This window comes from Variovorax sp. Soil_C_39, from assembly GCF_057656815.1.
Genome location: NZ_JBDGJQ010000012.1, coordinates 1 through 53637 on the forward strand (window position 1 = coordinate 1; position 53637 = coordinate 53637).

Genomic DNA, 53637 nt, shown 5'->3' on the forward strand with positions numbered 1-53637 from the left:
CTGCGCTTCGCCATCCGTGAAGGCGGCCGCACCGTGGGTTCGGGCGTCGTGGCAAAGATCCTCGACATCTAAGCCGGACGCAAAGGAAGCACCATGGCCACCAAGCAAAAAATCCGCATCCGCCTCAAGGCATTCGACTACAAGCTGATCGACCAGTCGGCAGCCGAAATCGTCGACACCGCCAAGCGCACTGGCGCGATCGTCAAGGGCCCCGTGCCCCTGCCGACCCGCATGAAGCGTTTCGACATCCTGCGTTCGCCGCACGTCAACAAGACGTCGCGCGACCAGCTCGAGATCCGCACGCACCAGCGCCTGATGGACATCGTCGACCCGACCGACAAGACCGTGGACGCGCTGATGAAGCTCGACCTGCCGGCTGGCGTCGACGTCGAGATCAAGCTGCAGTAATCCGGCTTTCTCCGCGTCAACCAGCGCGAGCCCGCCTGCAGAAATGCAGGCGGGCTTTTTGTTTGCTTTCCTGGATGTGGCATCCTCGCCCAACGGCCTGCTGTTCAAGGGGGCATCGACCGCGACTGGAACAAGGACGGACCAGCAATGAACGACAAGCGCTTTCTGGCATGTGTGGCGGCCTGCATCGCCGTCCTTTTTCTCGCTGGCTGCGGTGGGGGTGGGGGAGGGGGAGGCGGCGGGGGCGGACTGATCGGCTTTCCACTGCCGGTGGCGCCGGCGCCGGGCTCGGTGGTCCTGAGCGGCACCGCCACCTACGAATTCGTACCGAACCAGAGCGGTCCGCTGGTGTACGCCGCTTCGGCTCCCAAGCCGGTACGCGGCGCCATGGTGGAAGTGCTCGATGCGGGCACTTCGGCGGTGCTCTCCACCACCACCACCACCGACAGCGGTGCCTATGCGGTCCCGGTGCCAGCCAACGCAATGATCTCGGTGCGCGTGCGCGCGCAGCTGATCCGCAGCGGTCCTGGGGCCAGTTGGGACGTCACGGTGCGGGACAACACCCGTTCGAGCGCCCTCTACGCGCTGCAGACCGGTGCTTTCTCTTCCGGCGCGGCCGCCCAGGTGCGCGACCTGCATGCGCCCTCGGGCTGGGGCGGTTCGGGCTACACCGGCGAGCGAGCGGCCGCACCGTTTGCGATCCTCGATACCGTCTACACCGCGATGCAAAAGGTCTTGTCGGTCGCGCCCGCGTCGGCATTCCCGCCGCTGAAGGTCTTCTGGAGCCCCAACAATGCGAAGACGGGACCCGTGATCAACCTGCCCGCGGGACAAATCGGCACGACATTTTTCTGGAACCGCGACAGCGGACGCGAAATCTACGTGCTCGGCAAGGAAGACGCCGACACCGACGAGTACGACAGCTCGGTGATCGCCCACGAATGGGGGCACTACTACCAGTCGGCCTTCAGCCGTGACGATTCGATGGGCGGCTCCCATGCGCAGCAGGAATTGCTCGATCGCCGGTTGGCTTTCTCCGAAGGCTTCGGCAATGCGTGGTCGGGCATTGCGCTGGCGCGTCGGAACTACGTCGATTCGCTGGGTGCCGGGCAGTCGGACTCTATTGGATCGCTCAATATGGACTTGTCGGCCGGTGCGACCAGCATACCGGGCTGGTACCGCGAACCGTCGATCCAGTCGATCCTCTGGAACCTCGACCAGCAAGTCGGCTTCAAGCCGATCCATGACACGCTGACCGGCTTCCAGTTCAGGAGCGGCGCCGCCGTGACTTCGATCCACAGCTTCGCGGCCGCCTTCAATGCGACGGCGCCGGGCAGCGCAGGGGCGTTGGCCGCCCTGCTCGCCGGGCAGAACATCGCCGCGACGAACGATCCCTATGGCGAGGCGGAAAGCAATAGCGGCGGGATTCCCGACACGATCCCGCTGTACAGGCGCACCATCGTGGGCGCGCCGCCGGTTCGGGCCTGCGTCTCCAGCCAGGCCGGCCTGGGCAACAAGCTCGGTAATTACTCCTACGTCCGCTTCACGGCGCCCGATAGTCGCAGCTACGTGGTCACCGTCAGCGGCCCGCCGGGCTCTGCAGCCTCCTTCGAGATCTTCCGCGGCGGGTCGGTCGCCCGGAATGACAGCACGGTCTCCCTGTCCGGCGGCGACTACGTCCTGGCCGTGTCCGACCTCGGCAATCCCGGAACGCAGAGATGCTTCAACGTCTCCATCCAATAGCAGCAAGACGAAAGGCCGCCATGAACTTCCGTTCCAATCCGTCCTTGGCCATTGTGTGCCTGGTACTGGCGGCGGCCGTGCCGGCAACGGTCCTGGCCAGCGGCGGGCCCTCGTCGCCGAAAGGCGGGCAGCAGGGCGCGGTGCCGCCGGGCACCGCCGGCCAGAAGGCCGGCGGCTCCGGCGTCGTCGTCCAGTACCAGGTCGGTGCCACGCCGCAGCCCGGCCAGCCCACGCCCGTGGTCCTGCAGTTCGACGGTGTGACCGCACCGGACGGCGCCACGGTCCAGTTGACCCCCGACTCGGGCCTCAGCCTGCAAGGGAGCGCGACGCTGACGCTGCCGCAAGGCCGAAGCACGGCCACCGTGCGCGTCGCGAGCGAACGCCAAGGACTGGTCTACCTCAACGTGTTCATCAGCCAGGGTGGCGTCTCGAGCGTGATTTCCATCCCGATCCAGACCGGCGGGTCGGCGCCCGCGCTGAAGTCCACGGGAGAGATGAAAACCACGCCCGACGGCGAGCGCATCATCACACTGCCTGTCAAATAGGCAGCGAACGGTCGCTTGCGCCAACCTGGCGGACCGGGCTATAATCGCCGGCTCTGCCCAAATTGCGCCTGCGCGAAAACGCCTGCACAGTGGAGGGTGGAGATTTATCAACCTTCTTTCGCAAGCCGCGAAACCATCGGTCGACCGGCTAAACGCTGTTGCCAATTGAAGTGACAGCGGCGAAAGAGGATCCATTTTTTGGAGAAAACAAATGAGTCTGAGCAACTCCCTCGGGTTGCTGGGCCGCAAGGTGGGGATGATGCGTCTCTTCACCGATGACGGGGACGCAGTTCCTGTCACGGTGGTGGATGTGTCCAACAACCGTGTGACCCAGATCAAGTCGCAAGAGGCCGACGGCTACGTCGCGCTGCAAGTGACGTTCGGTTCGCGCAAGGCTTCGCGCGTGACCAAGCCGCAAGCCGGCCACCTCGCCAAGGCGGGTGTCGAAGCTGGTGAAATCATCCGCGAATTCCGCGTTCCCGCCGATACCGCCGACCAGCACAAGCCTGGCGCCGTGATCGCCGCGAGCAGCGTGTTCGCCGTTGGCCAGAAGGTCGACGTGCAGGGCACCTCGATCGGCAAGGGCTTCGCCGGCACCATCAAGCGCCACAACATGAGCTCGCAACGCGCGTCGCACGGCAACAGCCGTTCGCACAACGTGCCCGGCTCGATCGGCATGGCGCAGGACCCCGGTCGCGTGTTCCCCGGCAAGCGCATGACGGGCCACCTCGGCGACGTCACCCGCACGACGCAGAACCTCGACCTGTTCCGCATCGACGAAGCACGTCAACTGTTGCTCATCAAGGGCGCGATCCCGGGCGCAAAGGGCGGCTTCGTCACCGTGCGTCCCGCCATCAAGGCCAAGCCGCAAGCGGCCGAAGGAGCGAAGTAATGCAACTCGAACTCCTGAACGAACAGGGCCAGGCCGCGTCGAAGTTCGACGCCCCCGAGACCGTGTTCGGCCGTGACTACAACGAAGACCTGGTCCACCAGATCGTCGTTGCATTCCAGGCCAACGCCCGCCAGGGCACGCGTGCCCAGAAGGACCGCGAGCAGGTCAAGCACTCGACGAAGAAGCCTTTCAAGCAAAAGGGAACGGGCCGCGCCCGTGCCGGTATGACGTCCTCGCCGCTGTGGCGCGGGGGTGGCCGGATCTTCCCGAACATGCCTGACGAGAATTTCTCGCAAAAGATCAACAAGAAGATGTACCGCGCCGGTATGGCCTCCATCTTCTCGCAGCTGGCTCGCGAAGGCCGTCTGGCCGTGGTGGATTCGCTGACTGTGGATTCGCCCAAGACCAAGCCGCTGGCCGCCCGTTTCAAGGCAATGAATCTCGAGTCCGTGCTCGTGATCGCCGAAGAAGTCGACGAAAACCTGTACCTTGCCTCGCGCAATCTGGTCAACATCCTCGTGGTCGAACCCCGTTACGCCGATCCGGTGTCGCTGGTTCACTACAAGAAGGTGCTGGTCACCAAGGGTGCCGTCGACAAGCTCAAGGAGATGTTCGCATGAGCCGCGTGAACCCTACCGCTGCTGAACGTACGTTCGAAGAAGGCCGCCTGATGGCGGTGCTGGTCGCCCCGATCGTGTCCGAAAAGGCCACGATGGTCGGCGAGAAGTCGAACGCTGTCACTTTCAAGGTGCTGCAAGACGCCACCAAGCCCGAGATCAAGGCCGCAGTTGAACTGATGTTCAAGGTCGAAGTCCAGGGCGTGTCGGTGCTCAACACCAAGGGCAAGACCAAGCGCTTTGGCAAGTCCATCGGCCGCCGCGACAACGTTCGCAAGGCCTATGTGATCCTGAAGCCAGGTCAAGAGCTCAACCTCGTCGGGGAAGGCGCTTAATCATGGCCGTCATCAAGATGAAACCCACTTCGCCGGGCCAACGCGGCGCGGTGAAGATCTCGCGGGACCACCTGTACAAGGGTGCCCCTCACGCGCCGTTGCTCGAGCCGCAGTTCCAGGCTGCCGGTCGCAACAACAACGGTCACATCACGATTCGCCATCGCGGCGGTGGTCACAAGCATCACTATCGCGTTGTCGACTTCGTGCGCAACAAGGACGGCATCCCGGCCAAGGTCGAACGCATCGAATACGACCCGAACCGCACCGCCCACATTGCCCTGGTCTGCTACGCCGACGGCGAGCGCCGCTACATCATCGCCCCGCGCGGTCTGGAAGCCGGTGCAACGCTGCTGAGCGGTTCGGAAGCCCCGATCCGCGCCGGCAACACGCTGCCGATCCGCAACATTCCGGTGGGTTCGACGATCCACTGCATCGAGCTGCAACCCGGTAAGGGCGCGCAGATCGCACGTTCGGCCGGCACGTCGGCCACGCTGCTGGCTCGGGAAGGCGTCTACGCCCAGGTCCGTATGCGTTCGGGTGAGGTGCGCCGCATCCACATCGAATGCCGCGCGACCATCGGCGAAGTGGCCAACGAAGAGCACAGCCTGCGCCAACTCGGCAAGGCCGGTGTGAAGCGTCACATGGGTATTCGCCCGACCGTTCGCGGCGTGGTGATGAACCCGGTCGACCACCCGCATGGTGGCGGCGAGGGCAAGACTGGCGAAGGCCGCCATCCTGTCGACCCATGGGGCAACCTGACCAAGGGCTATCGCACCCGTAACAACAAGCGCACGCAGGTCTTCATCGTGTCGCGTCGCAAGAAGTAAGGGATAGCCAATGACTCGCTCTCTCAAAAAGGGTCCGTTCGTCGACCACCACCTCGTGGCCAAGGCCGACAAGGCCGTGACGACCAAGGACAAGAAGCCGATCAAGACCTGGTCGCGTCGCTCGATGGTTTTGCCCGAATTCATCGGCCTGACCATTGCCGTACACAACGGCAAGCAGCACGTGCCCGTGTACATCACCGACCAGATGGTCGGCCACAAGCTCGGCGAATTTGCGCTCACGCGCACGTTCAAGGGGCACCCCGCGGACAAGAAAGTCCAGAAGAAGTAAGGAACGACCATGTCTGAAACACGTGCAGTCCTCCGCGGTGTCCGCCTCTCGGTCGACAAGGGCCGTCTGGTCGCTGACCTGATCCGCGGCAAGAAGGTCGATCAAGCGCTCAACGTTCTGCAATTCACGCAGAAGAAGGCCGCTGTGATCATCAAGAAGGTGCTCGAGTCGGCCATCGCCAACGCCGAGCACAACGACGGTGCCGACATCGACGAACTGAAGGTCAAGACCATCTACGTCGAGCAGGGCGCCACGCTCAAGCGCTTCACGGCGCGCGCCAAGGGTCGCGGTAACCGCATCAGCAAGCCCACGTGCCATGTGTACGTGACGGTTGGCAACTAAGAACGCCTGGAAGAAATATGGGACAGAAAATCCATCCGACCGGCTTCCGCCTTGCGGTGACCCGTAACTGGTCCAGCCGCTGGTACGCAAGCGACCGCGATTTCGCGGGCATGCTGGCCGAAGACATCAAGGTGCGCGAATACCTCAAGAAGAAGCTGAAGAACGCTTCGGTGTCGCGCGTCATGATCGAGCGTCCCGCCAAGAACGCACGCATCACGATCTACTCGGCTCGGCCGGGCGTCGTGATCGGCAAGAAGGGCGAAGACATCGAGAACCTCAAGCGCGAACTGGGCAAGCAGCTCGGCGTGCCGGTGGCCGTCAACATCGAAGAAGTGCGCAAGCCCGAAATCGATGCGCAGCTGATCGCCGACAGCATCACGCAGCAGCTCGAGAAGCGGATCATGTTCCGCCGCGCCATGAAGCGCGCCATGCAGAACGCCATGCGTCTGGGTGCCCAAGGCATCAAGATCATGTCGGCTGGCCGCCTGAACGGCATCGAGATCGCCCGCACCGAGTGGTACCGCGAAGGTCGCGTGCCGCTCCATACGCTGCGCGCCGACATCGACTACGGCACCTCGGAAGCCAAGACCACCTACGGCGTCATTGGCGTCAAGGTCTGGGTCTACAAGGGCGACACGCTGGGTCGTAACGACCTGCCGGCGGTCGAAACGCCGCGTCCCGAAGAAGAACGTCGTCCGCGCGGTCCGCGCCGCGATGGCCGCCCGGGTGGCGACCGTCCGGGTTCGGACCGTCGTGGTCCCGGCCCGCGTGCCGGTGCCCGTGGCCCGATCGGTGGCAACACCGCGCCGGCCGATGGCAGCGACAAGCCCGCAGAAGCAACCGGCGCAGCCGGTGCAGACTCGAAACCCGCCGTTAAGCGCGTCCGAAAAGCCGCGCCCGCTGCAGCAGCGGACGGTGCCAAGACCGAGTAATCGGTCGCTCCCGGGTGCGCAAGCACCTGGGGCCCTCACGGAGTAACAAAACATGCTGCAACCTGCACGAAGAAAGTTCCGCAAGGAACAAAAGGGCCGCAACACCGGCATCGCAACCCGGGGCAACTCGGTTGCCTTCGGTGACTTCGGTCTCAAATGCACCGATCGCGGCCGCCTCACGGCGCGCCAGATCGAAGCCGCTCGTCGCGCGATCTCGCGTCACGTGAAGCGCGGTGGCCGTATCTGGATCCGCGTGTTCCCGGACAAGCCGATCTCGACCAAGCCCGCCGAAGTCCGGATGGGTAACGGCAAGGGCAATCCGGAGTACTACGTCGCCGAGATCCAGCCTGGCAAGATCGTGTTCGAGATCGTCGGCGTGCCCGAAGAACTCGCCCGCGAAGCGTTCCGCCTGGCTGCCGCCAAGCTTCCGCTGCGCACGACGTTCGTCGCTCGCCAGCTCGGCGCCTGAGAGGAGAACATCCATGGCAACACGTAAGAAAAAAGACACCGCGGCGCCCGCCAAGGTGACCAAGGCTGCAACCCTTCGCGAGAAGGACGTTGCAGGCCTGAAAGCCGAGATCAAGGACCTGCAGAAGGCCCATTTCGGTCTGCGCATGCAGAAAGCCACGCAACAGCTGTCGAACACCGCGACGCTGCGCGTGACGCGCCGCGACATCGCTCGCGCCAAGACCATTCTTGCTCAGAAGAGCCAAGAAACCCAAGCCGCCAAGTAAGGAGTGAACATGACGGAAGCTAAAAAATCCCTCAAGCGCACCTTGATCGGCAAGGTGGTCAGCGACAAGCGTGCCAAGACCGTGACCGTGCTGGTCGAGCGCCGTGTGAAGCACGAGCTCTACGGCAAGATCGTGGCGAAGACGAGCAAGTACCACGCCCATGACGAAAATGGCGAGTACAAGCTGGGCGACACCATCGAGATCACCGAAAGCCGCCCGATCTCGAAGACCAAGAACTGGGTCGTGACCCGCCTGGTCCAGAAGGCCCTTCTGGTCTGATCCCCGGCTGGCAACAGCCCCTCGCGAAACGGCCCACAATGTGGGCCGTTTTTCTTTTTCAGGAGCATTCAAATGATCAAAGTCGGCGACACCCTTCCTTCGGCAACCCTGCAGGAATATTCGGAAGTGGAGGGCGAGGGCTGCAGCATCGGCCCCAACCCGGTAGAGGTGAGCAGGGCCGCGGCCGGCAAGACCATCGCGCTGTTCGCGCTGCCCGGTGCCTTCACGCCCACCTGCTCGGCCAAGCACGTGCCGGGTTATGTGCAGCACTTCGACGATTTCAAGGCCGCGGGCGTGGACGAGATCTGGTGCGTGAGCGTGAACGACGCGTTCGTGATGGGCGCCTGGGCGCGCGACCAGAAGACCGGCACCAAGGTGCGCATGCTCGCCGACGGCAGTGCCGAGTTCGCCAAGGCCACCGGCCTCACGCTCGACCTGACCGGCCGCGGCATGGGCCTGCGCAGCAACCGCTACTCGATGCTCGTGAAGGACGGCAAGGTTGCCGCGCTCAACGTCGAGGCGCCCGGCAAGTTCGAAGTGAGCGACGCCGACACGTTGCTGGCGCAAGCGCGCGGCTAATAAAGATCCGCCTTCAGGTAGTGCGCCCCCGCAATGGGGTTGTGATAGTACGGCGGCACCTCTACGAAGCCCAGGTCTTCGTAGAGGGCGCGCGCCGACTCCATGTCGTCGAGCGTGTCGAGCAGCACGCAGCCATAGCCGGCCCCGCGTGCCGCGTCGAGGATCGCCTCGGCGAGTTGTCGTCCCACGCCCAGGCCGCGGAAGCCGGGCCGCACGAAGAGGCGCTTCATCTCGGCGGCGTTGGCGTAGTCGGTGTTGTCGAGCGGCCGCAGTGCGCAGCAGCCGGCCACATGCGCCACTGCACCGTTGGCGCGCCGCAGGGTCGGTGCGCGCTGGCCGGTTTCTTCCTTGATGTGCGCGGCGTCGACCAGCGCGAGCAGCAGCGCGCCCCGCGGCTCGGCATAGTCGCCGGGCAGTGTCGCCAGCTCCTCCTCGAAGTTCTGGAAGCACAGGTCGATCTTCAGCGAAGCCGCATAGTCGCGGAAGAGCGCGCGGGCGGCGTCGAACTCGACGGGATCGTCGGGCGTCAGCAGCACGACGGCCGGCGTGTCCGACAGTGGCAGGGGGCGTGAAACCGAAAAGCTCATAGGCGCAGGGTGGCAATCCAGTACGCGATGCCGGCGCACACGGCGAACAGCGCCAGCGCGAGCCCACGCGAGGCGGTGTCGTCGCGGCTCGGCGTTACGCGGGCGGTGGGTGCATTGGCGGCGATCAGCTTGTCGCCCGAGAGCATCGGCCGCACCAGCCGGTGTCGTTTCACCAGCACGTAGAAAAGCACGGCCACCACATGCAGGCCAACCAGAACCATCACGATCGTCTTTCCGAAACCCTTGTGCCAGCCCGTGGCGAGGCTCACGACCTCGCCGGAGACGAAGCGGGTGAGTGGCCCCGCCGCGGCAATCTCGTCGTCGGCAACGAGGCCCGTGGCGACCTGCAACGCCAGCACCGCGAGCACGGCAAAGACTGACAGCGCGCCCAGCGGCGTGTGCCCGATGAGATGGTCGGGATGGGCCCGCCCGCGCAGGTAGGCCAGGACGGACCCGGGGCCATAGAAGAACGACGCGAAGCGCGACCACCGCCCGCCTACGAAGCCCCAGAGCAGGCGGAACAGCAACAGCGCGAGCACCGCGTAGCCGAGGCGGAAGTGCCACTCCATCACCCCGCCGAGGCCGGTGGCGATCAGGCCGATTACTGCGGCGCCCAGCGCCCAGTGGAAGACGCGCGTCGGCAGGTCCCAGATGCGCGTGGGAACGGGCTCGCTGGACGGGGCGGCCGCGGAGGAGTCGGTCATCGAAAAGGCAGGCTGCGCAGAAATCTGCGGAAGGCGCAGATTAGCAAAGTCCGCGCCGCCGCATGCATCGGGTTGTTGCTATGCGGCGCGGCAGTGCTGCCCCTACACTCGGCCCGGCGCCGCGCTCGACGGTGTCGAACCCACAACGAGGACTCCCGATGATTCGACCTGCTTTGTATGCCCTGGCCGCTTCATGCGCCGCCCTGTCGCTGCCGGCCGCGGCCCAGTTTGCCAAGACCGAAGACGCCATCAAGTACCGCCAGAGTGCGCTGTTCGTGATGGGACAGCATTTTGGCCGCGTCGGTGCCATGGCCAACGGCCGCGCCCCGTATGACGCCGCGGCCGCCAGCGCCAATGCCGAGATCGTGGCCGAGATGGCGAAGCTGCCGTGGGCCGGCTTCGGCGCCGGCACCGAGGGCGGCAAGAGCAAGCCCGAAGTGTGGAAGGAAGCCGCCAAGTTCAAGGAGCTCCAGGACAAGATGATCGCCGAAACCGGCAAGCTGGCGGTGGCCGCCAAGGCGGGCAACCTCGACGCGTTGAAGGCGCAGTTCGGCTCGGCGGCCGCGAGCTGCAAGGCCTGCCACGACGATTTCCGCAATCGGTGACCGCTAACAAAGGTCTGGCGGTGAGGTGTGCTGCGGAAAATTCCCGCAATTCGCCGCCAATGGCAGACATCAGAGTCGAAATACACCTTTTCTGACGAGGATGGCGCGCAATCGGCGCCATGCTTGGCTGTCGATCGGGAGCGCATGCCGCTCCCGATGCGATCAACCAACAGGAAGGAATTTGAATGACTGAGTTTGCCTACACCCGCATGGCCGTGGCCGTTTCTTTGGCAATGGCCGTCTTCGTGACGCCCGCTTCGGCCCAGGACGCCCAGGTAAAGGAACCAGCCGGCGCAGCAGCAACGGCTGCGAAGCCGGGTGCCACAAAGGCGGCCGAGGCGCCTAAGGAGGCTGGTGCCAAGTCCATGGACAAGGCCAAGGACGCAGCGTCCGGCGCCGCCGAGGCCCCCAAGGCCGCCGCTGTGAAGCCGGTCGAGGCCAAAAAGGAAGCCGGCGCCAAGCCCGCTGACAAGGCTAAGGAAACGATGGGCGCCGCCGCCGCGGCACCCAAGCCGGTTGCTGTGAAGCCGGCCGAAGTGGCGAAGGAAGCCGCACCAAAGGCCGCGGCCGCAAAGCCGGCCGAGCCCGCGAAGGAAGCCAGCGCCAAGACCGCCGACAGGGCCAAGGAGATGAGGGGCGAAGCGGCCGCGGCGCCGAAGCCGGTCGCTGTGAAGCCGGCCGAAGTCGCAAAGGAAGCAGCCCCGAAGGCCGCCGTCGTGAAGCCCGCCGAGCCCGCGAAGGAGGCCAGCGCCAAGAGCGCCGACAAGGCCAAGGAAATGACGGGCGAAGCGGCCGCGGCGCCGAAGCCGGTCGCTGTGCAGCCATCCGAAGTCGCAAAGGAAGCAGCCCCGAAGGCCGCTGCGGCAGTGAAGCCGGCCGAGCCCGCGAAGGAAGCCAGCGCCAAGACCGCCGACAAGGCCAAGGAGGTGACGGTCGCGCCTGCCGTGGCACCGACGCCGGTCGCTGTGAAACCGGCCGAAGTCACAAAGGACGCGGCACCGAAGGCCGCCCCCGTGAAAACGGTCGAATCCCCGAAAACCGGTGCTGCGAAGGCGCCCGGCGCTGAATCCGCCAAGGTAGCCGGCGACAAGCCTGCGGTGGAAAGCGCCAAGCCCGCTGCACGCTGATCCACGCGCCCCCGCCCGAATCCGTCGAAACAAAGCCCGCCAGCCGGCGGGCTTTTTCACGCCCGACGCGCCTGCCTCAAGCCTCCGCGAGCAGCTTCTCGATCAGCTTGTGGAGCTCGGCGAAATCGGGTTCGCCAACATAGCGCTTGACGATCTCCCCCTTCTTGTTGACCAGGTAGGTGGTGGGCGTGAGCTTCACGTCGCCCCAGGCCTGGGCCACGCTGCCGGTGTTGTCGATCGCCACCTTGAACGGCAGCTTGCGGGTTTCGGCGAAGTTGACGACGTAGCTCGGCGGGTCGTAGCTCATCGCCACCGCCAGCGTGTCGTAGCCCTGCGACTTGTACTTGTCGTAAGTCGCGATCACCTTGGGCATCTCGGCCACGCAGGTCACGCAGCTCGTGGCCCAGAAGTTGACCAGCGTGACCTTGCCTTTCAGGTCATCGGTGCTTTTCTTGCTGCCGTCGAGCAGCACGAAGGTCGATGCCGGTGCGGCGGTGGCGCCGGAGCCGAAGTACACGCCCACGCCAGCCACCACGGCAAGGGCGACGGCGGTGGCGGCGATGTATTTTTTCATGGCGTCCGATGGAGAAGGGCGGCGCGATTTTAGTTCCGCCATGCCGATCGTGCAGCCATGGGGCCGCTGCGCCCGACCTGGGCGGCCGGCCGGATAATCGCGGTCGATGCCATTGCCCGTTTCCCGTTCCTGGCCTGCGCTGGCCGCCGCCGCCGTGCTGGCCGCCTGCAGCCCCACCTTCAACTGGCGCGAGGTGCCGATCGCCGAGGCTGGCCTGGTGGCGCTGCTGCCCTGCAAGCCCGACCGGGCCGAGCGCGCCCTCCCCCTCGGCGCCGAAGCGGTGCGCATCGCGATGGCGGGTTGCGAAGCGGGTGGCGCGACCTTTGCCGTGGCCCATGCGTCCGCGAACGACCCGGCCCAGGCCGAAGCCTGGCTCATCGCCTGGCGCGCCGCCACGCGCAGCCAGCTGGGCGAAGCCCAGGCGCGCGAAGCGCCGGCCACGCTCAAGAGCGCGGCCACCACGCCGGCGCCCGTGCGGCTCGAGGCTGCGCCGCCGCAGCCGGGCGCCGCGCCGCTCCAGGTGCTCTGGTTCGCGCAACGGCAGAAGGACGGGCGGGTGGCGCTGTACCAGGCAACCGTGCTCGGCCGCCCTTCGGCGTCAGACGCGGCGGGAGCCTTTTTCGAGGGTCTGCGCCTTCCCTGAACCGCGGGACGCCTGCTGCGTGATGTTCCCCCTCTACTTCCGCCAGAGCGCCCCGCATAATCAGCGCGTCCTCCACCGTCCCGCATGAACAGCAGCATCCTCATCATTGCCCACTCACCATTCGCGCAGGCGCTGCGGCGGTGCGCGCTGCATGTGTTCCCCGATTGCGAGCAGCACATCGTCGCGCTCGACGTGCTGCCCAACGTGTCGCCCGAGGAAACGCTGGCTGCCGCGCGCATCACGCTCGCGCAGCAGCTCCACGCGCCGCGTTCGCAGGTGCTGGTGCTCGCGGACGTGTTCGGCGCCACGCCCTGCAACGTGGCGCAGAAGCTTGTGGACGGCGTGCGTTCGCGGCTGATCGCGGGGGTCAACCTGCCGATGCTGCTGCGCGCCGTGACCTACCGCCATGAGCCGCTCGACTCGCTGGTGCAGCGCGCCATCGCGGGCGGCACCGCGGGCGTCATGCAGGTGGCGGTGGCGGCTCCCCAGAATCAGGCCAAGAGAAAGCACAGTGATCAAGAAATCCGTGACCATCAGCAATAAGTTGGGCTTGCACGCGCGTGCATCTGCCAAGCTCACCAAACTCGCCGGCAGCTTTCCCTGCGAAGTGTGGCTCTCGCGCGGCGATCGCCGCATCAACGCCAAGAGCATCATGGGCGTGATGATGCTGGCCGCGGGGATCGGCGCCACGGTGGAGCTGGAGACCAACGGTCCGCAGGAGGAAGAGGCCATGCAGGCCCTCCTCCAGCTGATCGACGACAAGTTCGGCGAGGGTGAATAAGGTCCCGGCATGACGATCTCGATCCACGGCCTTCCCGTTGCGCGTGGCATCGCCATCGGGCGTGCGGTGCTGGTGGTGTCCAGCCGCATCGACGTGGCGCACTATTTCATCAAGCCCGAGCAGATCGAAACCGAGATCGACCGGGTGCGCAGCGCGCGCAACCAGGTGGCCGAGGAGCTCGCCAAGCTGCAGACCAGCGTGTCGCAGATGGGCCCCAACGATGCGCCGCACGAGCTCGCGGCGCTGCTCGAGGTGCACCAGCTGCTGCTGCAGGACGAGGCGCTCACCGGTGGCGTGAAGCACTGGATCATCGACCGGCTCTACAACGCTGAATGGGCGCTGACCACGCAGCTCGAGATCATCGCGCGCCAGTTCGACGAGATGGAGGACGAGTACCTGCGCGAGCGCAAGGCCGATCTCGAACAGGTCGTCGAGCGGCTGCTGCATCGCATGAAGGGCACGGCCGCGGTGCTCGCGCCGAGCCCGCCGAGGCGCAAGCGCCCGGCCTCCGAAGAAGATGACGACCCGACGGCCGGCGACGGCTTCGACGTGCCGCTGGTGCTGATCGCGCATGATCTCTCGCCCGCCGACATGCTCCAGTTCAAGAAGAGCGTGTTCGCCGGCTTCGTCACCGACGTCGGCGGGCGCACCTCGCACACGGCGATCATCGCGCGCAGCATGGACATTCCGGCCGTGGTGGGCGCGCGCTCGGCCAGCCAGCTCGTGCGCCAGGACGATTGGGTGATCATCGACGGTGATGCGGGGGTGATGATCGTCGACCCTTCGCCGATCATCCTGGCCGAATACGGCTTCAAGCAGCGCCAGGGCGATCTCGAGCGCGGCCGGCTCGCGCGCCTGCGCCACAAGCCCGCGGTCACGCTCGACGGCCAGCGCGTCGACCTGCTCGCCAACATCGAGCTGCCCGAGGACACCGTCGGCGCCATGAAGGCCGGCGCCGTGGGCGTGGGGCTGTTTCGCAGCGAGTTCCTGTTCATGGGCCGCGAGTCGCAACGCCAGACCCGTCTGCCCGACGAGGAAGAGCAATACCAGGCCTACAAGCGCGCGGTCGAGGGCATGCAGGGCATGCCGGTCACGATCCGCACCATCGACGTGGGCGCCGACAAGCCGCTCGACGGCAAGGGCAGCTTCAAGCAGGAACACCTGAACCCCGCGCTCGGCCTGCGCGCGATCCGCTGGAGCCTGGCCGATCCCGCGATGTTCCTCACCCAGCTGCGCGCCATCCTGCGTGCGGCCGCGCACGGCGAGATCCACCTGCTGATCCCGATGCTCGCGCACGTCAGCGAGATCCGCCAGACGCTGTCGCTGATCGATTTCGCGCGCGCCGAGCTCGACAACCGCGGCGCCGTGCACGGCCAGGTGAAGCTCGGCGCGATGATCGAGATTCCGGCGGCGGCGCTCATGCTCAAGACCTTCCTGAAGTACTTCGACTTCCTCTCGATCGGCACGAACGACCTGATCCAGTACACGCTGGCCATCGACCGTGCCGACGAAGCCGTGGCGCATCTCTACGACCCGGCGCATCCCGCCGTGCTGAAGCTCGTGGCCGACACCATTGCCGAATGCCGCCGCCAAGGCAAGGGCGTGGCGGTGTGTGGCGAAATGGCGGGCGATGTGGCCTTCACGCGCCTGCTGCTGGGCCTTGGGTTGCGCAGCTTCTCGATGCATCCCTCGCGCATCCTCGCGGTCAAGCAGGAAGTGCTGCGTGCCGACACCACCAAGCTCGAAGCCTGGGCGCAGGGCGTGCTCGAATCGGACGACCCGGCCGCGGCCCTGGCGGGCTGACGGCGCGCGCGCCGGCCGCGCGCACTGAAAAGAAACGAAACACGCCGAAACCGCGGCGAAAGGACTTGCCGCGCCGCGGCAAGCACCATCAGGTCTCCTCTTCACCACCGAAAGAAAGACCTGACATGAAATCCCTCTCCCAGTATTCGCAGTTCCCGCAACTCGTTGCCGTCGCATCCTTCGCCATGCTCGCTGCGGCCGGCGCCAAGGCCGAAACCTATGAAGGCGTGCATCCCGCCGTTTCGGCCATGAGCCGCGCTGACGTCAATGCCGAGGCCGTGCGCACCGCTTCCGCGCCCAACCAGAACGTCGTGCGCGGCTCGCGCGGCCCCGAGACCGTGGCGGTCTCGAAGGACCGTGCCAGCGTCGTGGCCGAGGCCATCCGCACGGCAGCCCAGCCCGACCAGAACGTGACGTCCGGTTCGCGCGTGAACAGCAAGGTCATCTCGACCCTGCAGAACCCGTTCGACGCACGCGCCTCGGCCGCCGGCAGCAGCAGGCTCTGAAACCCGGCCCCGCGGGGCAGCCGGCCCCGGGCCCATCAAGGAACATCATGAAATACTGGATCAAGCGCACCCTTTTCGGTTTCGCCGGCCTCGCGGTCGTCGCAGGCAGCATCGCCGGCTGTGCCAGCCACCGCCATGGCTGGGGCAGCGGCGACAGCGCGGAGTTCCGCGCCAAGATGGTCGAGCGCATCGGCGGCAAGCTGGAGCTCGATACGGCACAGAAGCAGAAGCTCACGGTGCTCGCCGAAAAGCTGCAGGCGCAGCGCGAGGCGATGCGCGGCGGCGAGGATCCGCGTTCGCAGTTTCGAGCCCTGTTCGCCGGCGACAAGCTCGACCAGGCGGGTGCCGCCCGGCTGGTCGAAGAGAAGACTGCGGCGCTGCGCAGCGGAAGTCCTGAAGTCATTGCCGCCGCGGCCGATTTCTTCGACTACCTGAATCCCGCGCAGCAGCAGAAGGTGCGTGACTTCATGGCGCGTGGCGGCCGCCGCTGGAAGCACCATGGCTAGGCTCGCCGCGCCGGTCTTCGCGCGGCTTGCGTCGGCGCCCGACCTGACGCTTCGTCCGAGTCGTTCGGCCCATGCTGGCAGCGCCGCTTCGGCGGGGGCGCAGGATGCGGCGGTGGCCGGCGGCGTGCGCACGCTGCTGCGGCTCGAAGGCGTCGCGGTGCTCGGCGCAGCATTGGCCGCCTATGCGCAGTTCGGCTCCGGCTGGGGTGTGTTCGCGCTGTGGCTGCTGGCGCCCGACCTCGCGCTGCTCGGCTATTGGGCGGGCCCGCGCATCGGCGCTGCGCTCTACAACACCACGCATTCCTATTTGGGCGCGGTGGGGCTGCTTGCCTTCGGCGTGCTGGCAGCCGCCCCCTGGGCCGTGGCCGGCGGGCTCATCTGGTGCGCCCACATCGGGATCGACCGCGCGCTCGGTTTCGGCCTGCGCTATGCCGCGGGCTTCGGCTCGACACACCTGGGCCGCCTCGGAAGGCCCGACCCGTGGTGAGGATGCCGCGATGGCACGCCACACGGACACCACCGACACCGGCGGGGGTGCCGACATGCCCGCAGGCCTGATCGTCAGTCAACTGTTCGCCAGAAGGCACAATCCCGCCATGCCGCGCATCCTGCTGATCGACGACGACGAGCACCTCGCCGCGCCGCTTGCGACCTACTTCGCACGCTTCGGCTGCACGCTCGAGAGTGCGGTGCGGCCGAGCGAAGGGCTCGCGAGGTTGCGCGCCGAAAGCTACGACGCAGCCATCCTCGACGTGATGCTGCCCGAGATGGACGGCTTCGAACTGTGCCGCGAGATCCGCAAGGAGAGCGACATCCCGATCGTCATGCTCACGGCGCGCGGCGAGGTGATGGACCGCGTGGTGGGCCTCGAACTCGGCGCCGACGACTACGTGCCCAAGCCCTTCGAGCCGCGCGAGCTGGTGGCGCGGGTGCAGACCATCCTGCGGCGCCAGCGCGCGGCGGCGCCCGCGCCGGCCGGCACGCAGCTGCGCGTGTTCGACGGCCTGACGCTCGATCTCGACCGGCGGCAGGTGACGCGGCAGGGCGAGCGCGTCGAGCTCACCGGCACCGAATTCGAGCTGCTGGCGCTGCTCACGGCCGAACCCGGCAAGGTGTTCAGCCGCGACGACATCCTGAACCGGCTGCGCGGCCACGAAGCCGAGCTCTACACGCGCGCGGTCGACATCGTGGTGAGCCGTCTGCGCAAGAAGCTCGAGCCGCTGGACTGCATCAAGACACTGCGCAATGCCGGCTATGCGCTGGCCGTGGCGCGCAGCAGCGAGCCTGCATGAAGGCCGAGCGCCGGCGCGGGCTGCGCGAGGCCTGGCACGGCATTGCCTGCCGCGGCGAGGAACTGCACCGGGAGTGGCATGCGCAGTGGCACGAGAAGGTGCAGGGCAAGCGCCGCTGGCGCCGGTCGCTGCGCATCCGGATCGTGATGATGTTCATGCTGCTCGCGCTCGTCATGGCGGCGGTCTTCATGGGCGGCATGAAAAGAGCGTTCTCGACCGGCTGGGCCGAGGCGGCGAAGCCGATGCTGGTCGACTATGCCGACCGGCTCGTGGCCGAGATCGGCACACCGCCCGAGGTGGCGCGCGCGCAGGCCCTGGTGGCGCGGCTGCCGATCACGATCCGCATCGTCGGGCCCGCGGTCAACTGGGATTCCCACCCGCATGACAACGGCGGAGGCAACGGCCGCGCCGGCTGGATGCACGGCCGCGACGACGACGAGCCCTCGGGCGAGAAATGGTTCATCCGCCCGACCGCCGACGGCCATCGCGTGATCTTCGGCTGGTCGCCCCGGCTCTGGCAGAACGCGCCGCGCGCTGCGGGCTGGGCCACGCTCGGCATGCTGCTGCTGCTCGTGGTGCTCGGCTATGCCTATGTGAACCGGCTGCTGCGCCCGCTGATCGACATCCGCGAAGGTGCACAGCGCTTCGGCCGCGGCGAGTTCACCGCACCGATTCCGGTGCGCCGCAACGACGACCTCGGCGACTTGGCTGAGCGCATCAACACCATGGCCAACGACATCCAGGCCATGCTCGACGCCAAGCGCGGGCTGCTGCTCGCATTGAGCCACGAGTTGCGCTCGCCGCTCACGCGTGCCCGGCTGAATGCCGAGCTGCTGCCGGCCACGGCCGAGGGCGCGGCCGAGCGCGAGGCGCTGCTGCGCGACCTCAACGAAATGCGCGACCTGATCAGCGACCTGCTCGAGAGCGAGCGGCTCGCGAGCCCGCATGTGGCGCTGCTGCGCGAGCCGGTCGACCTTGCGGGCCTCGTGCGCGACACCGTGGCCGAAATGCCGGGCGCGCACAAGCTGCACCTCGACCTGGCCGAAGGCCTGCCGCCGCACTCGGTCGACCGCACGCGCATCCGGCTGCTGTTGCGCAACCTGCTCGACAACGCACTGCGCTACAGCACCGATGCGCCGCGCGCGCCCTGCGTTTCGCTGCGCGCGGTGGTCGACGGACCCGCGTTGCAAGGTGTCGAGATCGAGGTGCGCGACCACGGCCCGGGCGTCGAGGAGGCGCAGCTCGAACGGCTGACCGAGCCCTTCTACCGCACCGACGGCGCGCGTGCGCGGGCGACCGGCGGCGTCGGGCTCGGCATGTACCTGTGCCGGCTGATCGCCGAGGCGCACGGCGGCAGCATGACGGTGCGCAACGCGCAGCCCGGGCTCCGGATCATCGTGCGGCTGTAGGCGCGATCGCGCTGTCGCCTGCGCTACCAGGCGCTGCGCGCTGCAGGGCTACGATGCGCCTCCCTGCAGCGCCATCGAACAAGGAGACTCCCATGAGCAGCCCTCTCGTCAACCACCAGGTTCGCCTCGCCAAGCGCCCCGAGGGGGCCGCCACGCGCGAGCACTGGCGCTTCACCACCGAGCCGGTCGGCGAGCCTGCCGAGGGCGGGGTGCTGGTGCGGACTCTGTCGCTCTCGCTCGATCCGGCGATGCGCGGCTGGCTCAACGATGCCCGGAGCTACATCGCGCCGGTGGCCATCGACGAGGTCATGCGCGCCGGCGGCGTCGGCCGCGTCGTGGCGTCGAAGAACCCGCAGTTCGCGGTGGGCGACACCGTCTACGGCACGCTCGGCGTGCAGGAATATTCGCTCGTCGCGCAAGAAGACATCCAGCGCAGTGGCCTCTCGAAGATCGACCTCGGCATGGGCACCCTTCACCAGTGGCTCAACGTGCTCGGCATGCCCGGCATGACCGGCTACTTCGGCCTGATGGAGGTGGGCCAGCCAAAGGCCGGCGAGACGGTGGTCATTTCGGGCGCTGCCGGTGCCGTGGGCCAGACCGTGGGCCAGCTCGCCAAGATCAAGGGCTGCCGCGTGGTCGGCATCGCGGGCGGCGCCGCCAAGTGCGACTGGGTTGTGAAAGAGCTGGGTTTCGATGCCTGCATCGACTACAAGGCCGGGCCCGGCGCGGTCCGCGAGGGGCTCAAGGCGCATTGCCCGAAGGGCGTGGACATCTACTTCGACAACGTCGGCGGCGAGATCCTCGACGCGGTACTCGCGCGGCTCGCGCGCAAGGCCCGCGTGATCATCTGCGGCGCGATCAGCCAGTACAACAACGCCAACAGCATGCCTTCGGCCGGCCCGCGCAACTACCTGAGCCTGCTGGTGAACCGCGCGCGCATGGAAGGCATCGTGGTGTTCGACTATGCCGACCGCTACCACCTTGCCGTGGCCGAGCTCGCGGGCTACCTGAAGGACGGCCGCATGAAGAGCAAGGAAGACGTGGTGGTCGGGCTCGACACCTTCCCGGAAGCGCTGAACCGGCTTTTCAGCGGCGAGAACTTCGGCAAGCTGGTGCTGCAGGTGGCGGCAGACTGACGCGCCCGCGGGCTTCTCAGCCTTCGCCTGGGCGCATCGGGATGTCGCCCATGGCGTCGTCCTCGCGCAGACTGCGCGCGGCCTTCAGCAGTTCGACCGACAGGCCGCCGCCCTGGCCCGCAAAGCCGTTGGCGACGCCTTCGAGTGCGGTGGCCAGCCCGGTTTCGCCGTCGGCGCGCGCGTCCATGCTGATGTTGAGCACCCGGGCCGCCATCTGGCGGTAGGTGACGGCACCCGCGCCTTCGAGTGCGGCCACGAGGTCGAGGTAGAGCGCCAGGTTCAGGTCGAACACCAGTTTGGGCGTGATCTCGAAATCCTCGTTCTTGTTCTTGTCCATGGGGGAGCTCCTTTTTTCCTGAGCCTCCACTCTAGTCATAAAAACGCGCGGCTTCGTCGGACGAGAGCCATTCAGTCAGCGCGCGCGCGTGCCCATCACCGCCGCCGAGATGATGAGCACCGCGGCCAGGGCGATGCTCCCGGTCAGCGGTCGGCCCGTCACGAGCAGCAGCAGCGCCGTCGAGCCCAGCGGCGTGAGGTAGCTCAGGATGCCGATGCGCCGCGGATCGCCGCGCTTGAGCGCCATGTCCCAGACGAAGAAGGCTGCGCCGAGCGGACCGAGCCCGCACAGCGCGAGCAGCAGCCAGTCGTGGCCCGACAGTGCCACCGGCGCCTCGAGCACCGCATGGCAGGCCAGCGAGAGTGCGCCCGAGACCAGCCCGAACAGGCCGATGGCCGAGGTCGGAAACGCCGGCACGCGCTTTGTCCAGAGCGAGTAGCTGGCCCAGATGAAGGCCGAACCCAGTGCCGGCACGAAGCCCCAGTAGCCGTGGAGCGCCTCGGCGCCGCCGCCCGCGCCGCCGCGCGTGCCGAGGATCGCTACCGCCGCGCCCGCGAAGCCGAGCAATGCCGCCGCCACGTGCAGCAGCCGCAGCGACACGCCCGGCAGCAGCACCGGCGCAAGCACCACCATGAACAGCGGCCACAGGTAGTTGACGAGGTTGGCCTCGACCGGCGGCGCATGCCGCAGCGCGATGAACAGCAGGAAGTGGAAGCCGAAGAGCCCGTAGACGCCCAGCGCCAGCGTGCGCGGCGGCACGCGCCAGGCGGCACGGTCGCGCAGCACCAGCGGCCAGCTCGGCATGCTGCCGATGATCAGTGCGAGCCCGGTCAGCAGGAACGGCGGCAGGTGCGACAGCGCGGTGCCGAGCGAAGCGAGCGTGGCCCAGAGCGCGATGGCGAGCAGGGCATAGGCGGTGGACGACATGGTCACGAGGCTAACCCGCCCGGTCGTCGCAGAGCGCCGGAATCTCGTCGCGCAACGACGGTGTGGCGCTCAGGCGCCCGCGCGGCGCAGGGCGGCCGTGAGCGCCGACGGCGAGCGGTAGCCGGTGCGGCGCGCGGCCTCGGCCACCGCCATGCCCTCGCGCCGCAGTTCGCGCGCCTGCGCCAGCCGGAGCGAACGCAGCCAGTGCATCAGGCTCGTGTCCTGCTCCTCGCGGCAGCGTTGCGCCAGGTGGCTCGGGCTCAGGCAGGCCACGCGCGCCAGGTCGGCCACGGTGAGCGGCTCGTGCAGTCGCGCCCCGGCCCAGGCCGCGAGCGCGGCCCAGTCGATGCGGCGGCGGCGCGCAGTGGCGACCGGTGCATCGGGGCGCCAGGTTTCGAGCAGCAGCGCCGGCCCGTGCAGCAGAGCCCGCGAAAACGGCTGCGGCTGCTTGCGCAGGCAATGCGCGAGATAGCGCGCGAGCGCATGCAGCTGCGCCGGGTCGGACGGTGCCCGTCCGGCGCAGTGCGCCCAATGCGCGTTCGGCGTGTCGAGCACCAGGCACGCGCTGCCGCCGCCGCGCGCCTCGAAGTCGTGCCGGTCGCCGGGCGCGATCACCTGCGCGGCGCCCACACCGATGCCCGCGCCGTGGCCCTCGACTTCGATCTGCAGCAGGCCCTCGAGGCCGATCAGCACCTGGAAATGGTCGTGCGCATGGCTGCCGCGCGACGGGCCGTAGTGGCGCACGGAAAGTTGGGGCGGGGTGGGCGTGTGCATGGCGGCAGGCAGGCGACCGATTGTCACGCCAGCCGCAGCAGCAGCGCCGAAATCCCCACCACCAGAAGAAACGGGATGCTGATGCGGTGGAACTCGCGCAGCCCGTGCGGCACCTTCGCAAGCCGCAGCGCGATCAGGTTGGCCAGCGAGCCGAGCACGAAGCCGAAACCGCCCACACTCACGCCCGCCGCGAGCGCGGGCAGGTCGCGCACATGGCCATCGAGCAGGATCGCAGCGGGCACGTTGCTGATGAGCTGCGAGGCGGCGATGGCCGCCAGATAGGCGCGCCAGCCTTCCGTGATCGGCCAGTGGTTCAGCAGCGCGTCCATGACCGGCAGCTCGGCGAGCTGCCGCAGGTCCACGAACATCAGCGCGATGATCGCGAGCAGTGCCCAGTCGACGTCGCGCAGCACGCGCGGATGGAACACCAGGAACGAAGCCAGCACCACGCCCAGCCCCGGCAGCAGCCAGCGGCGTTCGAGCGCAACGACGAAACCGACGAACAGCAGCGCCGCGAGGCCCAGCAGCTTCGGCTGCAGCGGCGCGGCCTCGGCCTGGGGCCGGAGCGCGACCGGCGTGCGCGGCACGAGCAGCCACACCGCCACGAACAGCCAGAACAGCATCACCGCGACCGTCGGCAGCATCATGCCCATGAAGGCCACGAAGCTTTCGCCGGACCGGTGCCAGAGGTAGAGGTTCTGCGGATTGCCGATCGGCGTGAGCGCCGAGCCCGCATTGACGGCCAGCGCCTCGAGCACCACGAGCCGCGCGAGCGGCAGGTGCGCCTGGGTCGCGAGCACGCGCGTGAGCGGCACCAGCAGGAACAGGCTCACGTCGTTGGTCACCAGCGCCGACAGCAGCGCCGCGCCGCCGGTCAGCCAGAGCGCGAGGCTGCGCTGGTCGTGCGTGCGGGCCAGCAGGCGCTGCGCGGCGGCCTGGAGCATGCCGCTCTTTTCCACGCCCTGGGTGATCGCGAGCAGGCCCGCGAGCGCTCCGATGGTCTGCCAGTCGACGAGCGCGAGCCAGTCCATCGGTGCGCGTGGCCGAAGCACCGCGAAAGCCACGGCCACCGCGGCCAGCACCCACAGCAACCCGTGGCCGCCGCCCTCGCGGGGCGGCCCGTCGCTCGCGTCAGCGCGCAAGCTCACGCAGCTCGCGCTTGAGCACCTTGCCGATCGCGCTGCGCGGCAGTTCGTCGATCAGGCGCAGGTCCGCGAGGCGCTGCGTCTTGCCGAGCTGGGCGTTGGTCCATTGCAGCAGTTCGCTCGCCGCGGTGCCGTCGCCCTCGCGGCGCACCACGAAAGCCACCGGTGTCTCGCCCCACTGTTCGGACGGCACGCCGACCACCGCGACGTCGGCCACGGCGGCATGGCCGCGCAGCACGGCCTCGAGGTCGCTCGGGTAGATGTTGAAACCGCCGCTGATGATCATGTCCTTCTTGCGGTCGAACAGCGTCAGGAAGCCGTCGGCGTCGAAGCGGCCCACGTCGCCGGTGCGGATGAAACGCTTGCCCGTGGCGTCGAACCATTCGGCCTCGCGCGTCTTCTCGGGCTGGCGGTGGTAGCCGGTCATCATGCCGGCCGAGTGGCCCACCACCTCGCCTGCGGCCTCGGGGTCGTTGCGCGGCAGCTCGTTGCCGTCCTCGTCGATCAGGCGGATGTCGCTGCCCGTTGCCGGCTGCCCCACCGTGTGCAGCTTGGTCGGGTGCAGGTGCGCCTCGAGGATGCAGGTGCCGCCGCCTTCGGTCATGCCGTAGAACTCGATCAGCCCGCCGGGCCAGCGCGCGAGCACGTCGGCCTTGAGCGCCGCATTGAAAGGCGCGCTGGTACTGAACTTGAAGCGGAACGACGACAGGTCGTGCTCGCCGAAGCGCGGGTGCGCCATCAGGCGCTGGTATTGCACCGGCACGAGCATGGTGTGCGTCACGCGGTGCTTCTCGGCGAGCTGCAGGTAGCCGAGCGCGTCGAACTTGGGCATCAGCATCACGCAGCCGCCGAAGGCGATGGTCGGGAAGAACACCACCAGCGTGGTGTTGGAGTAGAGCGGCGTCGACAGCAGCGTGACGGTGTCGCTCCCGTATTCGTACTGGGCGCCGCGCTGCACATGGGCCCAGCGCATGCCGTGCCCCTGGACGATGCCCTTGGGCTCGCCCGTCGTGCCCGACGAATAGATGATGTTGAATGGCGTCGAGGGCTGCACCTCGGCGGCGCGGAGCGTCGTGCCGGCCGGCGGGAGCCAGTCCTCCAGGTTGCACCCCGCCTGCGAGCCGTCGAGCGCCACGCGCAAAATGCCGTCCGGCTGCGCGGGGCCGACGACCTCGGCGGCCGAGGCGTCGGTGAAGAGAATGCGCGCGTCGGCGTCGGCGATCATGCGCGCCAGGCTGGCGGGCGTGGAGCCGGGCGCCAGCGGCGCGACCGCGACGCCCGCGCGCAGCGCACCGAGGAACACGGCCGCGTAGTGCACCGACGAGAGGGCGCAGACGGCGATCGCGTCGCCGGCCGTGAGGCCGTCGCGCTGCAGGCCGGCCGCGATGCGGTCCATCAGCGCGTCGAGCGCGCCGTAGCTCAACGTGTGCTGCGCATCGGCCAGCGCGGCGTGGTCGGGGGAATGTCGGGCATGGAGGCGAATCAGGTCGGCAATGGTGCCGAAGTCGCGTTCCATCAGGGCTTGAACAGCGGTGTGCATGGAGAGAATCAGTCCTTCATCTTGGCCAGCCGGCAGGATAGCGAAGAAGGACAGCGACCGGTGAGCCGCGCGCGACGGCGCCCTGCGGCGGCCCGTCGCAACAAGGGCTCAGACGCCGGCCGCGTGCGCCTGCTGATCGGCGTGGTAGCTCGAGCGCACCATGGCGCCCACCGCCGCGTGCGAGAAGCCCATCTTGTAGGCCTCTTCCTCGAACATCTTGAAGGTGTCGGGGTGCACATAGCGGCGCACCGGCAGGTGCGAGCCCGACGGCGACAGGTACTGGCCGATGGTCAGCATGTCGATGTCGTGCGCGCGCATGTCGCGCATCACCTGCAGGATCTCTTCGTCGGTCTCGCCCAGGCCCACCATGATGCCGCTCTTGGTCGGCACCTTCGGGTGCAGCGCCTTGAACTTCTTGAGCAGGTTCAGGCTGAACTGGTAGTCGCTGCCCGGGCGTGTTTCCTTGTAGAGGCGCGGCGCGGTCTCGAGGTTGTGGTTCATCACGTCGGGTGGCGCGAGCTTGAGGATCTCGAGCGCGCGGTCGTCGCGGCCGCGGAAGTCGGGCACCAGGATCTCGATCTGCGTCGCCGGCGAGAGCTCGCGCACGTTGCGGATGCAGTCGACGAAATGCTGGCTGCCGCCGTCGCGCAGGTCGTCGCGGTCGACGCTGGTGATCACCACGTACTTCAGGCGCAGCTTGGCGATGGTCTTGGCGAGGTTGAGCGGCTCGTCCTTGTCGAGCGGATCGGGGCGGCCGTGGCCCACGTCGCAGAACGGGCAGCGGCGCGTGCACTTGTCGCCCATGATCATGAAGGTGGCCGTGCCCTTGCCGAAGCATTCGCCGATGTTCGGGCACGAGGCTTCTTCGCAGACCGTGTGCAGGTTGCTCTCGCGCAGGATCTGCTTGATCTCGTAGAAGCGCGTGGTGGGGCTGCCGGCCTTCACGCGGATCCACTCGGGCTTCTTGAGCACTTCGCCGCCCTGGACCACCTTGACGGGAATCCGCGAGAGCTTGGCCGCGGCCTTCTGCTTGGCCATCGGGTTGTAGTTTTCGGCGCTTTGCGCCTCTCGCACGACGGGTGCGGGAACGGCTTCGGTGGTGGTGCTCATTGGCGTGTCAACGTGCCAGGTAGGTGGCGAGCTTCTGGCTCAGCACCCGGGCAGCGTCTTCCCATGTGGTTTGGACCCCGATTGTAGAAAGATCGACCGTTTGCAGCCCGGCGTAGCCGCAAGGGTTGATGCGCGAGAAGGGTTCGAGGTCCATGCCGACGTTGAGCGCCACCCCGTGGTAGGTGGCGTGGCGGCTCACCTTGATGCCCAGCGCGGCGATCTTGCCGAGGCCGCGAAACGGTTCGGCCGCGGGCCGCGGGCCGGTCAGCGCCGCGTGCGAGAACGGGTCGTCGAGCCGTACGTAGATGCCCGGCGCGCCCGCGACGCGGTGCCCGGTCACGCCGAAATGCGCCAGCGTGCGCAGCACGGATTCCTCGATGCGGTAGACGTATTCCTTCACGTAGTAGCCCGCGCGCCGCAGGTCGATCAGCGGATAGGCGACCACCTGGCCCGGGCCATGGAAGGTCACCTGCCCGCCGCGGTCGGTCTGCACCACGGGGATGTCGCCTGGCGCGAGGATGTGGTCCTGCCGGCCCGCGATCCCCTGCGTGAAGACGGGCGCGTGCTCGCAGAGCCAGAGCGCGTCGGGCGTTGCGGGGTGGCGCTCGTGCGTGAACCGGCGCATGGCCTCGTAGGTGGCCGCGTAGTCGGCGCGGCCGAGCCATTGCACCTCGATGGCCACGCCGGCCGCGTCCGCCGCGCGTTCTGCGGTCCCGGCGGTCATCGCGTCAAAGGACGACCTTTACCATCGGATGGCTCGACAGCGCGCGGTACAGGTCGTCGAGCTGCTCGCGGCTGGTGGCGGTCACGGTGATCGTGACGCCCAGGTAGTTGCCGGCCTTGCTGTTGCGCAACTCGACCGTGGTGGCGTCGAAAGCCGGGTCGAAGCGTTCGGCGATCTGGGTCACGGCATGCACGAAGCCGTCGGCCTTGGCGCCCATGACCTTGATCGGGAACTGCGACGGGTACTCGATCAGCGACTCCTTGCGCGGGTCGGGAGCGGCCGTGGTGCCGGTGTCGGTGATGCTGATGTCGTTCATGCGGTGGTCGCTCCTTGTGTTGGGTGCTGCTGTCGGGCGTTGCGCTGCTTGGCCTCTTGATAGGCTGCATACAAGGCTTGGTAGATGGGGCCGGGGCGGCCATTTCCAATGGGCTGGCCGTCGAGCGTGGAGACCGGCAGCACTTCCTTGGTGGCCGACGACAGCAGCAACTCGTCGGCGGCGAACACCTCGTCGCGCGCGATGCGGCGCAGCGCGAACGGAATGCCGTGCTCGGCGCACAGGCGCTCGAGCAGGCCGTAGCGGATGCCGGTCAGCACCAGGTTGTCCTTGGGCGGCCCCAGCAGGCTGCCGTCCTTCACGATCCAGACGTTGCTCGACGAGGCTTCGCTGAGCCATTCGTCGCGGAACATGACGGTTTCGGCGGCGCCGGCCTCGACGCTGATCTGACGCGCCAGCACCGCGCCCAGGAGGCTGGTGCTCTTGATGTGGGCCTTCTGCCAGCGGAAGTCGGCCGCGCTCACGCAGGCCACGCCCTTGGCGCGCACCGCATCGGCCACGGGCGGCAGCGGATTCACCATCACGAACACCGTGGGGCGAATGCCGCGGGTCATGCCATGTTCGCGCGGCGCCACGCCGCGCGTCACCTGGAAGTACACGGATTGCGGCGCCTCGCCGCCCGGCGCGACCAGCCGCATCACGATGTCGCGCCATTCGGCCAGCGAGAGCGGGTTGGCGATCTGCAGTTCGGCCAGCGAGCGGTCGAGCCGCGCCATGTGTTCTTCGAAGCAGAAGGGCTGGCCGTGGTAGACCGGGACGACTTCGTAGATGCCGTCGCCGAAGATGAAGCCGCGGTCGAGAACGCTGACCTTCGCGTCCTTCAGGGCGGTGTATTCGCCGTCGAGGTAGCAGGTGGTGGAGGGGAGAGCGGCGGTGAGGGGATGCATGCCGGAATTATCGGCCGGTCCCCCTGGCGGCGCTGTGGCCGGGTTGGCTTCCGGGTGGCATGCAGCGACCCTTTTTCAAACGTGAGGCCTGAAGTGGCCGAGGCGCCTGGGTTTCTACTTATAATCAATGGCTTTGTTAAATTCCCGGCTGACAGCGCGAGCGGCATTCCAATGACAACCAACGCTCCCGTCTCCGAGATCGATGCCGAAGTCTCCGACTTCAAGCCACTGACCGCCGAGGAGGCGCAGCGGCTTCGCGAGAAAAATCCCGAATTGTCGCCCTGGTGGGTGATTGGGGCCCAGGTGGCCGTGGGATTGCTTGTGGCTGGAGCGGCATGGATCTGGACGCAGCGCATCGGCGCGGCGGTCTCGGGTTTTTATGGGGCCATGGCGGTGGCGATCCCGGCGGCGTTGTTCGTCCGGGGTGTGCGCAGGGCGGGTGTTGCCGTCGCGCAGTCTGCGGCCATGTTGAGGTTTTTTGTGTGGGAGATGATCAAGATCGGACTGACCGTGGCCTTGCTGGCCGCAGCGCCGTGGCTGATCGAGGGCATCAACTGGCTGGCCTTGGTGGCTGGCGTGGTGGCCGCCATGAAGATGTACTGGGTGGCGCTGTTGGTGCGGCCCGGGTTGTTGAACCGGATTTGACTGTTTAAGAAGAGACGCTGAAAGATGGCCGCCGAAGGAAACGCCCCGACCGCGAGTGAATACATCGTTCACCACCTCCAGCACTGGCAAGTTGACTGGAGCCTCAATCCCGTCGTCCAGAAGGCGATCGTCGACTTCAACGTCATCAACCTCGACTCCGTGCTCTATGCGCTGACCGTGGGCGCGTTGGGTTGCTTCGTGCTGTGGCTCGCCGCGCGCAAGGCCACGCCCGGCGTGCCCGGGCGCTTCCAGGCGGCCGTCGAGATCCTGGTCGAGATGGTCGACAACCAGGCCAAGGCCAACATCCGCAATGCCAAGAGCCGGCAGTTCATCGCGCCATTGGCGCTCACGGTGTTCGTCTGGATCTTCCTGCTGAACGCCATGGACCTGCTGCCGGTCGACCTGCTGCCTTCGCTCTGGGCCAAGGCCTACGAGGCCGCCGGTCACGATCCGCACCATGCCTACATGCGCGTCGTGCCCACGGCCGACCTCTCCACCACGCTCGGCCTGTCGACCTCGGTGCTGCTGCTGTGCCTGTTCTACAGCGTCAAGATCAAGGGTCTGGGCGGCTGGGGCCATGAGCTCATCACGGCGCCATTCGGTGCCCACCCGGTGCTCTGGCCCATCAACCTGCTGATGCAGGTCATCGAATACCTCGCAAAGACCGTCTCGCACGGCATGCGGTTGTTCGGCAACATGTATGCGGGTGAACTCGTTTTCATGCTGATCGCGCTCATGGGTGGCGCGATGGCAGCCTCGTTCTCGGGAGTGATGTTGCCGATCGGGCACGTCGTTGCCGGTACCGTCTGGGCGATCTTCCACATCCTGGTGATCACGCTTCAGGCATTCATTTTCATGATGCTGACCTTGATCTATCTCGGCCAGGCTCATGAAGCGCATTGAGTTCCCCTTTTTCTTTTCGTTTGCTTTCAATCTGTCCTAAGGAGTCATCATGGAAAACGTTCTCGGTCTCGTCGCTCTGGCTTGTGGTTTGATCGTCGGTCTCGGCGCGATCGGTGCTTCCATCGGTATCGCGCTGATGGGCGGCAAGTTCCTCGAGGCATCGGCCCGCCAACCCGAACTCATGAACGACCTGCAGACCAAGATGTTCATCTTGGCCGGTCTGATCGACGCCGCATTCCTGATCGGTGTGGCCATCGCGCTGTTGTTCGCCTTCGCCAACCCGTTCATCGCCGCGCTGCCGAAGTAATTCCGTTCAACGCCACTCCAGAAAGGTGTTGCCGTGAGTATCAACGCGACCCTGTTCGTTCAGGCCATCGTCTTCCTGCTGCTTGTGCTGTTCACGATGAAGTTCGTGTGGCCGCCGATTGCGAAGGCCCTGGACGAACGAGCACAAAAGATCGCTGCGGGCCTGGCGGCCGCCGAGAAGGCCAAGGCCGAACTGGCCTCCGCCAACCAGCGCGTCGAGCAGGAACTGGTGGCGTCTCGCAACGAGACCACCAGCCGCCTGGCCGACGCCGACCGCCGTGCCCAGCAGATCATCGAAGAGGCCAAGAGCCGCGCCACCGAGGAGGCCAACAAGATCGTGGCCGCCGCGCGCGACGAGGCCGAGCAGCAATCCGTGCGTGCGCGTGAGGCGCTGCGCGAGCAGGTGGCCGCACTGGCCGTCAAGGGTGCCGAGCAGATTCTCCGCAAGGAAGTCAATGCCGGCGTTCATGCCGACCTGCTCAACCGCCTGAAGACCGAGCTCTGAGGACGACATGGCCGAACTCGCGACCATCGCCCGTCCCTACGCCGAAGCGCTGTTCAAGGCCTGCGTCGCAGACCTCGACGGCACGGCCGGCTGGCTCGACCCGCTGACGGCCATTGCCGGCAATCCGCAGCTCCTGCAGTTCGCTGCCAATCCGAAGGTGCCGCCCGAGCAGGTGTTCGAGCTGGTCACCGGGATGTTGAAGCAGCCGCTGCCGGAGGCGGGCAAGAACTTTCTGCGCACCGTGATCGACAACGGCCGGCTCGCCACGCTGCCCGAAGTGGCGCTGCAGTTCCGTGTCCTGTGCAATGCGCGCAGCGGGGCTGCCGATGCCGTGGTCTACAGCGCTTTCCCGATCGACGACGCAGTGCTGGCCGAAGTGGGCGCGGCGCTGGAGCGGCGCTTTGGGCGCCAGCTCACGACACGGGTCGAACTCGACCCCTCGCTGATCGGCGGCATCCGCGCCGTGGTCGGCGACGAAGTGCTCGACACTTCGGTCAAGGCGCGCCTCGAACAAATGAAAGCGGCGCTGACCGCCTGAGGGCGGGCGGCAGCCAGTTGGCCCCATTTACAGAAAGAAGGAAAGAGTCATGCAACTCAATCCCGCAGAAATTTCCGAACTGATCAAGAGCCGCATCGAGGGTCTGGGCGTCAGCGCCAACATCCGCAATGAAGGCTCCGTGGTCTCGGTGACCGACGGCATCGTGCGCGTGCACGGCCTGTCCGACGCGATGCAGGGCGAAATGCTCGAGTTCCCCCCGAGCCCCGACGGCACGCCGTCGTTCGGCCTGGCGCTGAACCTCGAGCGCGACTCGGTCGGCGCCGTGATCCTGGGCGAGTACGAGCATATCTCCGAAGGCGACACGGTCAAGTGCACCGGCCGCATCCTGGAAGTGCCCGTCGGCCCCGAACTCATCGGCCGCGTCGTCAACGCGCTGGGCCAGCCGATCGACGGCAAGGGCCCGATCAACGCCAAGATGACCGACGTGATCGAGAAGGTCGCCCCGGGCGTGATCGCCCGCAAGTCGGTCGACCAGCCGCTGCAGACCGGCCTCAAGTCCATCGACTCGATGGTGCCGATCGGCCGTGGCCAGCGCGAGCTGATCATCGGCGACCGCCAGACTGGCAAGACGGCCGTGGCCATCGACGCGATCATTGCCCAGAAGGGCCAGGGCGTGACCTGCATCTACGTCGCCATCGGCCAGAAGGCGTCGTCGATCAAGAACGTGGTGCGTTCGCTCGAGCAGGCCGGTGCCATGGACTACACGATCGTGGTGGCCGCCTCGGCCTCCGAATCGGCGGCCATGCAGTACGTGTCGGCCTATTCGGGCTGCACGATGGGCGAGTACTTCCGCGACCGTGGCCAGGACGCGCTGATCGTCTATGACGACCTGTCGAAGCAGGCCGTGGCCTACCGCCAGGTTTCGCTGCTGCTGCGCCGCCCGCCGGGCCGCGAAGCCTATCCCGGCGACGTGTTCTATCTCCACAGCCGCCTGCTCGAGCGCGCAGCCCGCGTGAACGCCGACTACGTCGAAGCCTTCACCAAGGGTGAAGTCAAGGGCAAGACCGGCTCGCTGACCGCGCTGCCGATCATCGAGACGCAGGCCGGCGACGTGTCCGCGTTCGTGCCGACGAACGTGATCTCGATCACCGACGGCCAGATCTTCCTGGAAACCAGCCTGTTCAACGCAGGCATTCGCCCCGCCATCAACGCCGGTATCTCGGTGTCGCGCGTGGGTTCGGCGGCACAGACCAAGATCATCAAGAGCCTGTCGGGCGGTATCCGTACCGACCTCGCGCAGTACCGCGAGCTGGCTGCGTTCGCGCAGTTCGCTTCCGACCTGGACGAAGCCACCCGCAAGCAGCTCGACCGCGGTGCCCGCGTGACCGAACTGCTCAAGCAGGCCCAGTACAGCCCGCTGCCGATCTCGCTGATGGGCGCGACGCTGTTCGCCGTGAACAAGGGTTTCATGGACGACCTGGACATCAAGAAGGTTCTGCCCTTCGAGCATGGCCTGCACCAGTTCCTGAAGACCAGCCACGCGGCCCTGCTCGACAAGATCGAGCAAGCCAAGGCACTCGACAAGGATGCCGAGGCCGAACTGACGAGCGCGATCACCGCGTTCAAGAAGTCGTTCGCCTGATGAAGAACTGGCGCACCCCCGAAGCGGCCTTCGGCCGTTTCCCCCTCGAGGGGGCGCAGCCAATGGCCCGGCAAAGCCGGTTCCACGGCTGCCCCGCGAAGACGCTCAGGAGCTAAAAAGATGGCTGCAGGTAAAGAGATTCGCGGCAAGATCAAATCGGTGGAAAACACCAAGAAGATCACCAAGGCCATGGAAATGGTCTCGGTCTCCAAGATGCGCAAGGCGCAGGAGCGCATGCGCGCGGCACGCCCCTACAGCGAGAAGATCCGCAACATCGCGGCCAACCTGGGCCAGGCGAATCCCGAGTACGTTCACACGTTCATGAAGACGAACGAGGCCAAGGCCATCGGCTTCATCATCGTGACGAGCGACAAGGGCCTGTGCGGCGGGCTGAACACCAACCTGTTGCGCGCCGTGACGACCAAGTTGCGCGAGGCGCAGGCCGCGGGCGTTGCGATCGAGACGGTGGCCATCGGCGGCAAGGGCCTGGGCTTCCTGAACCGCGTCGGCGCACGCGTGGTGGCGAACGTCACCCATCTGGGCGACACGCCGCACCTCGACAAGCTCATCGGACCGGTCAAGACCCTGCTCGACGCGTACGCCGAGGGCAAGCTGTCGGCCGTGTACCTGTGCTACACGAAGTTCATCAACACCATCAAGCAGGAGCCGGTGGTCGAACACCTGCTGCCGCTGGCGGCGGACTCGCTCCAGGTGCAGGAAGGCCATCACTCGTGGGACTACATCTACGAGCCCGATCCCGAGAGCGTCATCGACGAACTGCTGGTGCGCTACGTGGAGTCGCTGGTCTACCAGGCCGTGGCCGAGAACATGGCTTCCGAGCACTCTGCGCGCATGGTGGCCATGAAGGCTGCGACCGACAACGCAGGCAACGTGATCAGCGAACTCAAGCTGGTCTACAACAAGACCCGCCAGGCCGGCATCACGAAGGAGCTTTCCGAGATCGTGTCCGGCGCGGCTGCCGCGGCCGGGGTCTGATCGCATCGATCTGAAATCAAGGGTGCCGGCCTGGCCGGCATTCTTGCAAAAGCGGCCCGCAATGGCACAAGGACGCTTCTGCAAGAACCTGTCGCAACATTATTGAGATCCAGAAGGAATCGCCATGGCTGAAGGAAAAATTGTCCAATGTATCGGCGCCGTGGTCGACGTGGAGTTCCCGCGTGACCAGATGCCCAAGGTGTACGACGCCTTGAAGCTCGAGGGCAGCGCGCTGACCCTTGAAGTGCAGCAGCAGCTCGGCGACGGCGTGGTGCGCACCATTGCGCTCGGCTCGTCCGACGGCCTGCGCCGCGGCCTCATGGTCAAGAACACCGGCGCGCCCATCACCGTGCCGGTCGGCAAGGCCACGCTCGGCCGCATCATGGACGTGCTGGGCTCGCCCATCGACGAGCGCGGCCCGGTCGGCCAGGAACTCACCGCCTCGATCCACCGCAAGGCGCCCGCGTACGACGAACTCTCGCCTTCGCAAGACCTGCTGGAAACCGGCATCAAGGTGATCGACCTCGTGTGCCCGTTCGCCAAGGGCGGCAAGGTGGGCCTGTTCGGCGGCGCCGGCGTGGGCAAGACCGTGAACATGATGGAACTCATCAACAACATCGCCAAGGCACACTCGGGCCTGTCGGTGTTCGCCGGTGTGGGTGAACGTACCCGCGAGGGCAACGACTTCTATCACGAGATGGCCGACTCCGGCGTCGTGAACCTCGAGAAGCTCGAGGAGTCGAAAGTGGCCATGGTCTACGGCCAGATGAACGAGCCCCCGGGCAACCGTCTGCGCGTGGCGCTGACCGGCCTGACGATCGCCGAGTCGTTCCGCGACGAAGGCCGCGACGTGCTGTTCTTCGTGGACAACATCTACCGCTACACGCTGGCCGGTACCGAAGTGTCGGCACTGCTGGGCCGCATGCCTTCGGCCGTGGGCTACCAGCCGACGCTGGCCGAGGAAATGGGCCGCCTGCAAGAGCGGATCACCTCGACCAAGGTCGGCTCGATCACCTCGATCCAGGCCGTGTACGTGCCGGCCGACGACTTGACCGACCCGTCGCCCGCCACCACCTTCGCCCACCTGGACTCCACCGTGGTGCTGTCGCGCGACATCGCCTCGCTCGGTATCTACCCCGCTGTGGACCCGCTCGATTCGACCTCGCGCCAGCTCGACCCGAACGTGGTCGGCGAAGAGCACTACAACGTGGCCCGCGCCGTGCAAGGCACGCTGCAGCGCTACAAGGAACTGCGCGACATCATCGCGATTCTCGGCATGGACGAGCTTGCGCCCGACGACAAGCTGGCCGTGGCCCGTGCCCGCAAGATCCAGCGTTTCCTGTCGCAGCCGTTCCACGTGGCCGAAGTGTTCACGGGCTCGCCCGGCAAGTACGTGCCGCTGTCGGAAACCATCCGTGGCTTCAAGATGATCGTGAACGGCGAAGCCGACCACCTGCCGGAACAAGCGTTCTACATGGTCGGCACGATCGACGAGGCTTTCGAGAAGGCCAAGAAAGTCGCCTAAGGCGACGCAGGAACGCACATGGCAAACACCATTCACGTCGACGTGGTCAGCGCGGAAGAGTCGATCTTCTCGGGCGAGGCCACGTTCGTCGCGCTGCCCGGTGAAGCCGGCGAGCTCGGCATCTACCCGCGCCACACCCCGCTGATCACGCGCATCCGCCCCGGTGCGGTGCGCATCGAGACGGCCGACGGCGGCGAGGAATTCGTCTTCGTGGCTGGCGGCATCCTCGAAGTGCAGCCCGGCACGGTCACCGTGCTGTCCGACACCGCAATCCGCGGCAAGGACCTCGACGACGAGAAGGCCAACCAGGCCCGTGCTGCCGCCGAGGAAGCGCTCAAGAATGCCAAGAGCGACATCGACATCGCGATGGCGCAATCCGAGCTGGCGGTCATGGCTGCCCAGATCGCGGCATTGCGCAAGTACCGCCAGAAGAAGTAAGCCGGTCACCGGCTCGAACATGAAAAGCCGCCTCCGGGCGGCTTTTTTGCGTCTGGCCTCATGGGGCCCGGATCGAAACCAGCTTTGGCCTGAAATAGATCGAAGTTAAGCCTTGTCTGGCTGAAGCGCCGCGCCTAGTATTCGCCGCCAGACGACAAGAGAACACCGGAGACATCACGCGTGGCACGCTGGAGTGGCATTACCGCCGATGAAATGCGGCTGCTGGAAACGACCTTCTGGTCGGCCGGCGGCTCGCGCCATGCCATGGCCGAGCAGCTCGGCTTCTCCAAGAGCAAGGCCAACGCGCTGATCGCGGGCCTCGTCGACCAGGGCCTGCTCGCCGAAGCGGGCCTGCAGCGCTCGTCGGGTGGGCGGCGTGCCGAGAACCTGCAACTGCATGCCGGGCTCGGCGTGCTGGTCGGCATCGACATCGGCGCCACCAGCCTCGACGTGGCCGTGCTGCGGCCCGACCTCACGGTGCTTGCGCAGCACGAAGAGCCCGCCGACGTGCGCGAGGGTCCGGCCGTGGTGCTGGCGCGCGTGCGCACGCTGATGCGCGAACTGCTCGCCCGCTGCGACGCGGGCGCCAAGGACGTGCTGGGCATCGGCATCGGCGTGCCCGGCCCCGTCAACTTCGACATCGGCCAGCTCGTGAACCCGCCGCTCATGCCGGCTTGGGACAGTTTCTCGATCCGCGACTACCTGCGCGAAGATTATGCGGCGCCCGTCTTCGTCGACAACGACGTGAACCTGATGGCCCTCGGCGAACTCTGGCAGCGCAAGCGCTCGCTCAGCAACTTCCTCGTGATCAAGATCGGCACCGGCATCGGCTGCGGCATCGTCTGCCATGGCGAGGTGTACCGCGGCGCGGCCGGGTCGGCCGGCGACGTGGGCCACATCTGCGTCGACCAGGAAGGACCGCGCTGCCATTGCGGCAACCTCGGCTGCGTCGAGGCGATGGCTGCGGGCCCGGCGATCACGCGCATGGCGGTGCAGGCGGCCGAAGCCGGCGAAAGCGACATGCTCGCCGCATGCCTGCGCGAACGCGGCCGCATCGACGCGGTCGACGTCGGTCAGGCCAGCCGCGCCGGCGACACCGCGGCCAACGGCATCATCCAGCGTGCCGGCAACCTGATCGGCCAGATGCTCGCTTCCGTCGTCAATTTCTTCAATCCGTCGCATGTGTTCATCGGCGGCGGCATCACGCGCATCGGGCCGCTGTTTCTCGCGGCCGTGCGGCAGAGCGTGTACCAGCGCTCGCTCGCGCTGTCGACGCGGCATCTGGAGATCCAGTACACGCCGCTCGGCACGCAGGGCGGCCTGATCGGCGCCGGTGTGCTCGCCATGCATGAGACGCTCAAGGTCCGGGGGGTGGCGCCATGAGCGACGCGCCGGGCCGCCCCCAAGCAAGCTCGCTCCCGCCTGGCGGGAAGGCGCGCAGCGCCAAGGGTGCACCAGTGACGTCAGCGGGTGCGACGAACGGCAGCGTCGCCGTCGAGTTCGATGGCGTGGTGAAGGCCTTCGGCCCGGTGCAGGTGCTGCACGGCGTGAGCTTTGCGCTCCAGCCGGGCAAGGTCTACGGCCTGCTCGGCGAGAACGGCGCGGGCAAGTCCACGCTGATGAAGATCCTCTCGGGCTACGAAAGCCTGAGCGGCGGCACGTTGCGGGTCAACGGCGAGGCGCGCAGCTTCACAGGCTCGCGCGATGCCGAAGCGCTCGGCATCGTGCTGATCCATCAGGAGTTCAACCTCGCCGAAGACCTCAGCGTGGCGCAGAACATCTTCCTCGGCCACGAAAGAAAGAAGGGGCTTTTCCTCGACGACGCGGGCATGGAGCGCGAAGCCGCCGCTGCACTGGCTGCCGTCGGCCTGGCCATCGATCCGCGCACCAAGGTGCGCCGGCTCATCGTGGCCGAGAAGCAGCTCGTCGAGATCGCCAAGGCCATCGCGCGGCGCGCGCGGCTCCTGATCATGGACGAGCCGACCGCCACGCTGACGCCCGGCGAGACCGAGCGCCTCTTCAAGCTCATTGCGCAGCTGCGCGCCGACGGCGTGACCATCGTCTACATCTCGCACAAGCTCGACGAGGTGGAGCGCGTGACCGACGAGGTGATCGTGATGCGCGACGGCCGCTTCGTGGCGCAGGCGGCCACGGCCGAGGTCTCGCGCCAGAAGATGGCCAACCTCATGGTGGGCCGGGAGCTCGCCGACCTGTACCCGCCGCGCGACCCGGTGCACACGCACAGCGCGCCGGCGATGCGCGTGCGCGGCTTCAGCGTGCCCGGCTGGGCACAGGACATCGGCTTCGAGGTGCGCGCCGGCGAGATCCTCGGCTTCGCGGGCCTGGTCGGCGCCGGCCGCACCGAGCTGTTCGAGGGGTTGCTCGGCCTGCGGCCCGCGAGCGGCGAGGTCGAGATGCTCGGCCGCCCGGTGCCCCACGGCAGGGGCTGGCGCAATCCGCGCGATGCGGCGAAGCACGGCCTTACCTACCTGAGCGAAGACCGCAAGGGCAAAGGCCTGCACGTGGATTTCGGCCTGCGCCAGAACCTCACGCTGATGGCGCTGGAGCGCTACGCGACGCCATGGCTCAAGCCCGACGCCGAGCGCGGCGCGCTCGCCGAGGCCGTGAAGGACTACGGCATCCGTACCGGCTCGCTCGACGTGCGCGCCTCGTCGCTTTCGGGCGGCAACCAGCAGAAACTCGCGCTCGCCAAGGTGCTGCAGCCGAAGCCGAAGGTGGTGGTGCTCGACGAGCCCACGCGCGGCGTCGACGTGGGCGCCAAGCGCGACATCTATTTCCTGATCCAGCGATTGGCCCGTGAAGGGCTCGCGGTGATCGTCGTCTCGTCGGAGCTGATGGAGCTGATCGGCCTGTGCCACCGCGTTGCGGTGATGCGCGCAGGCCGACTGGTCGCCACGCTCGACGCGGGCCAACTGACAGAAGAGGAGCTCATCGCTCATGCCACCGGAACAGCAGACACCTCCGCCGCAGCCTGAAGGCGGGCAGCACCGCGGCCAGGGCCGGACGCGCTGGACCGAGCACCTGCACGGGCTCGGTCCGGTCATCGGGCTCGCGCTGCTGTGCATCGCCGGCACGCTGCTCAACAGCGACTTCGCCACCGTCGACAACGCGATGAACGTGCTCACGCGCACGGCCTTCATCGGCATCATCGCGGTGGGCATGTGCTTCGTGATCATCTCGGGCGGCATCGACCTGTCGGTGGGTTCGATGGCCGCGCTCATCGCGGGCAGCGTGATCATGTTCATCAACTGGGCCGGTCCGGCCTCGGGCTCGCCGCTGATGGCGGTGGTGATGGGCGCGGTGCTCGCAGTGGTGCTCGGTGCGCTGTTCGGGCTGGCGCACGGGCTGCTCATCACCAAGGGGCGCATCGAACCCTTCATCGTGACGTTGGGCACGCTGGGCATCTTTCGCGCCTACCTCACATTTTTTGCGGACGGCGGCGCGCTCACGCTCGACAACGACCTGTCCGACCTCTACGCGCCGGTGTACTACGCAAGCTTTGCGGGCGTGCCGGTGCCCGTGTGGGTGTTCGTGGCCGTGGCGATCGTCGGCGGCGTGATCCTCAACCGCACGGCCTACGGACGCTACGTGCAGGCCATCGGCTCGAACGAACAGGTTGCGCGTTATGCCGCCGTCGACGTTGACCGCGTGAAGATCATGACCTACATGCTGCTCGGCGTGTGCGTGGGCATCGCCACATTGCTCTATGTGCCGCGCCTCGGTTCGGCGTCGCCCACCACGGGCCTGCTCTGGGAGCTCGAGGCGATCGCCGCGGTGATCGTCGGCGGCACCGCGCTCAAGGGCGGCGCGGGCAGCATCACCGGCACCGTCGTGGGCGCCATCCTGCTTTCGGTCATCAGCAACATCCTGAACCTCACCAGCATCATCAGCGTGTACCTCAATGCCGCGGTGCAGGGCTTCGTGATCATCATCGTCGCGTTCCTGCAGCGCGGACGCCGCTAGTTCTCGTGAGTTCGTTCCTTTCCCGTTCCATTCCACCCACCAAGAGGAGACATCCAGCATGACGACTTTCACCCGACGCCTCGCACTCACGGCAGTTGCCGCTGCGGCGTTCGCCAGCCTGCCCGCACTCGCCGCCGAGAAGGTCAACCTCGGCGTTTCGATCCCCGCAGCCACGCACAGCTTCATGGGCGGCATCAACTACTGGGCCAACCAGGCGAAGAAGGACCTCGAGAAGCAGCACAAGGACCTGAAGATCACGATCAAGACCGCGGCCAACGCGCCCGAGCAGGCCAACCAGCTGCAAGACCTCTCGACCGTCACCAAGATCAACGCGCTGGTGGTGTTTCCGTTCGAATCGGCCGCGTTGACCAAGCCGGTGGCGCAGGTCAAGGCCAAGGGCGCCTACGTGACCGTGGTCGACCGCGGCCTGACCGACACGAGCGCGCAGGACGCCTACGTGGCCGGCGACAACACCGCCTTCGGCCGCATTCCGGCCGAGTACATCGTCAAGCAGCTCGGCGGCAAGGGCAACGTGGTCGCGCTGCGCGGCATTGCCACCACCCTCGACAACGAGCGCATGGACGCCTTCAACGCCGTGCTCAAGAACCATCCAGACATCAAGCTGCTCGACGCCAAGTACGCCAACTGGAACCGCGACGACGCCTTCAAGGTCACGCAGGACTACCTCACGCGCTTCAAGCAGATCGACGCGATCTGGGCCGCCGACGACGACATGGCCGTGGGCGTGCTCAAGGCCATCGAGCAGGCCAAGCGCGACGACATCAAGATCGTGTTCGGCGGCGCGGGCGCCAAGGGCATGGTCAAGACCATCATGGACGGCAAGGACAAGCGCATCGGCGCCGACGTGAGCTACTCGCCCAAGTTCATCTACGACGCGATCAAGCTCACGGCTGAAGCGCGGCTGAAGGGCGAGAAGCTGCCCGCGACGACGATCATTCCCTCGGTGCTGATCACCAAGGAGAACGCGAAGGACTTCTACCACCCGAACTCGCCGTTCTGAATGCCATCGGCCCGATGGCCGATCGCTTCACTCCCTCTCCCTCCGGGAGAGGGTCGGGGTGAGGGCGGCAGCGATGGCAAACGCCGTGCGCGCGCCAGCGCCGATGCCCTCACCCTAACCCTCTCCCAGAGGGAGAGGGAACAACGACCAAGCCAGCAAGATCGAGAAGATTGATGAGCGACACACCCCTTCGCAAGCTCCGCGCTGCCATGGTCGGCGGCGGCCGCGACGCCTTCATCGGCGCAGTGCACCGCAAGGCCATGGCGCTCGACGGCCAGATCACGCTTGTCGCGGGCGCGCTGTCGTCGAGCCCCGAGAAGGCGCGCGCGTCGGGTGCCGACCTCGGCCTTGCCGACGACCGCAACCACGGCGACTGGCAGGCGCTTCTAGCCGACGAGCTGGCGCGGCCCCCGGACGAGCGCATCGATTTCGTCTCGATCGTCACGCCGAACCACGTGCACTTTCCAGTGGCGCAGGCCTTCGTCGAGGCCGGCTTCCACGTGGTGTGCGACAAGCCGCTCGTGCACACGCGCGCGCAGGCCGATGCGCTGGTGGCGAGCGTGGCGAAGCAGGGCACGGTCTTCGGCGTGACCTACAACTACACCGGCTACCCGATGGTGCGCCAGGCGCGCGAGATGGTGCGCTCAGGCCAACTCGGTGAGATCCGCAAGATCGTCGTCGAATACAACCAGGGTTGGCTCGCGAGCCAGCTCGAAGGCAGCGGCAACAAGCAGGCCGACTGGCGCACCGACCCCGCGAAGAGCGGCGCCGCGGGCGCCATCGGCGACATCGGCTCGCATGCCGAGAACCTCGTCTCAAGCGTCACCGGCCTCGAGATCGAGAGCCTCTGCGCCGACCTCGGTGCGCTGGTGCCGGGCCGCATGCTCGACGACGACGGCAGCCTGTTGCTGCGCTTCCGGGGCGGCGCGCGCGGCGTGCTGATCGCCTCGCAGATCAACACCGGCCTCGAGAACGACCTGCGCCTGCGCATCTCGGGCACGCTCGGCACGCTCGCCTGGCGGCAGGAGCAGCCGAGCCAGCTCGTGCACCTGCCGCACGACGGGCCAAAGCGCATCCTCACGCGCGGCGCGCCCTGGCTCTGCGAATCGGCGCAGCGCGCGAGCCGGCTGCCGGCCGGCCATCCCGAAGGCTTCATCGAGGCCTTCGCCAACATCTATGCCGGCGTGGCCGCCGACATCCGTGCGCGCCTCGCCGGCCAGCCGTTCGATGCCCTGGCGGCCGACTATCCGCGCGTGGAAGACGGCGCGCGCGGCGTGCGCTTCATCGAGCGCACGGTCGCCTCGGCGGCCAGCGACGCGAAGTGGACCGCCTGGTAACCCCAGCCGCCGACGCCAAGTAGGCGCCGGCCCACACCGCATCGCGGCCGAGCTTCGGCGGCAAGACAGCCCTGCGGCGCCTACGATGGCGTGCCATGCCCGCTGCAGAAGATCTCGTCGTCGCCCGGCCCGAGGGGCTGTATTGCCCGCCCGGCGATTTCTACATCGACCCCTGGCGGCCGGTGGCACGCGCCGTCATCACGCATGCGCATTCGGACCATGCGCGCATCGGCCATGTGCACTACCTGGCCCACGCCGACAGCGCCGGCACACTGCGCACGCGGCTCGGCGCCGACATCGCGCTGCAGACGCTGCCGTATGGCGAGGCCATCGTGCACCACGGGGTGCGCGTGTCGCTGCATCCCGCGGGCCATGTGCTGGGGTCGGCGCAGGTGCGGCTCGAACACGGCGGGCGCGTGTGGGTGGCGTCGGGCGACTACAAGACCGAGCCCGACGGCACCTGCGCGCCCTTCGAGCCGGTGCCTTGCGACACCTTCATCACCGAATCGACCTTCGGCCTGCCGATCTACCGCTGGCCCACGCAGGCCGCGCTCTTTGCCGAGATCGACGCCTGGTGGCGCGCCAACGCAGAAGCCGGACGCGCATCGGTGCTCTTCTGCTATGCCTTCGGCAAGGCGCAGCGCATCCTGCACGGCGTGGACGCGTCGATCGGGCCGATCGTGGTGCATGGCGCCGTCGAGCCGCTCAACGCGGTGTACCGCGCGGCGGGCGTGGCCTTGGCCGCGACGCTGCGCGTCACCGATCCGGGCGTGGATGCGGCCTTGCTGAAACGTGCGCTCGTGCTGGCGCCGCCCTCGGCGCAGGGCACGCCGTGGATGAAGCGCTTCGGCCAGCATGCCGATGCGTTCGCGAGCGGCTGGATGCAGCTGCGCGGTACGCGCCGGCGGCGCGGCGTGGACCGCGGCTTCGTGATGTCCGACCATGCCGACTGGCCCGGCTTGCAGCAGGCCATCGCGGGCACCGGTGCCGAGCGCGTGTTCGTCACGCACGGCAGCGTGCAGGTGATGGTGCGCTGGCTGCGCGAGAACGGGCTCGATGCGCAGGGCTTCAAGACGGAGTATGGCGACGAGGACGATCAGGACGTATCCGCCGCCGCCGGCCCCCATCCCGACCTTCCCCCGGAGGGGGAAGGAGCAAAACCATGAAGGACTTCGCCGCGCTCTACCGCGAGCTCGACGCGAGCACCTCGAACCTCGCGAAGCAGGCCGTGCTGCAGCGCTACCTGCGCGAAGCGGATCCCGCCGATGCGGCATGGGCCGTGTATTTCCTCGCGGGCGGCAAGCCGCGCCAGCTGGTGCCGACCAAGCTGCTGCGGCTGCTCGCGCGCGAGGCGGCGGGCCTGCCCGAGTGGCTGTTCGACGAAAGCTACGACGCCGTCGGCGACCTGGCCGAAACCATCGCGTTGCTGCTGCCGCTGCCCACCGAGGCGCACGACCTCGGCCTGGCAGCGTGGGTGGAGGACCACCTGCTGCCGCTGCGTGAGGCCGGCAAGTCGGCGCCCGACGCGCTGCCTTCGCGGCTGCGCGCGCAGTGGGCCCGGCTCGCGGCCGAGGAGAGGTTGGTGTACTTCAAGCTCATCACCGGCGCCTTCCGCGTCGGCGTCTCGAAACTGCAGGTCACGCAGGCGCTCGCGGCCGTGGGCGGCATCGATCCCAAGCGCGTGGCGCAGCGGCTCATGGGCTACACCCACATCGGCGGCCGTCCGCGCGCGGCGGACTATCGCGCGCTGATCGCGCCCGAGTCCGATGCCGAGCAGGTGCTGAAGACCAGCGGCCAGCCCTATCCGTTTTTTCTCGCGCATCCTTTCAATCTGCCGCTCGACCAGTTCGACGCCACGCTCGGCCCGCCTTCGGACTGGATCGTCGAGTGGAAGTGGGACGGCATCCGCGCGCAGCTCGTCAAGCGCGCGGGCGAGGTCTGGCTGTGGTCGCGCGGCGAAGAACTCGTGACCGAGCGCTTTCCCGAATTGGCCGTGCTGGGCGAGGCGCTGCCCGACGGCACGGTGCTCGACGGCGAGATCGCCGTCTGGCGCGACGGTCGCGTGCAGCCCTTTGCCGAGCTGCAGAAGCGCATCGGGCGCAAGACCCTCGGCGCCAAGCTGCTGCGCGAGGTTCCGGTGGTGCTGCTGGCCTACGACATCCTCGAATGGGAAGGGCGCGACCTGCGCGCGCTGCCGCAATCCGAGCGTCGCGCGCGGCTCGACGAGCTCGTCGCGCAGCTGCAGCATCCTTCGCTGTTGCCGAGCCCCGTGCTCGACGGCGCCGACTGGCAAGACCTGGCGCGCCAGCGCGAGGCGGCGCGCAGCATGGGCGTGGAAGGCATGATGCTCAAGCGCCGCCATGCGCAGTACGGCGTTGGCCGCACCAAGGACGTGGGCGTCTGGTGGAAGTGGAAGATCGATCCGCTCAGCGTCGACGCGGTGCTGATCTATGCGCAGCGCGGCCACGGCCGGCGTGCGAGCCTCTACAGCGACTACACCTTCGCGGTGTGGGACGGCCCGCCCGGGCAGGAGGGGCGCAAGCTCGTGCCCTTCGCCAAGGCCTACTCGGGCCTCACCGACGCCGAGATGGGGCGTGTGGACGCGATCATCCGCAAGACCACGGTCGAAAGCTTCGGCCCGGTGAAGAGCGTGGCGCCCACGCTGGTGTTCGAGCTCGGCTTCGAGGGCATCGCGCGCAGCACGCGCCACAAGAGCGGTATCGCGGTGCGCTTTCCGCGCATGCTGCGCTGGCGCGAGGACAAGCCGGTGGAAGAGGCCGACACGCTGCAGACGCTGGCGGCGCTGCTGCCGGTATGAACGCTGCATCGGACCCCGACTCTCTCCCTCCCCCTTTGAGGGAGGGCAGGGGTGGGGGCAGGCGGCGCATCCGGCGTCAGCCGTCGCTCGAAGGCCGCGAGCCCCCATCCCAACCTTCCCCCAAAGGGGGAAGGAGCAAGAACGTCAAGGCCGCGCTCGACACATGGTTCGCAGGCCGCGGCTGGAAGCCGTTCAAGTTCCAGCGCGAGGTGTGGAAGGCCATCGTCGAAGGAAGGTCCGGCCTGCTGCACGCCACCACGGGCGCGGGCAAGACCTACGCCGTGTGGCTCGGCGCACTGCAGGCGTTCTCGACGGCGCCCGCACTACCGTCGCGCAGCGGCAAGACCATCGCCCCGCCGCTGACGGTGCTGTGGATCACGCCGATGCGCGCGCTCGCCGCTGACACGCTGCGCGCGCTGCAGCAGCCGCTCGAGGCGCTCGGCGCCGAGGCGCACCACCGCTGGAGCGCCGGTGCGCGCAGCGGCGATACCTCGTCGGCCGAGCGCAGCGCGCAGAACGAGCGCCTGCCCACGGCGCTCGTCACCACGCCCGAGAGCCTGTCGCTGCTGCTCGCACGCGCCGACGCCAGCGAGGTGCTGGGCCATGTGCGCATGGTGGTGGTCGACGAATGGCACGAGCTGCTCGGCAACAAGCGCGGCGTGCAGGTGCAGCTCGCGCTCGCGCGGCTTCGGCGCTGGAATGCCGGGCTCTCGGTCTGGGGCATGTCGGCCACGCTCGGCAACCTGCAGGAAGCCATGCATGCCCTGCTGGGTGGCGCGAAGAGCGAAGAGGGCGTGCTCGTGCAAGGCGCGGTGCCCAAGAAGCTCGTCGTCGATTCGCTGCTGCCGGGCCGCGCCGAGCGCTTCCCGTGGGGCGGCCACCTGGGCCTCACGATGCTGCCGCAGGTGCTCGACGAGATCGCCACGAGCAGCACCACGCTGGTGTTCACCAACACGCGTTCGCAAGCCGAGATCTGGTACCAGGCCATGCTCGAGGCGCGGCCGGAATGGGCCGGCACCATCGCGCTGCACCATGGCTCGCTCGACCGCGCGGTGCGCGAATGGGTCGAGCTCGGGCTCAAGAGCGGCGAACTCAAGGCCGTGGTCTGCACCTCGAGCCTCGACCTCGGCGTGGACTTTCTGCCGGTCGAGCGCGTGCTGCAGATCGGCTCGCCCAAGGGCGTGGCGCGGCTGCTGCAGCGCGCGGGCCGCTCGGGCCACGCGCCGGGACGCCCGTCGCGGATCACGCTGGTGCCCACGCACAGCATCGAGATGGTCGAAGGCGCCGCAGCGCGCGCGGCCATCGCCGCCGGTCACATCGAGGCGCGCCAGACGCCGCAGCAGCCGCTCGACGTGCTGGTGCAACACCTGGTCACGGTGGCGCTCGGCGGCGGCTTCCGCCCCGACGATCTCTACGACGAGGTGCGCGGCACGGCGGCCTATGCCGGGCTCTCGCGCGAGAGCTGGTCCTGGTGCCTCGACTTCGTGTCGCAGGGCGGGCCTTCGCTCGCGGCCTACCCCGACTACCGGCGTGCCATTCCCGATGCCGAGGGTGTGTGGCGCGTGCCCGACACGCGGCTCGCGCGGCGCCACCGCATGAACATCGGCACCATCGTGAGCGATGCGAGCATGGCGGTGCAGTACCTCGGTGGCGGCCGCATCGGCAGCGTCGAGGAGAGTTTTGTCGCGCGCATGAAGCCGGGCGACTGCTTCCTCTTCGGCGGGCGGCTGCTCGAACTCGTGCGCATCCACGACATGACGGCCTGGGTGCGGCGCGCCACCGGCAAGCGCGCCGCGGTGCCGCGCTGGAACGGCGGGCGCATGCCGCTCTCGTCGACGCTGGCCGACGCCGTGGTGCAGCAGCTCGCACTGGCCGGCGAGGGACGCTACGGCTCGCCCGAGCTGCAATGCGTGCGGCCGCTGCTCGACATCCAGCAGCAATGGTCGGCACTGCCGACCCCGCAGACCCTGCTCGCCGAGACGCTCACCACGCGCGAAGGCTCGCACCTGTTCCTCTACCCCTTCGCGGGGCGGCAGGTGCACATGGGGCTCGCGAGCCTGCTCGCATGGCGCGTCGCGCAGCACGAGGCCCGCACCTTCTCGATCGCGGTGAACGACTACGGCTTCGAATTGCTGAGCGCGGTGCCGGTCGACTGGCCCGCGTTGCTGCCGCAGGTGCTGGCATTGCCGCAGGGCGACGATGCGCACGCCGAACTGCTGCACGAGGTGCTGGCCTCGCTCAATGCGGGCGAACTCGCGCAGCGCCGTTTCCGGGAGATCGCGCGCGTCTCCGGCCTGGTGTTCCAGGGCTACCCGGGCGAGAAGCGCAGCAGCCGGCAGCTCCAGGCCTCGTCATCGCTCTTCTGGGAGGTGTTCCGCAAGTACGACCCGGCCAACCGGCTGCTGCTGCAGGCCGAGCAGGAACTGCTCGCGCAGGAGCTCGAGATCGGACGCCTCGGCGCGAGCCTCGCGCGCATGGCGGGCCAGCGGCTGGTGCTCCAGCCGCTCGAGCGGCCGACGCCATTTGCATTCCCGCTCATGGTCGAGCTGTTCCGCGAGAAGCTCTCGAACGAGAACGTGGCCGACCGCATCGCGCGCATGGTCGAGCAGCTCGAGAAAGCCGCGGGCGGGGTGGTCACGGCCGGCGGCGTGGAGCGCGTGAAGGGCACGCTCGCCTTCGGGCAGGAAGGCCCGGGCAAAGCGCCGGCGGCGCCGCGCCGCGCGCGCAGGCCGCCGTCACAGCGCTCCCGGCCCTTGCCGCCGCTGTGAGCAACCTTGCCGCGTCAGCCGGCGCCGTGCGTCTTCACCCAGCGCACGATGTCCGCTGCGCCCATGGCCCCAGCCTGCCGCGCCACCTCGCGGCCGCCGCGAAACAGCGCGAGCGTCGGGATGCTGCGGATGTTGAAGCGCGTGCCCAGCGCCGGCACCGCCTCGGTGTCGACCTTGGCGAGCCGCACCTGCGGCTCGAGCTGCGCCGCCGCCTGCTCGTAGGCCGGCGCCATCTGCCGGCAGGGGCCGCACCAGGGCGCCCAGAAGTCGACCAGCACCGGGATCTCGCTGCGCGCGATGTGCCGGTCGAAGGTTCTCTCGTCGGGCAGGGCCGTCGAATGGCCCGCGAACAGCGGCCGATGGCAGCTGCCGCAGTCAGGGGCACTGCCCAACTGGTCCGCGCGCACGCGGTTGGTGGTGTGGCAGTGTGGGCAGACGATGTGCAGGGGTTGCGATCCGGTCATACCGACGAACTGGGGTCCGCCGGGCGAAAATGCAAGCCGTGAGTTCCCCGCATGCCCCCGCCGCCGCGCTCGCCGTCGAATGGGCGGGCGCGTCGTTGCACCTGCTGCCCGAGCGCGCCGTCTGGTGGCCGGACGCGCGCGTGCTGTTCGTGGCCGACCTGCACCTCGGCAAGGCCGCGACCTACCGCGCCCTCGGCCAGCCCGTGCCCGGCGGCACCACGCGGCAGAACCTGGCCCGGCTCGACGCGCTGATCGCGCGCCTCGCGCCGCAGCGCATCGTGTTTTTGGGCGACTTCCTGCACGCGGCGCAGGCGCGCACGCGCGAGGTGCTCGCGGCGCTGGCCGACTGGCGCGCGATGCATGCGCAGGTCGGCATGACGCTGGTGCGCGGCAACCACGACAGCCGCGCTGGCGATCCGCCCGCGGCCCTCGCCATCGACGTGGTCGACGAGCCCTGGCTGCTCGGCCCGTTCGCCTGTTGCCACCATCCGCAGCCGCATGCGGGCCATTTCGTGCTGGCAGGCCACCTGCACCCGGTGTGCCGGCTCTACGGGCCGGGGCGCGACAGCGTGCGACTGCCGTGTTTCGTGAGCGAGGCGGGCCAGGCGGTGCTGCCGGCCTTCGGCGAGTTCACGGGCGGCTGGCTGGTGGAGCGGGCGCCGGGGCGGCGCTTCCATGCGGTGGGTGGCGACGCGGTGTGGGCGCTGCCGGGCGAGGGCTAACGAATCCGGCTCCTTCCCCCGGCGGGGGAGGGAGAAAGACAAAAATCAGAGCACCACGGGTTCGTCCGGCAGTTCGTTGCTGTCGGGCTGGTCGTCGGCCAGCGGAAAGTGCGCCACCAGCAGCGCCGAGACCTCGCCCAGCGCCTGCGTGAGCCCGTCCTCGAAGCGGCCTTCGCGGAAGGCCGCGCCCATGCGCCGGGCCATGGCGGCCCATTCGGCCGCATCGACCTGCGCGCTGATGCCGCGGTCGGCCACGATCTCGATCGCGTGCTCGGCCAGCAGCAGGTAGATCAGCACGCCGTTGTTGTTCGCGGTGTCCCACACGCGCAGCTTGCCGAACAGCGTCACGGCGCGTTCGCGCGGCGCGGCGTGGCGCCGCAGGTACGACCAGGGCAGTCCCGCCTCGATGCAGATGCGGATCTCGCCGCTGTGGCGGCGCTCGCTCGCGGCCACGCGCGCGCCCAGCCGCTCCAGGGCGTCGGGGGGGAGCACGCGCCGCACGTCGGACTCGTCCATCCACCGATGGCGCCAGATGCGGCCCAGCTTGCCGAAGAAGCCTGGGGTCGTCGTCGTCGTTGCTGCTGCTGCCATGCCTACCAATCCCCCGAGGCGCCGCCGCCGCCGAAATCGCCGCCACCGCCGGAGCTGAAGCCACCGCCGCCACTGCTCCAGCCGCCGCCACCACCGCCGCCCCATCCGCCGAACCCGCCGGTGCTCGCGCCGCTGCGACCGCTGCGGCTGCCGAGCCGCGGGCTCGATGCGGCCACGGCGGAGAACAGCGACACCATGAAGGCGGCCATGGCCGCCAGCACCGCGATGACCACGCTGGTTGTGATGAGGAATGCGACCACGCCGATGCCGCCGCCCATCACCACCGAGCCGAGCTTCTTGCCCGCCATCGAACGCAGGATCGGCGCCGCGACGAAGACGCCGATGAACAGGAAGATCGCGAGGTTTTCCCAGTCGATGTCGCCATCGCCCGTGCCCGCACCGCCTCCCTGCGACGGCTCGGGCAGCGCCTCGCCGTCGACCAGGCCGATCAGCCGGGCCACGGCCGCATTCACGCCGCCCGCGAAGTCGTTGTTGCGAAAGCGCGGCTTCATCTCCTCGTCGATGATGCGGATCGCCGCCAGGTCGGGCACAGCACCCTCGAGCGTCTTGGCCACTTCGATGCGCATGCGGCGGTCGTCCTTGGCCACGATCACCAGGATGCCGTCGCCGACGTCGCGGCGGCCGATCTTCCAGGCATTTCCGACGCGGTTGGCATAGCTCGCGATGTCCTCGGGCGCGGTGGTGGGCACCATCAGCACCACCATCTGCGAGCCCTTGCGCTGTTCGAAGGCGGCGAGCTTGGCGTCGAGTTCGGCGCGCTCGGCTTCACCGAGCGTCGCGGTCTGGTCGATCACGCGCGCGGTGAGCGCGGGCACGGGCAGCAAGTCTTGCGCCGCGGCCGCGGCCGTGGCCACGAGACCGGCCCACGCGGCCGCCCCCAGCAGGACGGCGGCCAGCGCGTGGCGAATCGTCAGGGCGAAGCCCATCGACCGGCCGTGTTACTTCTTCGGCGCCGAGAAATCGACCGTCGGCGGCGTCGAGATCTGCGCTTCGTTCTGTACCGAGAAGTTGGGCTTCGGGTCGTAGCTGAAGACCATCGCAGTGAGGTTGGTCGGGAAGCTGCGCGCCAGCACGTTGTACTCCTGCACCGTCTGGATGTAGCGGTTGCGCGCCACGGTAATGCGGTTCTCGGTGCCCTCGAGCGTCACGCGCAGGTCGCGGAAGGCCTGGTTGGCCTTGAGTTCGGGGTAGCGCTCCGACACCACCATGAGCCGCGACAGCGCCGACGACAGCTCGCCCTGCGCCTGCTGGAACTTGTTGAACGCCTCGGGGTTGTTGAGCGTTTCGGGCGTGACCTGGATCGACGTGGCCTTGGCGCGCGCCTCGATCACCTGGGTCAGCGTGTCCTGCTCGAAACTGGCCTCGCCCTTCACGGTGGCGACGATGTTGGGCACCAGGTCGGCGCGCCGCTGGTACTGGTTGAGCACCTCGCTCCAGGCCGATTTGCTGGCTTCGTCCAGCGACTGGAACTGGTTGTAGCCGCAACCGCTGAGCGAGAGCACAGCGGCAAGAATCAGGAACCAGCGTTTCACGAACATCATTTGCATTACCTCCGCAGAAGAGCCGGAAGGTAGCATAGCCGGCCATGTCCCTCGATCCCCTCCAGGCCCTGCAGGCCGCAAACCGCGCACTGCCGCCCGCAGCGAAGGCGCCCATGGGCACCGTGCTGATCGCCGGGGCCACCGGTGCGCTGGGTCAGGAGTTGCTGCATCTTTTTGCCGGCAACAAGCGCTTCGCGCGCGTGCGGCTCCTGGCCAGCGAGCCGGTGCGCGATGGCATGCGCGGCGTCGAGACCTGCATGGCCGACCCGGCCGTGCCGTTCGCGCAATGGCCGCTGGCGCCGGCCGATACCGCCGTCGTCGCCTTCGATCCGCCGCGCCTCTACCACGACCGCGAGCGCGCCTTCTGGGCACCGCAGCCCGGCGACCTGCCCGCGCTGGCGCTTTGGCTGCGTGCGAGTGGCGTGCGCACGCTGGCCATCGTGCAGCCGCACGACCAGGGCCGCCTGCCCGAGGCGCTCAAGCGCGGCCTGGCGAACCTCGACGAGCATGCGGTCGTGGCCTGCGGCTTCCAGCGCGTGATCATCGTGCGCTCGGCGCGCAAGCCCGTCGACGCGCGCCTCGCCAACCCTGCCGAGCGGCTGGCCGCATGGATGCTGTCGACGCTGCGCTACATGGTGCCGAGCAGCGAGCAGCCGGTGCGCGCGTCGAAGGTGGCCGCCCTCGTCGAGCTCGCGCTGCGCATCGCACCGCCGGGCGTGCACGTGGCGTCGCCCGAACTGGTGTGGCAGGCCGCGCAGGGCGACATGCAGGCCGTGGCCGCGCGTTGGCTGGGTCTGCCCGTGGGGGAATGAGAAGGGGTGCAGCACCGCCGTCACGGGCGGCGCGGCAAAATCACGCCATGCCCAAAACACCACTCCGTGCGGCCGCGGCCGTCGGCGGCACCGCCGACGACGTCGAAGCCGCCTTCTACGAGGCGCTGCAGCGCGGCGACATCGATGCGCTGATGGCCTGCTGGGCCGACGAGGACGAGGTGTTCTGCGTCCATCCGGGCGGTCCCCGGCTGGTCGGCGCGACGGCGATCCGCGCGGCTTTCGAGCAGATGTTCGCGAACGGCGCCATTCATGCCACGCCGGCGCGCGTGCGCAAGATCGAGTCGCTCGGGAGCGCGGTGCACAACGTGCTCGAACGCATCGAGGTGCTCACGGCCGAAGGCCCCCGGCACGCCTTCGTGCTCGCCACCAACGTCTATCACAAGGCCGCCGAGGGCTGGCGCCTCGTGGCGCACCATGCGAGCCCCGGCAGCGCGCGCGAACCGAACGACGCGAGCGAGTCGCCCCAGACGCTGCACTGACGGAGGATTCCGGTGGACTACGCGGCCCCGCGCTGGCTGCCCGGCGGCAACCTGCAGACCATCTGGCCGGCGCTCTATGCCCGGCGTTTCCATGGGCCGCCCCCGGCCTACCGCCGCGAACGCTGGGCCACGCCCGACGGCGACTTCATCGACGTGGATTTTGCCGAGCCGCTCGCGTCGCAGCCCGGCGCGCGACCACTGCTGGTGCTGTTCCACGGGCTCGAGGGATCGTCGCGCAGCCACTATGCCGAGGCCTTCGCCGCCTTCGCAAGCGAGCGCGGCATGGCGTTCGCGGTGCCGCATTTCAGGGGCTGCAGCGGCGAACTCAACCTCGCGCCGCGCGCCTACCATTCTGGCGACCACGAGGAGATCGACTGGATCCTGCGCCGCCTGCGCGACCAGCATGTGCGCCAGGGCGGCGGCCCGGTGCTGGCCGCGGGCGTCTCGCTCGGCGGCAACGCGCTGCTGCGCTGGGCCTGCGAGGCGGGCGAGAGCGCGCGCGCCGTCGTGGCCGCCGTGGCCTCGGTGTGCGCGCCGCTCGACCTCGCGGCGGGCGGCCAGGCGATCGGCCGCGGCTTCAACCGCCTGGTCTACACGCGCATGTTCCTCGCGACCATGAAGCCCAAGGCGCTGGCCAAGCTTGCGCAGTTTCCGGGTCTGTTCGACCGCGAGCGACTGCTGGCGGCGCGCAGTCTTTATGAATTCGACGACGTCTTCACCGCGCCGCTGCACGGCTTTCGCGGCACCGACGACTACTGGGCGCGGGGCTCGTCCAAGCCGCTCTTGCGCGCGGTCCGCGTGCCCGCGCTGGTGGTGAACGCACGCAACGACCCGTTCATTCCAGCCGAGAGCCTGCCGGGCCCTGCCGATGTCGCGCCGCAGGTCACGCTCTGGCAGCCGGCGCATGGCGGGCATGTGGGCTTTCCGCTCGGGCTGCCGCCCGGCCACCTGCGCAGCATGCCCGAACGCGTGGGCGGCTGGCTGGCCGCCATGGCGAGCGGTTTGCCGACGCCGCCCGCGCCCTGAGGCGCGCACAATCCCCTCATGGACGACATCGTCAAACAGGCACTCGCCAAATGGCCCAACGTGCCGCACTGCTACGGCTGGCTCGGCCTCGACGCGCGCGGCAACTGGTACATGCGCGACGACCGCACGCAGGCCGAGGGGCCTTTTCCCGCTGCGAAGGGCTCGATGCTGCGGCACGACAAGCTGATCGAGTTCATCCACCGCAACTACGACCATGACGATGAAGGCCAGTGGTTCTTCCAGAACGGCCCGCAGCGCGTCTATGTCGAGCTGGAGGCGGCGCCCTTCGTCTGGCGCATCGCCGACGCCGGGGGGTTTGCCGTCACGGCCCACACCGGCCAGGCGGTCAACGAAATCTCGGCGTGCCTGCTCGACGAAGCGGGCCGCCTGTACCTTGCAGCAGCGCCTTGGGGCCTCGGCTTGGTCCACACGCAGGACGTGCGCCTTGCGGCCGATGCGATCGAGCAGGGGCTCTGGACGCCCGAGCCGGTGCAATCGGACGACTTGCCGCAGCGCTTCGGCCACGTGCTGAGCCCGGAGGGGCGCCAGCCCGTGAGGGCCGCAGCGCCGCTATCGAAACCATAGCTCCGGCCGTGCGGC

Annotated in this window: 65 protein-coding genes; 49 read left to right on the forward strand and 16 right to left on the reverse strand. The window is 68.0% G+C overall.

Annotated elements, in window-relative coordinates; translation table 11 throughout:
- From AC3A6J_RS23675 to AC3A6J_RS23745, 15 genes are all read left to right on the forward strand, one after another.
- Positions 1–72: EF-Tu C-terminal domain-related protein (locus AC3A6J_RS23675; protein ID WP_487861899.1), on the forward strand; the 72-nt coding region annotated here is incomplete at its 5' end.
- Between the two features lie 21 nt (positions 73–93).
- Positions 94–408, forward strand: a complete 315-nt coding sequence (gene rpsJ / locus AC3A6J_RS23680) for a 30S ribosomal protein S10 (RefSeq protein WP_007838118.1) — start codon at positions 94–96, stop codon at positions 406–408.
- 147 nt (positions 409–555) lie between these two features.
- Positions 556–2151 carry a hypothetical protein gene (locus AC3A6J_RS23685; RefSeq protein WP_487862451.1) on the forward strand — a complete coding sequence of 532 codons (1596 nt, stop codon included), beginning with the start codon at positions 556–558 and terminating at the stop codon, positions 2149–2151.
- Between the two features lie 20 nt (positions 2152–2171).
- Complete coding sequence (locus tag AC3A6J_RS23690) at positions 2172–2696, forward strand: hypothetical protein (protein WP_487862452.1); 525 nt, start codon at positions 2172–2174, stop codon at positions 2694–2696.
- A gap of 211 nt (positions 2697–2907) precedes the next feature.
- A complete protein-coding gene (gene rplC / locus AC3A6J_RS23695; RefSeq protein WP_487862453.1) occupies positions 2908–3588 on the forward strand; it encodes a 50S ribosomal protein L3 in 681 nt (226 codons plus the stop codon).
- Positions 3588–4208 carry a 50S ribosomal protein L4 gene (gene rplD / locus AC3A6J_RS23700; protein WP_487862454.1) on the forward strand — a complete coding sequence of 207 codons (621 nt, stop codon included), beginning with the start codon at positions 3588–3590 and terminating at the stop codon, positions 4206–4208. Before rplC ends, rplD begins: the two co-directional genes overlap by 1 nt.
- Positions 4205–4540, forward strand: coding sequence for a 50S ribosomal protein L23 (gene rplW / locus AC3A6J_RS23705; protein WP_487862455.1), 336 nt, complete (start codon positions 4205–4207; stop codon positions 4538–4540). The genes rplD and rplW overlap by 4 nt, the downstream gene beginning before the upstream one ends.
- Before the next feature lie 2 nt (positions 4541–4542).
- Complete coding sequence (gene rplB, locus AC3A6J_RS23710) at positions 4543–5367, forward strand: 50S ribosomal protein L2 (RefSeq protein ID WP_055807934.1); 825 nt, start codon at positions 4543–4545, stop codon at positions 5365–5367.
- A gap of 10 nt (positions 5368–5377) precedes the next feature.
- Positions 5378–5656, forward strand: coding sequence for a 30S ribosomal protein S19 (gene rpsS, locus AC3A6J_RS23715; RefSeq protein ID WP_007838132.1), 279 nt, complete (start codon positions 5378–5380; stop codon positions 5654–5656).
- A 9-nt stretch (positions 5657–5665) separates the two neighbouring features.
- On the forward strand, positions 5666–5998 hold the full coding sequence (gene rplV / locus AC3A6J_RS23720) for a 50S ribosomal protein L22 (RefSeq protein WP_007838134.1): 333 nt from the start codon (positions 5666–5668) through the stop codon (positions 5996–5998).
- Positions 5999–6015: 17 nt separating this feature from the next.
- Entirely contained in the window at positions 6016–6930 is a 915-nt protein-coding gene (gene rpsC / locus AC3A6J_RS23725; protein WP_280814123.1) for a 30S ribosomal protein S3, read from the forward strand.
- Positions 6931–6982: 52 nt separating this feature from the next.
- Positions 6983–7399 carry a 50S ribosomal protein L16 gene (rplP, locus tag AC3A6J_RS23730; protein WP_021012789.1) on the forward strand — a complete coding sequence of 139 codons (417 nt, stop codon included), beginning with the start codon at positions 6983–6985 and terminating at the stop codon, positions 7397–7399.
- A 55-nt stretch (positions 7400–7454) separates the two neighbouring features.
- The gene (gene rpmC / locus AC3A6J_RS23735; protein WP_487862548.1) at positions 7455–7664 is read left to right on the forward strand and encodes a 50S ribosomal protein L29; all 210 of its coding nucleotides are present in this window, start codon (positions 7455–7457) and stop codon (positions 7662–7664) included.
- Positions 7665–7673: 9 nt separating this feature from the next.
- Positions 7674–7943 (forward strand): 30S ribosomal protein S17, encoded by a 270-nt coding sequence (gene rpsQ / locus AC3A6J_RS23740; RefSeq protein WP_487862456.1) that lies wholly within the window; start codon positions 7674–7676, stop codon positions 7941–7943.
- Between the two features lie 72 nt (positions 7944–8015).
- Entirely contained in the window at positions 8016–8522 is a 507-nt protein-coding gene (locus tag AC3A6J_RS23745) for a redoxin family protein (RefSeq protein WP_487862457.1), read from the forward strand.
- Here the strand turns inward: AC3A6J_RS23745 and AC3A6J_RS23750 are convergent.
- The gene (locus AC3A6J_RS23750; protein WP_487862458.1) at positions 8519–9109 is read right to left on the reverse strand and encodes a GNAT family N-acetyltransferase; all 591 of its coding nucleotides are present in this window, start codon (positions 9107–9109) and stop codon (positions 8519–8521) included. The two genes, AC3A6J_RS23745 and AC3A6J_RS23750, sit on opposite strands and share 4 nt — an antisense overlap.
- Positions 9106–9813 (reverse strand): cytochrome b/b6 domain-containing protein, encoded by a 708-nt coding sequence (locus tag AC3A6J_RS23755; RefSeq protein WP_487862459.1) that lies wholly within the window; start codon positions 9811–9813, stop codon positions 9106–9108. Before AC3A6J_RS23755 ends, AC3A6J_RS23750 begins: the two co-directional genes overlap by 4 nt.
- Positions 9814–9971: 158 nt before the next feature.
- Here AC3A6J_RS23755 and AC3A6J_RS23760 point away from each other — a divergent pair, with 158 nt between their 5' ends.
- Together AC3A6J_RS23760 and AC3A6J_RS23765 are read left to right on the forward strand one after the other, a co-directional pair.
- Positions 9972–10418 carry a c-type cytochrome gene (locus tag AC3A6J_RS23760; protein WP_487862460.1) on the forward strand — a complete coding sequence of 149 codons (447 nt, stop codon included), beginning with the start codon at positions 9972–9974 and terminating at the stop codon, positions 10416–10418.
- A 185-nt stretch (positions 10419–10603) separates the two neighbouring features.
- Entirely contained in the window at positions 10604–11545 is a 942-nt protein-coding gene (locus AC3A6J_RS23765; protein WP_487862461.1) for a hypothetical protein, read from the forward strand.
- A gap of 76 nt (positions 11546–11621) precedes the next feature.
- On the opposite strand, the gene AC3A6J_RS23770 is transcribed toward AC3A6J_RS23765, so the two are convergent.
- Positions 11622–12119: a TlpA disulfide reductase family protein gene (locus AC3A6J_RS23770; protein ID WP_487862462.1), complete on the reverse strand. Its 498-nt coding sequence runs from the start codon at positions 12117–12119 to the stop codon at positions 11622–11624.
- Positions 12120–12225: 106 nt separating this feature from the next.
- Between AC3A6J_RS23770 and AC3A6J_RS23775 the strand changes: the two genes are divergently transcribed.
- From AC3A6J_RS23775 to AC3A6J_RS23820, 10 genes are all read left to right on the forward strand, one after another.
- Entirely contained in the window at positions 12226–12762 is a 537-nt protein-coding gene (locus AC3A6J_RS23775; protein ID WP_487862463.1) for a hypothetical protein, read from the forward strand.
- An 84-nt stretch (positions 12763–12846) separates the two neighbouring features.
- A complete protein-coding gene (locus AC3A6J_RS23780; RefSeq protein ID WP_487862464.1) occupies positions 12847–13305 on the forward strand; it encodes a PTS sugar transporter subunit IIA in 459 nt (152 codons plus the stop codon).
- Positions 13274–13543 (forward strand): HPr family phosphocarrier protein, encoded by a 270-nt coding sequence (locus tag AC3A6J_RS23785; protein ID WP_487862465.1) that lies wholly within the window; start codon positions 13274–13276, stop codon positions 13541–13543. The genes AC3A6J_RS23780 and AC3A6J_RS23785 overlap by 32 nt, the downstream gene beginning before the upstream one ends.
- A 9-nt stretch (positions 13544–13552) precedes the next feature.
- The gene (gene ptsP, locus AC3A6J_RS23790; RefSeq protein WP_487862466.1) at positions 13553–15346 is read left to right on the forward strand and encodes a phosphoenolpyruvate--protein phosphotransferase; all 1794 of its coding nucleotides are present in this window, start codon (positions 13553–13555) and stop codon (positions 15344–15346) included.
- Positions 15347–15471: 125 nt separating this feature from the next.
- Positions 15472–15852 carry a DUF4148 domain-containing protein gene (locus AC3A6J_RS23795; RefSeq protein ID WP_487862467.1) on the forward strand — a complete coding sequence of 127 codons (381 nt, stop codon included), beginning with the start codon at positions 15472–15474 and terminating at the stop codon, positions 15850–15852.
- 47 nt (positions 15853–15899) lie between these two features.
- Positions 15900–16358, forward strand: coding sequence for a Spy/CpxP family protein refolding chaperone (locus tag AC3A6J_RS23800; protein ID WP_487862468.1), 459 nt, complete (start codon positions 15900–15902; stop codon positions 16356–16358).
- Positions 16351–16845, forward strand: a complete 495-nt coding sequence (locus AC3A6J_RS23805; protein ID WP_487862469.1) for a DUF4260 domain-containing protein — start codon at positions 16351–16353, stop codon at positions 16843–16845. Before AC3A6J_RS23800 ends, AC3A6J_RS23805 begins: the two co-directional genes overlap by 8 nt.
- 109 nt (positions 16846–16954) lie before the next feature.
- On the forward strand, positions 16955–17650 hold the full coding sequence (locus AC3A6J_RS23810; protein ID WP_487862549.1) for a response regulator transcription factor: 696 nt from the start codon (positions 16955–16957) through the stop codon (positions 17648–17650).
- Complete coding sequence (locus tag AC3A6J_RS23815; protein ID WP_487862470.1) at positions 17647–19059, forward strand: HAMP domain-containing sensor histidine kinase; 1413 nt, start codon at positions 17647–17649, stop codon at positions 19057–19059. Before AC3A6J_RS23810 ends, AC3A6J_RS23815 begins: the two co-directional genes overlap by 4 nt.
- Before the next feature lie 92 nt (positions 19060–19151).
- Entirely contained in the window at positions 19152–20195 is a 1044-nt protein-coding gene (locus AC3A6J_RS23820) for an NADP-dependent oxidoreductase (RefSeq protein ID WP_487862471.1), read from the forward strand.
- Between the two features lie 16 nt (positions 20196–20211).
- Here the strand turns inward: AC3A6J_RS23820 and AC3A6J_RS23825 are convergent, their stop codons facing one another.
- From AC3A6J_RS23825 to AC3A6J_RS23865, 9 genes are all read right to left on the reverse strand, one after another.
- Positions 20212–20532 (reverse strand): hypothetical protein, encoded by a 321-nt coding sequence (locus tag AC3A6J_RS23825; RefSeq protein ID WP_487862472.1) that lies wholly within the window; start codon positions 20530–20532, stop codon positions 20212–20214.
- 75 nt (positions 20533–20607) lie between these two features.
- A complete protein-coding gene (locus tag AC3A6J_RS23830) occupies positions 20608–21459 on the reverse strand; it encodes a DMT family transporter (protein ID WP_487862473.1) in 852 nt (283 codons plus the stop codon).
- 69 nt (positions 21460–21528) lie between these two features.
- Positions 21529–22233: a helix-turn-helix transcriptional regulator gene (locus AC3A6J_RS23835; protein ID WP_487862474.1), complete on the reverse strand. Its 705-nt coding sequence runs from the start codon at positions 22231–22233 to the stop codon at positions 21529–21531.
- Between the two features lie 23 nt (positions 22234–22256).
- A complete protein-coding gene (locus AC3A6J_RS23840) occupies positions 22257–23381 on the reverse strand; it encodes an SLC13 family permease (protein WP_487862475.1) in 1125 nt (374 codons plus the stop codon).
- The gene (locus AC3A6J_RS23845) at positions 23365–24894 is read right to left on the reverse strand and encodes a class I adenylate-forming enzyme family protein (protein ID WP_487862550.1); all 1530 of its coding nucleotides are present in this window, start codon (positions 24892–24894) and stop codon (positions 23365–23367) included. Before AC3A6J_RS23845 ends, AC3A6J_RS23840 begins: the two co-directional genes overlap by 17 nt.
- 132 nt (positions 24895–25026) lie before the next feature.
- A complete protein-coding gene (gene lipA, locus AC3A6J_RS23850; protein ID WP_487862476.1) occupies positions 25027–26028 on the reverse strand; it encodes a lipoyl synthase in 1002 nt (333 codons plus the stop codon).
- Positions 26029–26035: 7 nt separating this feature from the next.
- Positions 26036–26752, reverse strand: coding sequence for a lipoyl(octanoyl) transferase LipB (gene lipB / locus AC3A6J_RS23855; protein ID WP_487862477.1), 717 nt, complete (start codon positions 26750–26752; stop codon positions 26036–26038).
- Positions 26753–26756: 4 nt separating this feature from the next.
- Positions 26757–27068, reverse strand: a complete 312-nt coding sequence (locus AC3A6J_RS23860) for a YbeD family protein (RefSeq protein WP_487862478.1) — start codon at positions 27066–27068, stop codon at positions 26757–26759.
- The gene (locus AC3A6J_RS23865) at positions 27065–27973 is read right to left on the reverse strand and encodes a D-amino acid aminotransferase (protein ID WP_487862479.1); all 909 of its coding nucleotides are present in this window, start codon (positions 27971–27973) and stop codon (positions 27065–27067) included. Before AC3A6J_RS23865 ends, AC3A6J_RS23860 begins: the two co-directional genes overlap by 4 nt.
- A gap of 171 nt (positions 27974–28144) precedes the next feature.
- Between AC3A6J_RS23865 and AC3A6J_RS23870 the strand changes: the two genes are divergently transcribed.
- The 17 genes from AC3A6J_RS23870 (at position 28145) to AC3A6J_RS23950 (ending at position 47360) form a co-directional block, all read left to right on the forward strand.
- Positions 28145–28618: an ATP synthase subunit I gene (locus AC3A6J_RS23870; RefSeq protein ID WP_487862480.1), complete on the forward strand. Its 474-nt coding sequence runs from the start codon at positions 28145–28147 to the stop codon at positions 28616–28618.
- 24 nt (positions 28619–28642) lie between these two features.
- Entirely contained in the window at positions 28643–29521 is an 879-nt protein-coding gene (atpB, locus tag AC3A6J_RS23875; RefSeq protein ID WP_487862481.1) for a F0F1 ATP synthase subunit A, read from the forward strand.
- 49 nt (positions 29522–29570) lie between these two features.
- Complete coding sequence (gene atpE, locus AC3A6J_RS23880) at positions 29571–29828, forward strand: F0F1 ATP synthase subunit C (RefSeq protein ID WP_487862482.1); 258 nt, start codon at positions 29571–29573, stop codon at positions 29826–29828.
- 33 nt (positions 29829–29861) lie between these two features.
- Positions 29862–30332: a F0F1 ATP synthase subunit B gene (locus AC3A6J_RS23885; RefSeq protein WP_487862483.1), complete on the forward strand. Its 471-nt coding sequence runs from the start codon at positions 29862–29864 to the stop codon at positions 30330–30332.
- 7 nt (positions 30333–30339) lie between these two features.
- Complete coding sequence (locus tag AC3A6J_RS23890) at positions 30340–30870, forward strand: F0F1 ATP synthase subunit delta (RefSeq protein ID WP_487862484.1); 531 nt, start codon at positions 30340–30342, stop codon at positions 30868–30870.
- A gap of 49 nt (positions 30871–30919) precedes the next feature.
- Positions 30920–32473, forward strand: a complete 1554-nt coding sequence (gene atpA, locus AC3A6J_RS23895; RefSeq protein WP_487862485.1) for a F0F1 ATP synthase subunit alpha — start codon at positions 30920–30922, stop codon at positions 32471–32473.
- 120 nt (positions 32474–32593) lie between these two features.
- Complete coding sequence (gene atpG / locus AC3A6J_RS23900; protein WP_487862486.1) at positions 32594–33469, forward strand: F0F1 ATP synthase subunit gamma; 876 nt, start codon at positions 32594–32596, stop codon at positions 33467–33469.
- A gap of 124 nt (positions 33470–33593) precedes the next feature.
- Entirely contained in the window at positions 33594–34994 is a 1401-nt protein-coding gene (gene atpD / locus AC3A6J_RS23905) for a F0F1 ATP synthase subunit beta (RefSeq protein ID WP_487862487.1), read from the forward strand.
- 18 nt (positions 34995–35012) lie between these two features.
- Positions 35013–35432: a F0F1 ATP synthase subunit epsilon gene (locus AC3A6J_RS23910; RefSeq protein ID WP_487862488.1), complete on the forward strand. Its 420-nt coding sequence runs from the start codon at positions 35013–35015 to the stop codon at positions 35430–35432.
- Between the two features lie 213 nt (positions 35433–35645).
- The gene (locus AC3A6J_RS23915) at positions 35646–36815 is read left to right on the forward strand and encodes an ROK family protein (protein ID WP_487862551.1); all 1170 of its coding nucleotides are present in this window, start codon (positions 35646–35648) and stop codon (positions 36813–36815) included.
- Positions 36816–36889: 74 nt separating this feature from the next.
- Positions 36890–38428 (forward strand): sugar ABC transporter ATP-binding protein, encoded by a 1539-nt coding sequence (locus tag AC3A6J_RS23920; RefSeq protein WP_487862489.1) that lies wholly within the window; start codon positions 36890–36892, stop codon positions 38426–38428.
- Positions 38391–39416: an ABC transporter permease gene (locus AC3A6J_RS23925; RefSeq protein ID WP_487862490.1), complete on the forward strand. Its 1026-nt coding sequence runs from the start codon at positions 38391–38393 to the stop codon at positions 39414–39416. The genes AC3A6J_RS23920 and AC3A6J_RS23925 overlap by 38 nt, the downstream gene beginning before the upstream one ends.
- Positions 39417–39474: 58 nt before the next feature.
- Positions 39475–40437, forward strand: a complete 963-nt coding sequence (locus AC3A6J_RS23930) for a substrate-binding domain-containing protein (RefSeq protein WP_487862491.1) — start codon at positions 39475–39477, stop codon at positions 40435–40437.
- A 173-nt stretch (positions 40438–40610) separates the two neighbouring features.
- Positions 40611–41774, forward strand: a complete 1164-nt coding sequence (locus AC3A6J_RS23935; protein WP_487862492.1) for a Gfo/Idh/MocA family protein — start codon at positions 40611–40613, stop codon at positions 41772–41774.
- A gap of 95 nt (positions 41775–41869) precedes the next feature.
- Positions 41870–42940, forward strand: a complete 1071-nt coding sequence (locus tag AC3A6J_RS23940) for a ligase-associated DNA damage response exonuclease (RefSeq protein ID WP_487862493.1) — start codon at positions 41870–41872, stop codon at positions 42938–42940.
- Entirely contained in the window at positions 42937–44592 is a 1656-nt protein-coding gene (locus AC3A6J_RS23945) for an ATP-dependent DNA ligase (protein ID WP_487862494.1), read from the forward strand. Before AC3A6J_RS23940 ends, AC3A6J_RS23945 begins: the two co-directional genes overlap by 4 nt.
- Positions 44589–47360, forward strand: a complete 2772-nt coding sequence (locus AC3A6J_RS23950) for a ligase-associated DNA damage response DEXH box helicase (RefSeq protein ID WP_487862495.1) — start codon at positions 44589–44591, stop codon at positions 47358–47360. Before AC3A6J_RS23945 ends, AC3A6J_RS23950 begins: the two co-directional genes overlap by 4 nt.
- A gap of 14 nt (positions 47361–47374) precedes the next feature.
- Here AC3A6J_RS23950 and trxC read toward each other — a convergent pair whose 3' ends face one another.
- Positions 47375–47824: a thioredoxin TrxC gene (gene trxC / locus AC3A6J_RS23955; protein WP_487862496.1), complete on the reverse strand. Its 450-nt coding sequence runs from the start codon at positions 47822–47824 to the stop codon at positions 47375–47377.
- Positions 47825–47853: 29 nt separating this feature from the next.
- Here trxC and pdeM point away from each other — a divergent pair, with 29 nt between their 5' ends.
- Positions 47854–48546 (forward strand): ligase-associated DNA damage response endonuclease PdeM, encoded by a 693-nt coding sequence (pdeM, locus tag AC3A6J_RS23960; protein WP_487862497.1) that lies wholly within the window; start codon positions 47854–47856, stop codon positions 48544–48546.
- Positions 48547–48591: 45 nt separating this feature from the next.
- On the opposite strand, the gene AC3A6J_RS23965 is transcribed toward pdeM, so the two are convergent.
- The 3 genes from AC3A6J_RS23965 to AC3A6J_RS23975 are packed head-to-tail and all read right to left on the reverse strand — an operon-like array spanning position 48592 to position 50696.
- Entirely contained in the window at positions 48592–49137 is a 546-nt protein-coding gene (locus AC3A6J_RS23965) for a TPM domain-containing protein (RefSeq protein WP_487862498.1), read from the reverse strand.
- 2 nt (positions 49138–49139) lie between these two features.
- Positions 49140–50084, reverse strand: coding sequence for a TPM domain-containing protein (locus AC3A6J_RS23970; protein ID WP_487862499.1), 945 nt, complete (start codon positions 50082–50084; stop codon positions 49140–49142).
- Positions 50085–50096: 12 nt separating this feature from the next.
- Positions 50097–50696, reverse strand: coding sequence for a LemA family protein (locus AC3A6J_RS23975; protein ID WP_487862552.1), 600 nt, complete (start codon positions 50694–50696; stop codon positions 50097–50099).
- A 47-nt stretch (positions 50697–50743) separates the two neighbouring features.
- Here AC3A6J_RS23975 and AC3A6J_RS23980 point away from each other — a divergent pair, with 47 nt between their 5' ends.
- Genes AC3A6J_RS23980 through AC3A6J_RS23995 form a run of 4 tightly spaced genes read left to right on the forward strand, consistent with a single transcriptional unit; the run spans position 50744 to position 53622 of the window.
- Complete coding sequence (locus tag AC3A6J_RS23980) at positions 50744–51511, forward strand: Rossmann-fold NAD(P)-binding domain-containing protein (RefSeq protein ID WP_487862500.1); 768 nt, start codon at positions 50744–50746, stop codon at positions 51509–51511.
- Between the two features lie 47 nt (positions 51512–51558).
- The gene (locus AC3A6J_RS23985; RefSeq protein WP_487862501.1) at positions 51559–52011 is read left to right on the forward strand and encodes a YybH family protein; all 453 of its coding nucleotides are present in this window, start codon (positions 51559–51561) and stop codon (positions 52009–52011) included.
- A 12-nt stretch (positions 52012–52023) separates the two neighbouring features.
- A complete protein-coding gene (locus AC3A6J_RS23990) occupies positions 52024–53037 on the forward strand; it encodes a YheT family hydrolase (protein ID WP_487862502.1) in 1014 nt (337 codons plus the stop codon).
- Between the two features lie 18 nt (positions 53038–53055).
- Entirely contained in the window at positions 53056–53622 is a 567-nt protein-coding gene (locus AC3A6J_RS23995; protein WP_487862503.1) for a DUF2946 family protein, read from the forward strand.
- The last annotated feature ends 15 nt before the right edge of the window (positions 53623–53637 follow it).

Coding starts and splice junctions, on each gene's coding strand:
- AC3A6J_RS23975 (WP_487862552.1), bottom strand. CDS start 50,696: ATGTTCGTGAAACGCTGGTTCCTGATTCTTGCCGCTGTGCTCTCGCTC.
- AC3A6J_RS23765 (WP_487862461.1), top strand. CDS start 10,604: ATGACTGAGTTTGCCTACACCCGCATGGCCGTGGCCGTTTCTTTGGCA.
- AC3A6J_RS23935 (WP_487862492.1), top strand. CDS start 40,611: ATGAGCGACACACCCCTTCGCAAGCTCCGCGCTGCCATGGTCGGCGGC.
- AC3A6J_RS23965 (WP_487862498.1), bottom strand. CDS start 49,137: ATGGCAGCAGCAGCAACGACGACGACGACCCCAGGCTTCTTCGGCAAG.
- lipB (WP_487862477.1), bottom strand. CDS start 26,752: ATGACCGCCGGGACCGCAGAACGCGCGGCGGACGCGGCCGGCGTGGCC.
- rpsS (WP_007838132.1), top strand. CDS start 5,378: ATGACTCGCTCTCTCAAAAAGGGTCCGTTCGTCGACCACCACCTCGTG.
- AC3A6J_RS23780 (WP_487862464.1), top strand. CDS start 12,847: ATGAACAGCAGCATCCTCATCATTGCCCACTCACCATTCGCGCAGGCG.
- AC3A6J_RS23800 (WP_487862468.1), top strand. CDS start 15,900: ATGAAATACTGGATCAAGCGCACCCTTTTCGGTTTCGCCGGCCTCGCG.
- rplC (WP_487862453.1), top strand. CDS start 2,908: ATGAGTCTGAGCAACTCCCTCGGGTTGCTGGGCCGCAAGGTGGGGATG.
- AC3A6J_RS23845 (WP_487862550.1), bottom strand. CDS start 24,894: ATGGAACGCGACTTCGGCACCATTGCCGACCTGATTCGCCTCCATGCC.
- AC3A6J_RS23995 (WP_487862503.1), top strand. CDS start 53,056: ATGGACGACATCGTCAAACAGGCACTCGCCAAATGGCCCAACGTGCCG.
- AC3A6J_RS23980 (WP_487862500.1), top strand. CDS start 50,744: ATGTCCCTCGATCCCCTCCAGGCCCTGCAGGCCGCAAACCGCGCACTG.
- AC3A6J_RS23970 (WP_487862499.1), bottom strand. CDS start 50,084: ATGGGCTTCGCCCTGACGATTCGCCACGCGCTGGCCGCCGTCCTGCTG.
- AC3A6J_RS23810 (WP_487862549.1), top strand. CDS start 16,955: ATGCCGCGCATCCTGCTGATCGACGACGACGAGCACCTCGCCGCGCCG.
- AC3A6J_RS23910 (WP_487862488.1), top strand. CDS start 35,013: ATGGCAAACACCATTCACGTCGACGTGGTCAGCGCGGAAGAGTCGATC.
- rplP (WP_021012789.1), top strand. CDS start 6,983: ATGCTGCAACCTGCACGAAGAAAGTTCCGCAAGGAACAAAAGGGCCGC.
- AC3A6J_RS23750 (WP_487862458.1), bottom strand. CDS start 9,109: ATGAGCTTTTCGGTTTCACGCCCCCTGCCACTGTCGGACACGCCGGCC.
- AC3A6J_RS23860 (WP_487862478.1), bottom strand. CDS start 27,068: ATGAACGACATCAGCATCACCGACACCGGCACCACGGCCGCTCCCGAC.
- ptsP (WP_487862466.1), top strand. CDS start 13,553: ATGACGATCTCGATCCACGGCCTTCCCGTTGCGCGTGGCATCGCCATC.
- atpB (WP_487862481.1), top strand. CDS start 28,643: ATGGCCGCCGAAGGAAACGCCCCGACCGCGAGTGAATACATCGTTCAC.
- AC3A6J_RS23755 (WP_487862459.1), bottom strand. CDS start 9,813: ATGACCGACTCCTCCGCGGCCGCCCCGTCCAGCGAGCCCGTTCCCACG.
- AC3A6J_RS23685 (WP_487862451.1), top strand. CDS start 556: ATGAACGACAAGCGCTTTCTGGCATGTGTGGCGGCCTGCATCGCCGTC.
- AC3A6J_RS23835 (WP_487862474.1), bottom strand. CDS start 22,233: ATGCACACGCCCACCCCGCCCCAACTTTCCGTGCGCCACTACGGCCCG.
- atpD (WP_487862487.1), top strand. CDS start 33,594: ATGGCTGAAGGAAAAATTGTCCAATGTATCGGCGCCGTGGTCGACGTG.
- AC3A6J_RS23770 (WP_487862462.1), bottom strand. CDS start 12,119: ATGAAAAAATACATCGCCGCCACCGCCGTCGCCCTTGCCGTGGTGGCT.
- AC3A6J_RS23930 (WP_487862491.1), top strand. CDS start 39,475: ATGACGACTTTCACCCGACGCCTCGCACTCACGGCAGTTGCCGCTGCG.
- rpsQ (WP_487862456.1), top strand. CDS start 7,674: ATGACGGAAGCTAAAAAATCCCTCAAGCGCACCTTGATCGGCAAGGTG.
- AC3A6J_RS23950 (WP_487862495.1), top strand. CDS start 44,589: ATGAACGCTGCATCGGACCCCGACTCTCTCCCTCCCCCTTTGAGGGAG.
- AC3A6J_RS23760 (WP_487862460.1), top strand. CDS start 9,972: ATGATTCGACCTGCTTTGTATGCCCTGGCCGCTTCATGCGCCGCCCTG.
- AC3A6J_RS23940 (WP_487862493.1), top strand. CDS start 41,870: ATGCCCGCTGCAGAAGATCTCGTCGTCGCCCGGCCCGAGGGGCTGTAT.
- rplB (WP_055807934.1), top strand. CDS start 4,543: ATGGCCGTCATCAAGATGAAACCCACTTCGCCGGGCCAACGCGGCGCG.
- rplV (WP_007838134.1), top strand. CDS start 5,666: ATGTCTGAAACACGTGCAGTCCTCCGCGGTGTCCGCCTCTCGGTCGAC.
- AC3A6J_RS23690 (WP_487862452.1), top strand. CDS start 2,172: ATGAACTTCCGTTCCAATCCGTCCTTGGCCATTGTGTGCCTGGTACTG.
- AC3A6J_RS23820 (WP_487862471.1), top strand. CDS start 19,152: ATGAGCAGCCCTCTCGTCAACCACCAGGTTCGCCTCGCCAAGCGCCCC.
- AC3A6J_RS23795 (WP_487862467.1), top strand. CDS start 15,472: ATGAAATCCCTCTCCCAGTATTCGCAGTTCCCGCAACTCGTTGCCGTC.
- AC3A6J_RS23915 (WP_487862551.1), top strand. CDS start 35,646: ATGCGGCTGCTGGAAACGACCTTCTGGTCGGCCGGCGGCTCGCGCCAT.
- rplW (WP_487862455.1), top strand. CDS start 4,205: ATGAGCCGCGTGAACCCTACCGCTGCTGAACGTACGTTCGAAGAAGGC.
- AC3A6J_RS23870 (WP_487862480.1), top strand. CDS start 28,145: ATGACAACCAACGCTCCCGTCTCCGAGATCGATGCCGAAGTCTCCGAC.
- AC3A6J_RS23890 (WP_487862484.1), top strand. CDS start 30,340: ATGGCCGAACTCGCGACCATCGCCCGTCCCTACGCCGAAGCGCTGTTC.
- AC3A6J_RS23815 (WP_487862470.1), top strand. CDS start 17,647: ATGAAGGCCGAGCGCCGGCGCGGGCTGCGCGAGGCCTGGCACGGCATT.
- AC3A6J_RS23745 (WP_487862457.1), top strand. CDS start 8,016: ATGATCAAAGTCGGCGACACCCTTCCTTCGGCAACCCTGCAGGAATAT.
- rpsJ (WP_007838118.1), top strand. CDS start 94: ATGGCCACCAAGCAAAAAATCCGCATCCGCCTCAAGGCATTCGACTAC.
- atpA (WP_487862485.1), top strand. CDS start 30,920: ATGCAACTCAATCCCGCAGAAATTTCCGAACTGATCAAGAGCCGCATC.
- AC3A6J_RS23830 (WP_487862473.1), bottom strand. CDS start 21,459: ATGTCGTCCACCGCCTATGCCCTGCTCGCCATCGCGCTCTGGGCCACG.
- pdeM (WP_487862497.1), top strand. CDS start 47,854: ATGCAAGCCGTGAGTTCCCCGCATGCCCCCGCCGCCGCGCTCGCCGTC.
- AC3A6J_RS23775 (WP_487862463.1), top strand. CDS start 12,226: ATGCCATTGCCCGTTTCCCGTTCCTGGCCTGCGCTGGCCGCCGCCGCC.
- lipA (WP_487862476.1), bottom strand. CDS start 26,028: ATGAGCACCACCACCGAAGCCGTTCCCGCACCCGTCGTGCGAGAGGCG.
- atpE (WP_487862482.1), top strand. CDS start 29,571: ATGGAAAACGTTCTCGGTCTCGTCGCTCTGGCTTGTGGTTTGATCGTC.
- AC3A6J_RS23865 (WP_487862479.1), bottom strand. CDS start 27,973: ATGCATCCCCTCACCGCCGCTCTCCCCTCCACCACCTGCTACCTCGAC.
- rpsC (WP_280814123.1), top strand. CDS start 6,016: ATGGGACAGAAAATCCATCCGACCGGCTTCCGCCTTGCGGTGACCCGT.
- AC3A6J_RS23945 (WP_487862494.1), top strand. CDS start 42,937: ATGAAGGACTTCGCCGCGCTCTACCGCGAGCTCGACGCGAGCACCTCG.
- AC3A6J_RS23805 (WP_487862469.1), top strand. CDS start 16,351: ATGGCTAGGCTCGCCGCGCCGGTCTTCGCGCGGCTTGCGTCGGCGCCC.
- AC3A6J_RS23825 (WP_487862472.1), bottom strand. CDS start 20,532: ATGGACAAGAACAAGAACGAGGATTTCGAGATCACGCCCAAACTGGTG.
- AC3A6J_RS23925 (WP_487862490.1), top strand. CDS start 38,391: ATGCCACCGGAACAGCAGACACCTCCGCCGCAGCCTGAAGGCGGGCAG.
- atpG (WP_487862486.1), top strand. CDS start 32,594: ATGGCTGCAGGTAAAGAGATTCGCGGCAAGATCAAATCGGTGGAAAAC.
- rplD (WP_487862454.1), top strand. CDS start 3,588: ATGCAACTCGAACTCCTGAACGAACAGGGCCAGGCCGCGTCGAAGTTC.
- trxC (WP_487862496.1), bottom strand. CDS start 47,824: ATGACCGGATCGCAACCCCTGCACATCGTCTGCCCACACTGCCACACC.
- AC3A6J_RS23985 (WP_487862501.1), top strand. CDS start 51,559: ATGCCCAAAACACCACTCCGTGCGGCCGCGGCCGTCGGCGGCACCGCC.